Consider the following 57,450-nt stretch of genomic DNA (forward strand, 5'->3'; position numbering starts at 1 on the left):
CACCGGAGAACGACACCGGGCAGTGGCACTGGGAGGACCTGGTCGGCTGGGACCAGTTCCCGTCGGCCTCGGTGCGCGACGCGCTGGCCAACAAGGACTGGGGCAGCGCCAACTTCCCCCTCAAGGAGGGCAACTTCGAGAACAACCTCAACAAGGCGAAGCCGTCCGGCATCACGTTCGACGCCTGGGGCTGATCGCGCGGCCCGGTCGCCGCGGCACGCTCCGCGGGCGCCTTCGCAGCGGCGGTCGCGGAGTGCTGTGCGCGGTGGGTGCAAAAAAATCACGAGCACCATGCAACCCTTCCGGCACTCAGCGTGTCGTACATGTCATCAGGGCCACTCGGAGGGGGATCCGGGGGGATCGCGGGGGGTTCTGACAGGAGGGGAAAGCCGAGGGGGCCCGGTCGGGAGAGCGGGCCCCCTCCACGTCTTCGGGCCCGTCGGCCGGTGTTTTCGGGCCATGTCGTGCGGCTGATAAGCGTGTTGCCCTCCGTGGCGGCCGTGCCCCACGCTGCTCCCCGGGCGGGACGACCGTAGGGGGGCAGGTCTTGTGCTGCGCATCCACTTCACGTCCGAGGACTTCGCACGCATCCAACTGGCCAGGGATCCCGATCCGATGTGGGAGATCGTGTGCAGCCTGCACCGGTTGCAGACGAGACGAGGACGCTGGGCCTTCGCCGACTGGCACCGCACCACCAGGGACACCCTCGCGGGTACCCAACTCGGTGACGTCGTACGTCGGTTACTCGTCCCGCTGATACCCCTGGCCCACTACTTCCCCGACTTCCTGACCCCGCACGAGGCCTCCGACGGACTGGACGAGGCGCTGGCGGCGATCGTCGACACCCCGGCCGCGCGGGTGGCCCACGAGGTGAACCTGCTGGACCGGACGAACGGCGCCCCCTCCTGGGCGCAGACACTGGCGGACCGCACGGCACGCGAGGAACTCGCCAAGATCCTGCGCGCCTACCACGAGGCCGCCGTCGCACCCCATCACGACCGCATCCACGCGATGATCGCCGGTGAACGTGCCCTGCGCGCCCGCGAGGCCCTCGACGCCGGCATCGGCGCACTGCTCGGCGGCCTCTCGCCCGCGATGCGCTGGCGGCCACCGGTGCTCCACGTCGACTACGTCGAGGACCGGGACCTGTACCTCGGGGGACGCGGACTGCGCCTCGTCCCCTCCTACTTCTGCTGGCAGTTGCCGATCTCCCTGGCCGACCCCGATCTGCGGCCAGTACTGATCTACCCCCTGCACGGCTCCCGGCTGCCGACACCGGAACGCCCGCCCGCGGCCTCCCTCGCCGCGCTCCTGGGCAGAACCCGCGCGGCAGCACTGCGGGCCCTCGCCCTCGGCGCCACGACGTCGGAACTCGCGCGCTCCCTCGGCGTCTCCCCGGCCACCGCCACCCACCACGCCACCGTGCTGCGCGACGCGGGCCTGGTCATGAGCCGACGCAGCAACAACACCGTGCTGCACACACTCACCCCTCTCGGAGCGGCGCTGCTCCGTCCCTCCAGTCCCAGCCCTCCCAAGGGCATCACGGACCTCGCCGGAACAACGGCTTCCGCCGCCTCGCCCCGGACTTTAGACACCGGTCGAAGGTCGTAGTACGGACGCGTGCCACTCTGCGAGCGTTTCCGGCGCCAGCACGCACCACGACCGAGCACCACGACCGAAGGGGGAAACATGAAGAGAACCATCGTCGCCGGCACCCTCGCCCTCGTCTCCGCCGCGACCTGCATGGTGGCACTGGCTCCCACGGCGTCCGCGGCGCCGCAGGCCTGCGTGACCCAGAGCCTGACCACCGGGTCCTACGAGGGCGTGGGCACCATCCGTTACAAGTCCGCCAGCAGCAGCTGCAACGACCTCAACCTCACCTACTCCGACGACACGGTGGCGGGCAACGACTTCTACGCCGGCCGGCTCCGCCGTTCCAACGGCACCTGGTTCACGTGCGCGAGGGGATACAAGTACCCCGACATCCGCATCTACGACGGCTCCCACAGCATCAACGACTCCAAGTTCTGGCTGTGCACCGACGTGAACGACAACACCCCGTTCACGGTGGCGAGCTACCTCGACGGCGGGGACTCCGTCCAGATCACCCACTGAGCAGGGCTCCGGGGGCATGGCCGGCCGCCGGCCGCGCCCCCGGGCATCGGGAGCACCGTCAGGAGGAGCGCAGTGTCAGGGATGATCCGTCCGGCGATCAGGCGCCGGCTGCCGGCGCACACCGCGGTCGCCATGGCCGTCGCCCTGCTCACCACCGCCTGCTCATCCGGTCCGGACACGGCGGACAAGCCGTCAAGGGGCACGCGAGCCGAGTCCGTGATCTCCGCCCGCCTCACCCGCAGCCTGCCGGACGACCCCGTTCGCATGGTGCTTCCCGTCTCCGGCGCCGAGACGCGCTGGACCCAGGGCCTGGCGGTCTTCGGGCAACAGGTGGCGCGCACCGCCGAGGCTTCCTGTGGCCGCGAGGCCGGCTCCCGCCCGCGCGAGCAGGACCCCCTCGCCTTCATCCCGTTCTCCGACATCCCGGACCTGGACTTCCTCGCCCGGCACGGCTTCGGCCGGAGCGCGGAGGTTCCCCGGTCCGCGCTTCCGGCGGCGAGTCCCGCGGCGAACCGTCCCAGCGGCTCCGGCCGCTCCGACGCGCCGAGCCGCTGCCGAGGCGAGGGAGCCACAGCGGGCCGCGCGGTGTTCGAGTCCTACGCCCCTCTCCAGGAACAGTGGTTCCGCGAACTCACGTCCCTGCGCCGCGATCCCGCCACGCTCCGGGCGCTGGACACCCTGCCCGGCTGTCTGGCCGGGTTCGGCCACCGCGTCCGTGACGAGGACGGTTTCCTCGGCCTCGTCGACTCCCGCCTGCTCAACGCCTCCACGGCCGAGTTCCCGCGCGTGGCCCGCGACCTCGGCCGCGCCTACGCCACCTGCATGCGCCCCGTGGAAGCCGTCCGCGAGCCCGCGCGCCTCCGCCTGCGCACCCGCTTCATCGCCGAACACGCCGACGAAGTCCGCGAGTTGCGCGAGAGTCTCGTACCGTCACTGCGCAGGGCCGAGAAGGAGTACGGCGCACGCCTCGTCTTCCCGGCGCCCTGACGGCACGGCCCGGTGGGTCAGAAGAAGACCCCGCACCGCAGCAGAACGTTCGCGTACGGCCGGGCCTCCCCGGTGCGTACGACCAGCCTCGCGCCCGCCGACAGTTCCTTCAGCCTCTCGTGCGCGACCAGCTCCAGCCCGGGGAAGCGGGCGTCCAGCAGGGCGCTCGCCTCCGGGTTGGCGCCCTGCACCTCGTACGCCGCCGTCGCCCCCTCGACCACCAGTTCGTCGAGCAGCCCGTCCAGTACCTCGGCGAAGGACGGCACCCCGGCCCGGAAGGCGAGGTCCACCACGCGCGGACCGGCCGGTATGGGCATGCCCGCGTCGCAGACCAGCACCGCGTGCCCGTGACCGAGTTCGGCGAGGGCGCCCGACAGGTGACGGTTCAGTATTCCGGCCCGCTTCACAGGGAGGCGACCTCCTCGGCGGTCGGGAAGGACACCTGCGCGCCGGGCTTCGTGACGGCGGCGGCGCCCACGCGGGCGGCGTACGCGGCGGCCTCGGCCAGCGAATCGGACAGGCCGAGCTTCCAGGCGAGCGCCGCGGTGAACGCGTCCCCCGCCCCCGTGGTGTCCACGGCCTCCACCTTCACCGAGGGCACGCGCGCGCTGCCCTCCGCCGACGCCACCAGCGCACCCTCCGCGCCCAGCGTCACCACCACCGACCGCGGCCCGAGCGCCAGCAGGGCCCGCGCCCAGTCCTCGGGGGACCCCTCCAGGTCGCCGCCGACGATGACCCGCGCCTCGTGCTCGTTCACGATCAGCGGGTCGCAGGCGGCGAGCACCTCTTCTGGCAGCGGCCGGGGCGGTGAGGGGTTGAGCACGAAGCGGGTGCCCTCCGGCAGGTTCCGTACGACCTCCACGACCGTCTCCAGCGGGATCTCCAACTGGGCCGAGACCACGCGGGAGACGTGCAGCAGGCTCACCGCGGACCGGATGTCCTCCGGAGCCAGCCGCCCGTTCGCACCCGGTGACACCACGATGCTGTTGTCCCCCGAGGGGTCCACCGTGATCAGCGCGACGCCGGTGGGCGCCCCGCCGACCAGGACGCCCACGGTGTCGACCCCCGCGTCCCGCTGCGAGTCCAGCAGCAGGCGCCCGTGCGCGTCGTCACCGACCCGGGCCAGCAGGGCCGTACGGGCGCCGAGCCGGGCGGCGGCCACCGCCTGGTTGGCGCCCTTGCCGCCCGGGTGCAGGGCCAGGTCGCCGCCGAGCACCGTCTCGCCGGCCCCCGGCCGCCGCTCGACACCGATCACCAGGTCGGCGTTGGCCGAACCCACGACCAGGAGGTCGTAGTCGTACATGAACTGTTCCCCTCTGCGGATGAGTCGAGCTACGGACGGAGCTGCGGCCGGGCGGTGGCGCAGGGGTCTGTCTGCGCCCCCGCCGCCCCTGGCCGCGAACATTCAGCCCCTCCGGCGTTTGAGGAGCGGGGGTCCGGGGCGGAGCCCCGAAAGGATGGGGTCCAGGGGGGCGCAGCCCCCTTGGCGGGGTCGAAGGGGCAGCGCTCCTGGGGATGGGACGGGTAGGGGCGGCGGGGGCGAGAAAACCCCGGTCCCCGCCGCGCAGCGCCCGTCAGCCGCTGAACCCGCCCACGTTCTCCTTCGTGACCACCTTCACCGGCACCTTCACCGTCCTCTCCACCTTCTCGCCCTCCGCGGCCTTCAACGCGTTCCGGACCGCTATCCGCCCGAGTTCGGTCGGCTGCTGCGCGACCGACGCGTACAGCGTGCCGTCCTCGACCGCTTTCAGACCGTCCGGCGTGCCGTCGAAGCCGATGACGGCGACGGACGTCCCCGCCTTCGACCCGAGCGCCTTGATCGCGCCGAGCGCCATCTCGTCGTTCTCGGCGAACACACCGTCGACGTCCGGGTGGGCCTGCAGCAGGTTCGTCATCACGTCGAGCCCCTTGGTGCGGTCGAAGTCGGCGGGCTGCTTGGCGACGACCTTGATGCCGGGGTAGGCCTTCAGCCCCTCGGCGAAGCCCGCGCCGCGCTCACGGCTCGCGGACGTACCGGCCAGCCCCTGCAGGATCACGATCCTGCCCTTGCCGCCCAGCTTCTCGGCCAGCGCCTTGGCGCCCAGCCTGCCGCCCTCGACGTTGTCGGAGGCCACGAGCGCGGCCGTCTCCGCCTTGTTGACGCCCCGGTCGACACCGACGACGGGGATGCCCGCCTTGTTCGCGGCCCGCACCGACGGACCCGCCGCGTCCGAGTCCACCGGGTTGACGATGATCGAGCCGACGCCCTCGCTGGTGAAGTTCTGCAACTGGTTGGCCTGCTGCGAGGCGTCGTTCTGCGCGTCGGTGACGGTCAGGTCGGCACCCAGCTTCTTCGCCTCCTCCTGGGCGCCGGCCCGGATCTGCACGAAGAACGGGTTGTTGAGCGTCGACAGTGACAGCCCGATCTTCTGGTCCTTCGCCGGCGACGTACCGCTGTGCAGGAACGACATCGCCCCCACGACCGCCACCGCGACCACGGCCGCGATCACGTACGTCGCCGCCTGCCGGCCCCTGCCGCCGGGAACACCGGTCCCCGCGGCCACCGGGCTCGCCCCCGCCTTGCGCCGCAGCGTGTCCAGCAGCACGGCCAGCGCGATCACGACACCGATGACGACCTGCTGCCAGAACGCCGACACCGACAGCAGGTTGAGCCCGTTGCGCAGCACCGCCAGGATCAGCGCGCCGACCAGCGTCCCGGACGCCCTGCCCGTACCGCCGGCCAGCGAGGCACCGCCGATGACGACCGCGGCGATCGCGTCCAGCTCGTAGCCCTGCGCGGCCTGCGGCTGCGCGGAGGACAGGCGGGAGGCGAGCACGATGCCGGCTGCGGCGGCGAACAGCCCGGACAGCGCGTAGATCACGAGCTTCTGCTTCTTCACCCGCAGACCGGAGAGGCGGGCCGCCTCCTCGTTGCCGCCGATCGCGTACATGGAGCGCCCGATGTACGTACGGCCCAGGATCACGGCCGTGACCAGCCCCATGACGATCATCACCAGCACGGGCACCGGCAGCCAGCCGCCGAGCGTGTCCCCGAGGTGCGAGACCGAGTCCGGGAACGCGATCGGGCTGCCCTGCGAGATCACCAGGGACAGACCGCGGCCCACCGACAGCATGGCCAGCGTCGCGATGAACGGCGGGAGCTTCCCGTACGAGATCAGGACGCCGTTGACGAGGCCGCAGGCGATGCCCGTGGCGACCGCGAGTATGACGGCGATCCAGACGGGAACGCCCTGCGACGTCGCGCTCCAGGCGAGGACGGTGGCCGACAGCGCGGCCACCGAGCCCACCGAGAGGTCGATGCCCGCCGAGACGATCACGAAGGTGACGCCGAAGGCGAGGATGGCGGTCACGGCCGCCTGGACGCCGATGTTGAGCAGGTTGTCCGTCGTCAGGAAGTCGCCGGAGAGGGCCGACATCACGACGACGAGCAGGATCAGCGCGGTGAGCGCGCCGTTGTCGAGCAGGAGGCGGCGAAGCCCCGGGGCGCCACTCGCGCCCGATGTGCTCTTGAGCGTGTCAGTGGCCACGGGGGGCCTCCCCTTCGGTAGCGGAGTCGTTGGAGTGGGAGCCGTTGGAGTGGGAGTCGGGGGTGCTGGTGGGGGTGCCGACGGCGAGCGCCATCACCGCGTCCTGGGTGGCCTCGGCGGCGGGGAGTTCGCCCGCGACGCGGCCCTGGGCCATCACCAGGACCCGGTCGCTCATGCCGAGCACCTCGGGCAGGTCGCTGGAGATCATCAGGACGGCGGCTCCGGCGGCCGTCAGTTCGTTGATCAGCTGGTAGATCTCGATCTTGGCGCCGACGTCGATACCGCGCGTCGGCTCGTCGAGGATGAGCACCTTGGTGTCGGCGAGGAGCCACTTGCCGATGACGACCTTCTGCTGGTTGCCGCCGGAGAGGGTGCGCACGTGCTGGTGGAGCCCGGCCATGCGCACACCGAGCTGCTCGGCGATCCGGGCGGCGGCCTCCTGCTGCCTCCTGAGGTCGACGAACCCGCCGCGCGTCGCCCCGCGCAGGGTGACCAGGCCCAGGTTCTCCGCCACGGAGGCGTCCAGCACGAGCCCCTGGCCCTTGCGGTCCTCGGGGACGAGCCCGATCCCGGCCTCCATGGCGGCGTTCACGTCGTGGCGGCGCAGCTCGGCGCCGGCGACCCTCACGAGGCCCCTGTCGTACGGGTCGGCGCCGAACACCGCCCGCACGACCTCCGTACGGCCCGCCCCGACGAGACCCGCCACGCCGACGACCTCTCCGGCCCGCACCTCGAAGCTGACGTCGTGGAACACGCCGTCCCTGGTCAGTCCCTCGACGCGCAGCAACGCCTCACCCGTGTCAAACCGTTCGCGCGGGTACTGCTGTTCGATGGAGCGGCCCACCATGAGCCGGACGAGCTCGTCCTGCGGCGTGGACGCGGGCACCTGCCCGACGCTCTTTCCGTCCCGGAGGACCGTGACCCGGTCACCGAGGGCGGCGATCTCCTCCAGGTGGTGCGTGATGAAGACGATCCCGACGCCGTCCTCGCGCAGCCTGCCCACGATGCCGAAGAGCTTGTCGACCTCCTCGGAGGTGAGCACGGCGGTCGGCTCGTCCATGATCAGCACACGGGCGTCCAGGCTCAGCGCCTTCGCGATCTCGACCATCTGGAGGCGGGCGATGCCGAGTTCGCGCACACGGGCACGCGGGGACACGCTCACCCCGACCCGATCGAGCAGCCCGGCGGCGTCGGCCTCCATCCGCTTCCGGTCGATCAGCCCGAAGCGGCGCGGCTGCCGCCCCAGGAAGATGTTCTCGGCGACCGTCAGATCGGGAACGAGATTGAACTCCTGGTAGATGGTGGCGATCCCGAGGCGCTCGGAGTCCTGCGCGCCATGGATGCGCACCTCCTCGCCGCCCACCACGACGCGCCCGGCGTCGGGGCGGTAGGCGCCGGACAGCATCTTGATGAGGGTGCTCTTGCCCGCGCCGTTCTCGCCGAGCAGCACGTGCACCTCGCCGCGGCGCAGATCGAAGTCGACGCCGTCGAGCGCGACCACGCCGGGGAAGGTCTTCCGTATGCCTTCGATGCGCAGCAACTCGTCCGGGTTGCTCACGGCTTGCTCCTTCGTACGGGGGAGGGTTGTGCGGGGGAGGGGTGTGCGGTGGGGGATTGCGCGGTGGGGGGTTGCGCGGGGGAGGGGCGCCGGGGTGCGGGCTCGCCGCACGAGCGGCGTACGACGAGACGGGCGGGGAGGGTGACGGACGTGGGGGTGCGGCCCTCGATGCGGTCGACCAGGGCACGTACGGCGGCCCGGCCCAGCTCGCCCGTCGGCTGGGCGACCGCGGTGATCGGCGGATCGGTGTGCACGAACCAGGGGATGTCGTCGAACGCGGCGAGCCCGATGTCGTCGGGCACCCGCAGTCCGCGCGCCCGGACGGCGTCCAGCGCGCCGAGCGCCATCAGGTTGTCGGCGGCGAAGACGACCTCGGGCGGCTCGGGCAGGTCCAGGAACCGCTCGGTGGCCCGCCGCCCGCTCTCGGCCTGGAAGTCGCCCTGGCCGGTGTACGCGTCGGGCAGCTCCAGGTCGTACGCGGCAAGGGCTTCCCTGAAGGCCTCCACGCGCTCCTGTCCGGTCGTGGTCGCCGCGGGGCCCGCGATGATGGCGAGCCTGCGGTGGCCGAGTCCGTGCAGGTGGGCGACGAGGTCCCGTACGGCCTGACGCCCGTCCGCCCGGACGACCGGCACGTCCACGCCGGCGATCCACCGGTCCACGAACACCATCGGCGTCCCCGCCCGCACGGCGTCCAGCATCAGCGGGGAGCCTCCGTCGGTGGGGGAGACCAGGAGCCCGTCGATCCTGCGGTCCAGGAGGGACCGTATGTGGTGGTCCTGGAGGTCGGGCCGCTCGTCGGCGTTGCCGAAGATCACGCTGTAGCCGAGGGCGCGGGCCTCCTCCTCGACGGCGCGGGCCAGCTCCGTGAAGTAGGGGTTCATCACGTCACTGATGACCAGGCCGAGGGTGTGGGTCTGGTCGGTGCGCAGGGAGCGGGCGACGGCGTTCGGGCGGTAGCCCAGCGTCTCGACGGCGGCCATCACGCGCGTACGTGCCTCGGGGCTGACCGACGGGTGGTCGTTCAGGACCCGGGACACCGTGGCGACGGACACGCCGGCTTCGGCGGCGACGTCCTTGATGCTCGCCATCGTCGCTCCACCTCCTCGTGGAATCGATTACATGAGGGATTGGAATCGATTACACGAGCAGGTGGCAAGACCTCGACCGGCTCCCGAGACCAGATCGTGACCGGGGCGACGGGGCGACGGGGCGACGGGGCGACGGGGCGACGGGGCGACGGGGCGACGGGGTCGGCGGGACGACGGGGCGGGCGGGCGCCAGGGGCGGTCGGCCGCTGCTCCCGTCAGGACCGCTGGCTGTAGCTGACCAGTGACGCGCCCACCACGGTCCCGAAGGCCGGCAGGACGAGCTGCGCGAAGGCGTCCCAGCCCCAGATGATCCCGGCGCCCGCCGTCGCGGCGTTGACGGCGACGGCAAGGGCCCACATGGCGGTGCTCTGGGCCTGGGGAGACATTCCTCGTTTCCTTTCCCGGAGTGGGGTGTCGCGCGGCGGATTCCGGCTGATTGGGCCCGGGCCGGAGGCGGGGCAGGGGCCGGGGCAGGGGCCGTTAGATCGCATAACGCCACGTGGTGAGCATGTACGCGCCGTACCAGGACCCGAACAGCGCGGCGGCTGTCAGGGTGACGACGGCTGTTCCGGCGCGTGCGCGGGCGAGGGCGCGGGCGGCCGGTATGAGGAAGACCAGCGCGGGAATCAGCAGGCGCAGCTTCGAGTGGTAGAAGTTGCTCTGCCCCAGAGCGGTGATCACGACGACGGTGCCGTAGACCGCCAGAGGAGGCCAGATCTCGTCGCACCAGGCGGCCGTGGTGCCCGCGAGGAGGGCGAGGACCAGCAGGGCGGTGCTGACGGGAACCCAGTCCTCTCCCCGGGTGAGTGTCCTGACGAGGAAGTCGACGAAGGTGGCTCCGTTGTCCCAGCGGGTCCCCCAGCCCACCTCCTGGATCGTGAACCAGGAGCCGGGCCGGCCGGTGCGCCGGCCCACCCACAGCAGGTACGCGGGCGTGCCGCAGGAGCCCAGGACCAGGGCGGCGGGCGGACGCCAGGTGATACGGCCCGTGTCGCGCAGGCGCAGCACGACCGCGACGGCCAGCGCCGCGACCAGGGCCACGGCGACGGGCCGGGTCAGGCCCGCGAGCAGGGTGAGGGCACCCGCCGTCAGCCAGGCCCTGCGGTGGACCGCCAGGAGGGCGGCGGACGCCAGGGCCAGGAAGAGGGACTCGCTGTAGGCCATGAGGAAGACCAGCGCCATCGGCTGCGCGCAGGCGAGCAGGACGAGCGCGATGCGCGCGGTGCGCCGGCCGTACAGGTCGAGCAGGAGCCTGTGGACGCACACCAGCGCGACGGCCAGGGCGAGATGGGAGACGACGAGTGCGGCGGAATCGTGGCCGAGCCCGGTCACGGTGTGGACCGTGCGGACGAGGAAGGGATAGGCGGGGAAGAAAGCCAGGTCGCCGCCGCTGAGCCCGTCCGCCGTGAAGGAGAAGCCGTGGGAGTAGCCGTCGCGCGCGACGGCGAGGAACCACTGGCCGTCCCACGACAGCAGCCGGGCGCGGATTCCCGGGCCGCCCGGCGGGTTCATCACGGCCAGCGTCGCGAGGTGCAGCAGGAGCGTCGCGCCGTAGACGGCGAGGGGGAAGCCCGACTGGCGAGCGGCCCGGGCCCACCGTGCACGGGCCGTCGGCCCCGGGGGTGGCGCTCCGGGCGCTCCGGGCGCTTCGGGCGGTGCGGCTTCGGGTGGGGCGGCTTCGGACAGTGTGGCTGCCGTTGGTGGCAGCTGCGGGGCTGGTTGGGGGTGCTCGGCCGGTTCGGGGCGTCGCTTCGAGGCAGGAGGCGGAACGGCGGCGCGCTCAGCCGGGCCGTCCGTTTCGGCGAGGTGGGGCTGCGGGGGCATGGGGGGTGTCAATCTCCGGCTCAGGAACGTGGGGGGTGCAGGCGCGCGTGCGTCAGCCCGGGCCGGGGCTCGGCAACGGGCGTGGTTCCTGGTGGGAGAAGGGCCGGCCGACGTGCGGACCGCTCGGTGCGGAGGGCGCCCGCGTGACTTCCGACCGTTGCCCGGAATCCAGCGAGGACACCGTGGAAAGGGTCATCAGAGCGGCTGTCCACAGGCAGACGAGAAGGGTTCCGGCGAGGTAGGCGTTTCGCCGTCGACGACTGTCCGGGCGAGCGGGGCCATTCCGGCTCGGCGAAGGAAAGGGCATGACGAATTCTCCGGGCGGGGATCAGTGGGGGAGCCTCCAGGAGCCCGATTCCGCTTGGAGGCGATCAGAGGTGCGAAAGTACGACGGCGGATGGAGAATCACCGGGACGACCGCCCGTCCGGGCATGTCAGAGGCCTGCACGCGGGTACCGGACCGCTGCCGTGAGGGAGCCCGGTCCTCTCGGTGATTCCTTGGATCTTCTCACGCGAGAGGAGCCGGAAAACTTGCTTGAACTGTAAAGCTCCAGCCGCGAGTTGTGAATTGGTCGTGAAAAGCTGAATTACCGTCAAAGTTACTGGGCGGTCGCTTTTGGAATGCCGTTGTCCTGTTGCCGGACAGTTCCGTCACGCGTGGTGGTGACCACCCACAGGCTCCTCGCTCTGTCCACAGGCTTCCCGCGCTGTCGGACCCGGCCGGTACCGTCGGATCATGTCCAGGCAAGAGGCAGAAGCGGACCGCCGATTGGCAACGCTGGAAGGCGTGCTGGAGCGGATCACGTACGCCAACGAGGAGAACGGCTACACGGTGGCGCGCGTGGACACCGGCCGGGGCGGCGGCGACCTCCTCACCGTCGTCGGCGCGCTCCTCGGCGCCCAGGTCGGCGAGTCCCTGCGCATGGAGGGCCGCTGGGGCTCCCATCCGCAGTACGGAAAGCAGTTCACCGTCGAGAACTACACGACGGTCCTCCCGGCCACCGTCCAGGGCATCCGCCGCTACCTCGGCTCGGGCCTGGTCAAGGGCATCGGCCCGGTCTTCGCCGACCGCATCACCCAGCACTTCGGCCTGGACACGCTGAAGATCATCGAGGAGGAGCCGAAGCGGCTCATCGAGGTGCCCGGCCTCGGCCCCAAGCGCACCAGGAAGATCGCCGACGCCTGGGAGGAGCAGAAGGCGATCAAGGAGGTCATGCTCTTCCTCCAGACCGTCGAGGTCTCCACGTCCATCGCGGTGCGCATCTACAAGAAGTACGGCGACGCCTCGATCTCGGTGGTCAGGAACCAGCCGTACCGCCTGGCGGCCGACGTCTGGGGCATCGGCTTCCTCACCGCCGACAAGATCGCCCAGTCCGTCGGCATCCCCCACGACAGCCCGGAGCGCGTCAAGGCGGGCCTGCAGTACGCCCTGTCGCAGTCCACGGACCAGGGCCACTGCTACCTCCCGGAGGAGAAGCTGATCGCCGACGCGGTGAAGCTGCTCCAGGTGGACACGGGTCTGGTCATCGAGTGCCTGGCGGAGCTGGCGGCACCGCCCGAGGACGACGGCGACCCCGGTGTCGTACGGGAGAAGGTCCCCGCCCCGGACGGCGGCGACCCGGTCACCGCGGTCTACCTGGTCCCCTTCCACCGCGCCGAACTCTCCCTGTCCGCCCAGCTGCTCAGGCTGCTGCGCACGGACGAGGACCGTATGCCCGCCTTCCGTGACGTGGCCTGGGACAAGGCGCTCGCCTGGCTGAAGGGGCGTACGGGCGCCGATCTCGCCCCCGAGCAGGAGGCGGCCGTCCGGCTCGCGCTCACCGAGAAGGTCGCCGTGCTCACCGGCGGACCCGGCTGCGGCAAGTCCTTCACAGTCCGCTCGATCGTGGAGCTGGCCCGCGCGAAGAAGGCGAAGGTGGTGCTCGCCGCCCCGACCGGCCGTGCGGCCAAGCGCCTCGCCGAGCTCACGGGCGCCGACGCCTCCACCGTCCACCGCCTCCTGGAGCTCAAGCCCGGCGGCGACGCGGCCTACGACAGGGACCGCCCCCTGGACGCGGACCTGGTCGTCGTCGACGAGGCGTCCATGCTCGACCTCCTCCTCGCCAACAAGCTGGTCAAGGCGGTGCCGCCGGGCGCCCACCTGCTGTTCGTGGGGGACGTGGACCAGCTTCCGAGCGTGGGCGCGGGCGAGGTCCTGCGCGACCTGCTGGCCGACGGCAGCCCGATCCCGGCTGTGCGGCTGACCCGCGTCTTCCGGCAGGCCCAGCAGTCGGGCGTCGTGACGAACGCCCACCGGATCAACTCCGGGCAGCACCCGGTCACCGAGGGCATGAAGGACTTCTTCCTCTTCGTCGAGGACGACACGGAGGAGGCCGGCCGGCTCACGGTGGACGTGGCCGCGCGCCGGATTCCCGCCAAGTTCGGCCTTGACCCGCGTCGTGACGTCCAGGTCCTGGCCCCCATGCACCGGGGCCCGGCAGGCGCGGGCACCCTGAACGGCCTCCTCCAGCAGGCCGTCACCCCGGCCCGCCCGGACCTCCCCGAGAAGCGGTTCGGCGGCCGGGTCTTCCGGGTCGGCGACAAGGTCACCCAGATCCGCAACAACTACGACAAGGGCGCGAACGGCGTCTTCAACGGCACCGTGGGCGTGGTCACCGCGCTCGATCCGGTCGACCAGCGCCTGACGGTGCTGACGGACGAGGACGAGGAGGTGGCGTACGAGTTCGACGAGCTGGACGAACTGGCGCACGCGTACGCGGTGACGATCCACCGCTCCCAGGGCAGTGAGTACCCGGCGGTGGTCATCCCGGTCACCACGGGGGCCTGGATGATGCTCCAGCGCAACCTGCTCTACACGGCCGTGACGCGGGCCAAGAAGCTGGTCGTGCTGGTCGGTTCCCGCAAGGCGATCGGCCAGGCGGTGCGCACGGTGTCGGCGGGCCGCCGTTGCACGGCCCTGGACTTCCGGCTGGCGCCCCGGCCGTTGGAGGATTGAGGGGAGCCACACCCGGCCGGCGGCCAACCCGCCCGGCCCGACCACCCCTTGGAGCGAGACCCCCCTCGGGCCCGTCTTCGGGCCCCGCCCACGCAGTCATCGCAAAAAATGATCGATCAAACGAGTCGGAAAGGTCACACAGCACTTCCAGATGCCGGGCGGAGCGGGCAGGATGAGCAAGCTGGCGGCACTGAGTGCCGCCAATAGGCCCGATGGTCGACCCCGAGTGCACTCTCCTGAGCCAATTGGGGGATGGTAGAGACAGTCAGGGCAACCTCGAAGATGAGGCACTACCTCGGTGAGGGAAGACGTGAGCGACAACTCTGTAGTACTGCGGTACGGCGACGGCGAGTACACCTACCCGGTGATCGACAGCACCGTCGGTGACAAGGGCTTCGACATCGGCAAGCTCCGCGCCCAGACCGGTCTGGTGACACTGGACAGCGGATACGGCAACACCGCCGCCTACAAATCCGCCATCACCTACCTCGACGGTGAGCAGGGCATCCTCCGATACCGCGGCTACCCGATCGAGCAGCTGGCCGAGCGCTCCACCTTCCTGGAGGTGGCCTACCTGCTGATCAACGGCGAGCTGCCCACGGTCGACGAGCTGACCGGCTTCAAGAACGACATCACGCAGCACACCCTGCTGCACGAGGACGTCAAGAACTTCTACCGGGGCTTCCCGCGCGACGCGCACCCCATGGCGATGCTGTCGTCCGTGGTGAGCGCCCTGTCGACGTTCTACCAGGACAGCCACAACCCGTTCGACGAGACCCAGCGGAACCTCTCGACGATCCGCCTTCTCGCCAAGCTCCCGACGATCGCGGCGTACGCGTACAAGAAGTCGATCGGTCACCCGTTCGTCTACCCGCGCAACGACCTCGGGTACGTCGAGAACTTCCTGCGCATGACCTTCTCGGTCCCCGCCCAGGAGTACGAGCTGGACCCGGTCGTCGTCTCCGCGCTCGACAAGCTCCTGATCCTGCACGCGGACCACGAGCAGAACTGTTCGACCTCCACGGTCCGCCTGGTCGGCTCGTCGCAGGCGAACATGTTCGCGTCGATCTCGGCCGGCATCAGCGCCCTGTGGGGCCCGCTGCACGGCGGTGCCAACCAGTCCGTGCTGGAGATGCTGGAGGGTATCCAGCAGTCCGGAGGCGACGTCGACACCTTCATCCGCAAGGTGAAGAACAAGGAAGACGGCGTCAAGCTCATGGGCTTCGGCCACCGCGTCTACAAGAACTTCGACCCCCGGGCGAAGATCATCAAGGCGGCCGCGCACGACGTCCTCTCGGCGCTCGGCAAGTCCGACGAGCTCCTCGACATCGCGCTCAAGCTGGAGGAGCACGCGCTCGCGGACGACTACTTCGTCTCGCGCAAGCTCTACCCGAACGTGGACTTCTACACGGGCCTGATCTACCGCGCCATGGGCTTCCCGACCGAGATGTTCACGGTCCTGTTCGCCCTCGGCCGCCTGCCGGGCTGGATCGCCCAGTGGCACGAGATGATCAAGGAGCCGGGTTCCCGTATCGGCCGCCCGCGCCAGATCTACACGGGCGTCGTCGAGCGTGACTTCGTGCCGGTCGAGTCCCGCTGAGCGCTCTGCTCGGAGCAGCGGTTCGTCTCGGTCCGCTCGGTTCGTCGTCCGCGGGGCGTGGGGGCTGGTCGCGCCCCGCGGCGGAGCCGCATGGTGTCACAGCCCCCACGCCCCTGGCCGGGGCGCGCCCGGAGTCGGATCGAACCCCGGGAAACGGTCACGGACAAAGCGGAAGGCGCCCTGCCGCCGGTCCCCCCACGGGCCGACGGACAGGGCGCCTTCCCATGTCCCGGTGCGGATTCCCCCCACGGGATCCGGCCGGGCGTCTGGTGGGCCAGCGCCTGAATCGCTGGTGAGCAGAACGAGCAAAACTCGGTGTGCTGCTCCGGTGCGGTCTGCCGGGGTACGTACGGACGGGAGGGCCGCTCAAAGCTCCCCGGTGCACGTGCCCCGGCAACGCAGTTCCGGGAACGTCCCCCAAGACATCCCCAGATGCCAGTCACGCCCCCCAAGACGCTTCTGACATCGCAAACTTAGACTCACGAACCCCTTCGTTGGTTACGTTCACATCACTGTGATCTGCGTCTCTTGCATATGTCCTGAATGTACGCAAGAGCCCCCATGCGGTGATCGGGGTCCAAGCGTAAGGATGATGCGCGAGCCTTGTGAAGAGCTTATGTGAGGCTAGTGCTGGACTCTAGAGGGACTTTTGCCTCTTCGTCATGAGAATGACCTGAGCCTCAGGCTGTTGGTCACCACAAAAACGGACGAAAAGGCCATGGCCGCTCCGGCGATCATCGGGTTCAGCAGTCCGGCGGCGGCCAGCGGCAGTGCCGCCACGTTGTACCCGAAGGCCCAGGCGAGGTTGCCCTTGATGGTGGCGAGGGTCCGCCGGGACAGCCGGATCGCTTCCGCGGCCACCCGCAGGTCCCCCCGTACGAGCGTCAGGTCTCCCGCCTCGATTGCCGCGTCCGTCCCCGTGCCCAGGGCGAGCCCCAGGTCGGCCGCGGCCAGCGCGGCGGCGTCGTTGACCCCGTCCCCGACCATCGCGACCGTGCGGCCCTCGGACTGGAGCCGCCGGACGGCGTCGACCTTGTCCTCGGGCAGCACCTCGGCGATCACCTCGTCGATCCCGACGGCGGCGGCCACCGAGCGGGCCACCCGTTCGTTGTCCCCCGTCAGCAGCACCGGCGTGAGCCCGAGGCCCCGCAGCCGGCGTACGGCCTCGGCACTGGTCTCCTTGATCGCGTCGGCGACGGTCAGGACGCCGAGGTGCTCTCCGTCCCGTGTGACCACGACGGCCGTGCGGCCCTCGGCCTCGGCGGCCTCCTTGGCCCCCGCCAGGGCCTCGGGGAGCGGCCCGGAGGCCAGGCGGCCCACCTCGACGTCCCGGCCCTCCACGCGGCCGCGTACGCCCCGCCCGGGCACGTTCTCGAAGCCCTCGACGGCCGGGAGCGCGGCACCCAGGCGCTGCTCGGCGCCCGCGGCGACGGCCCGGGCGATCGGGTGCTCCGAGGCGTGCTCCAGGGCACCCGCGAGCCGCAGGACGTCCTCCTCGTCGGCGCCCTGGGCGACGTACACCTCCTGGAGGGTCATGCGGCCGGTGGTGACCGTGCCGGTCTTGTCCAGCACGACGGTGTCGACGCGGCGCGTGGACTCCAGGACCTCGGGGCCCTTGATGAGGATGCCGAGCTGGGCGCCCCGGCCCGTACCGACCAGCAGGGCGGTCGGGGTGGCCAGGCCCAGCGCGCACGGACAGGCGATGATCAGCACGGCGACGGCCGCGGTGAACGCGGCGGACGTGTCGCCGGTGGCGCCGAGCCAGCCGCCGAAGGTGCCGGCGGCGATGAGGAGCACCACCGGCACGAACACGGCGGAGACCCGGTCGGCCAGCCGCTGCACCTCCGCCTTGCCGTTCTGCGCGTCCTCGACCAGCCGCGCCGTGCGGGCCAGCTGCGTGTCCGCGCCGACACGGGTCGCCTCGACGACGATCCGGCCGCCGGCGTTCACGGTCGCGCCGGTCACCGGCGACCCCACGGTCACGTCCACCGGCACGGACTCGCCGGTCAGCATGGACGCGTCGACCGCCGAGGAGCCCTCGACGACGGTGCCGTCGGTGGCGACCTTCTCCCCGGGCCGTACGACGAACCGGTCGCCCACGCCCAGCCGGGTCACCGGGACGCGCACCTCGCGCCCTTCCCGCAGCACGGACACGTCCTTCGCGCCCAGCTCCATGAGCGCCCGCAGGGCCGCGCCCGCCCTGCGCTTCGAACGGGCCTCCAGGAAGCGGCCGAGCAGGATGAGCGCGACCACCCCGGCGGCCACTTCGAGGTAGATCGTCGACGAGCCCTCCGTGCGCGAGACGGTCAGCTCGAAGCCGTGCCGCATGCCGGGCATGCCCGCGTGGCCCCGGAACAGCGCCCACAGGGACCAGCCGAACGCGGCGAGCGTGCCGACCGAGACGAGCGTGTCCATGGTGGCCGCGCCGTGCCGGAGGTTCGTCCAGGCGGCGCGGTGGAAGGGCAGTCCGCCCCAGACCACGACGGGCGCTGCGAGGGTGAGTGAGAGCCACTGCCAGTTGTCGAACTGCAGTGCCGGGACCATGGAGAGCAGGACGACGGGCAGGGCGAGGACGGCGGAGACCGTGAACCGCTCCCGCAGGGCGGCGAGCTCGGGGTCGCCGGCCGGCTCCCCGGAGGGCGCCTGCGCGGCAGCCGATGTGTCCGCCTCCGGTGTCTCCTCCGGGGGCGGCGGGGGCTCCTCCGCTGTGTAGCCCGTCTTCACCACGGTGGCGATCAGGTCGGCGACGCCTGTGCCCTCCGGGTACGCGATCTTCGCCTTCTCCGTCGCGTAGTTGACCGTGGCGGTGACGCCGTCCATGCGGTTGAGCTTCTTCTCGACGCGAGCCGCGCACGAGGCGCAGGTCATCCCCCCGATCGTGAGCTCGACCTCCCGGAGGGGCTCACGCGACGGAGCTGTGGGAGCCTCTGCGGTGGTGCCGGTCATGTCCGCTCAGGCCTTGCCCACGAGCTCGTAGCCGGCCTCGTCGACGGCGGCGCGCACGGCGTCCTCGTCGAGCGGGGCGGTGGAGACCACGGTGACCTCGCCGGAGGCGGCCACGGCCTGCACGGAGGTGACGCCGCTGATCTCGGAGATCTCACTGGAGACGGCGCCCTCGCAGTGCCCGCAGGTCATCCCGCTCACCTTGTAGACGGTCGTGACGGTGCCGGCGGTGTCGGTCTGCGCGGTCATGGTGTTGCTCCTCATCGAGACGGGTGATGCTTACGTGACCGCATACTATACCCCTAGGGGGTATGGATTCGGCAAGGGGGCCGAGCAGCGGCTTCCCCGGCGGGGCCGGTTCACGGTTAACGTTCGCCGGGACGGCGATCTTCCGGTGGTTTCCCGGTGGTTCCCGGTGATCCAGTGGTCTTCCGGGCAGAGGGGTGTGGGTGTATGCGCGCGGTGGTCTTCGAGCGCTTCGGCGAGCCGGCCGAGGTGAGGCAGGTCCCGGATCCGGCGCCTTCCGAGCACGGGGTCGTCGTGCGCGTCGAGGCCACGGGGCTGTGCCGCAGCGACTGGCACGGCTGGCAGGGGCACGACCCGGACATCACGCTCCCGCACGTACCGGGCCACGAACTGGCCGGAGTCGTCGAGGCGGCCGGCGGCCGGGTGGACCGCTGGCGGCCCGGTGACCGTGTCACCGTCCCCTTCGTCTGCGCCTGCGGCAGCTGCCCCGCCTGCGCCGCGGGGGACCAGCAGGTGTGCGAGCGGCAGACACAACCGGGGTTCACCCACTGGGGGTCCTTCGCCGAGTACGTGGCCCTGGAGCACGCCGACGTCAACCTGGTGGCCGTTCCGAAGGAGCTGTCGTCCGGTACGGCCGCCGCGCTGGGCTGCCGCTTCGCCACCGCGTTCCGGGCGGTGGTGACCCAGGGCCGCGTCGCGGCGGAGGAGTGGGTGGCCGTGCACGGGTGCGGTGGCGTCGGGCTGTCGGCGGTGATGATCGCGGCGGCCTCGGGTGCCCGGGTGGTGGCCGTCGACGTGTCCGCCGGTGCCCTGGACCTCGCCCGGAAGTTCGGCGCCGCCGAGTGCGTGGACGCCTCCCGGGTCCCGGACACCGCGCAGGCCGTGCGCGACCTCACGGCAGGCGGCGCCCACCTCTCCCTGGACGCCCTCGGCTCACCCGCCACCTGCGTGGCCTCGGTGAACGGTCTGCGCCGCCGGGGCCGTCACGTCCAGGTCGGTCTGCTCCCCTCCCCGACCGGCACCACCCCGGTCCCCATGGCCCGCGTCATCGCCCTCGAACTGGAACTCCTCGGCAGCCACGGCATGGCCGCCCACGCCTACCCGCCGATGCTGGAACTGGTCCGCGCCGGCGTCCTGCGCCCCGACCTGCTGGTCACCTCCACGATCTCCCTGGACGTGGTCCCGTCCGCGCTGGCGGCGGCGGGTACGGCTCCGGGGGCGGGGGTGACGGTCATAGAACCGTGGAGCTGAGAGAGCCGGACTCCGGTCGCCCCCGGTGGACGGCCCACTCCGGGGCGAGGACCGCCATCCGCACGGCGTCGATCCACTCACCGCCCTGCCACAGCGCCTGCCGCTCGACGCCCTCGGCCACGAACCCGGCCTTCTCGTAGGCGCGCCTCGCCCGCGGGTTGTGAGCGAAGACCCACAGCGAGACACGGTGCAGGCCCAGCCGTTCGAAGGCGTACCCGACGGTCAGCCGCACGGCCTCCGTGCCAAGACCGCGGTCGCGCCCCCCGGGGCCGATCAGTGTGCGGAAGGCGCAGTTGCGGTTGTGCCGGTCCCACTCGAACAGCACGACCTCCCCGACGAGTTCGCCGCTCGCCCGGTCCACGACGCCGAGGTCGAGCCGGTCGGCCTGCACGTTGCGGGAGCCGTACCAGGAGCGCAGCCGCTCCTCGCCGAACTCCTCCGCCGGGCTGCCTGTCAGCCGGATCACCTCGGGGTCGGCCAGGACGCGCGTCATCACCGGGACATCGTCCTCGGTGAACGGCCGCAACAGGGCCTTCTCGCCGGTGAGGACGGGCTTGACGGAGAAGTCGACGGGATCGGTCGGTTCGGCGCTCATCCCGGGATTCTCGGCACCGTACGAGCGGGGAGCAACGCGATATCCGTGTCACTCGGTCCTGCGCCCCCGGTTGCCCGGCCGGGAGGCCACCCAGGCCCGCACCGTGTCCGCGTACCAGTACGGCTTCCCGGCCTCCACATGGTCGGGCGGCGGCAGCAGCCCGTGCTTGCGGTAGGAGCGGACGGTGTCGGGCTGCACCCGGATGTGCGCGGCGATCTCCTTGTACGACCAGAGCCGGCGGTCGGTCATGAGCGGCACCTCCTCACGAGTCCTGTGACCGGCCAACGACAGTGAGTGAGTGCCGGGAAGCGGCCGTGAAGAGTCCGTGACCCGCGGGCCGCACACATGCGACAAGCGTGACGTCACGGTGTTCTTTGTGACACGAGTGACACATTGAGAGCCGACTGGAGGGCCCGTCTTCATGGGCGGTGGCGCGGCCCCACCCAGGGGCGCGGGGCTGTATCGATGTGCGGCTCCGCCGCGTGGGCGCGACCAGCCCCACGACCGGCAGACATCGACGAAACCGCACCCCACGGCGCTACAAACCGCACCCTACGGCGCTACAAGCGGAGCGCTCACGCCCCGCAGGACCGCAAGAACGCCCGAGTCCGCTGAGCGATCGGCAGCGGCCGGTCCGGCTCGCACGGATACATGTCCTGCTCCACGATCGCGAACAGGTCCACGTCCAGCTTCTGCGCGGCGGCCAGCACGGGCTCCAGCGCGGGCACTCCGGCGGGCGGTTCGCACATCACGCCCTTGGCCACGGCCGGCCCGAACGGAATCCCGTTCGCCCGCACCTCGGCGAGGATCTCCGGGTCCACCTGCTTGAGGTGCAGGTACCCGATCCGCTCCCCGTACGTCTCGATCAGCTTGACGCTGTCGCCCCCGCAGTACGCGTAGTGCCCCGTGTCCAGGCACAGCGACACGACGGAGGATGCCGTGCCGTCGAGGAAGCGGGCGACGTTCTCCTCGCTGTCGATGTGGGTGTCCGCGTGGGGATGGACGACGATCCTCAGCCCGTACCGCTCCCGCACCTCCCGCCCCAGCCGCTCGGTCAGCTGCGTCAGGTGACGCCACTGCTCGACCGTCAGCGTGCTCGGCTCCAGGACCCGGCCCGTTTTGTCGTCCCGCCAGAAGGAGGGAATCACCACGAGGTGCGACGCGCCCATCGCCTGCGTCAGGGCCGCGATGCCGGAGACGTGCGCCCAGGTCGACTCCCACACGTCCGGACCGTGGTGCAGCCCGGTGAACACGGTGCCCGCCGAGACCTTCAGGCCGCGCCTCGCGGTCTCCTCGGCGAGCACGGCCGGGTCGGTCGGCAGGTAGCCGTACGGGCCCAGCTCGATCCACTCGTAACCGGACGCGGCGACCTCGTCGAGGAAGCGCTGCCACGGGACCTGCTGAGGGTCGTCCGGGAACCACACGCCCCAGGAATCGGGGGCCGATCCGACCCGGATGCGGGACAGTGAGGGCTGCGGTGACAACGACGTCATGGCCGTCAGGGTGCGGGGGTCCGGTGAAGCGTGTCAAGGCATGGTCCGAATGTCTGGACAAAATATTGACAGGGGTCCGGCGGCGGGACTAGACCTTGGGGCACGGGACCGGGCGCTGGGACGCGCTCCGGTCCCGTGCGGCCGAGGCGAAGGGAACTCGATGGCGTACGAGACGGCGTACGACCTGATCACCATGGGGCGGATCGGGGTGGACCTGTACCCGCACCAGACGGGGGTCGCCCTGCCCGAGGTGTCGTCGTTCGGCAAGTTCCTCGGCGGATCGGCGACCAACGTCGCGGTGGCCGCGGCCCGGCTCGGCCGGCGTACGGCGGTCATCACCCGAACCGGTGACGACCCCTTCGGCGAGTACCTGCACCAGGAACTGCGCGGCTTCGGCGTCGACGACCGCTGGGTCACCCCGGTTCAGGGACTGCGGACCCCGATCACCTTCTGCGAGGTGTTCCCGCCGGACGACTTCCCGCTCTACTTCTACCGCCGGCCCAAGGCGCCCGACCTGGAGATCGACGCGCACGAGCTGGACCTCGACGCCATCCGCGACACCCGGATCTTCTGGGTGACCGGCACGGGCCTGAGCGAGGAGCCGAGCCGTACGGCGACGTTCGCCGCCCTCGCGCACCGCGCCAAGTCGTCCGCGACGGTCTTCGACCTCGACTGGCGGCCCGTTCTGTGGAAAGACACAGCCTGGCGCGACCCCGAGGCCGCCCGCCCCTTCTACACCGAGGCCCTGCGGCACACCACGGTCGCCGTCGGCAACATCGACGAGGTGGAGGTCGCGACGGGCGAGCGCGACCCGCACGCGGCCGCCCGTGCCCTCCTCGACGCCGGCGTGGAGCTCGCCGTCGTCAAGCAGGGGCCCAAGGGTGTCCTGGCCGTGCACGCCGACGGCACGACGGCCGAGGTCCCGCCGCTCCCTGTCACCGTCCTCAACGGCCTCGGCGCCGGAGACGCGTTCGGCGGCTCGCTGTGCCACGGGCTGCTCGCCGGCTGGGAGCTGGAGAAGATCATGCGGCACGCCAACGCCGCCGGGGCCATCGTCGCCTCCCGTCTGGAGTGCTCCTCGGCCATGCCCACCGAGGCCGAGGTCGAGGCGGCCGTCACGGCGGGAGCGGTGCGGTGAGCCCGGTCGAGGCAGCCCGCCGTCCACGGCAGGGTGGTGGGCGCTCGGTCCATGGCGGTGGGGCTGTTGTGAGGGCCGCCGCATGAGAACCGAGCCGTACGTCCCCGAGCCGTACGTCCCCGAGCGGGCGGGCCGCGCGGGCATGCCCCGCGGCGGCACCAATACGGTGCGTGCGGGGGACGCTCGGCTCGAAATCCCGGGCTGGGAAAGCGCGTACGACGGGGTCCGCGGGCCCCGTGCGCGTGCCCCACGACGCCCGGGCCCAGATCGCCTCCGGCGCGGGAGGCCGCTTTGCTTTGGCAGGAGCGAAGTGCGAGCGATGACTCCCCGCCCGCTACGGCCCCGCGCCGGAGGTCCCTCGACGTAGCACGGTCCGGCAACCCTACGTGTCGGAACGGTCGCACCGCGGCCCCGAGGTCCGGCAACGGCACCCGGACAGCAGGCGCACCATGGAAACGTGGGCACGACGGAGCCGTACCGCAGGTGCCGGATCCGATCGCGTCCGGCCCACGCGGAGAACACAGAGGGATGCCGATGACCTCAACGACGAGGCTGACGGTCGCGCAGGCACTGGTGCGGTTCCTGGCCGCCCAGTACACGGAGCGGGACGGCGAGCGGCAGCGGCTGATCGGCGCCACCTGGGGCATCTTCGGCCACGGCAACGTCGCCGGACTCGGGCAGGCGCTCGTCGAGTACGCCGACGACATGCCGTACCACCAGGGGCGCAACGAACAGGCCATGGTCCACGCGGCAGTTGGCTACGCGCGTCAGTCGAACCGCCTGTCCACGCACGCCGTCACGACGTCGATCGGGCCGGGCGCGACCAACCTGGTCACCGGCGCCGCGCTCGCCACGATCAACCACCTCCCGGTCCTTCTCCTCCCCGGCGACGTCTTCGCCACCCGTCCGGCCGACCCGGTGCTGCAGCAGCTCGAAGTCCCCTACGCCGGCGACGTGTCCGTCAACGACTGCCTGCGCCCGGTGTCGCGTTACTTCGACCGGGTCACCCGCCCCGAGGCGCTGATCCCGGCCGCGCTCCAGGCGATGCGCGTGCTGACCGACCCGGTCGACACCGGCGCCGTGACACTGGCCCTCCCGCAGGACGTGCAGGCGGAGGGCTTCGACTGGCCGGAGGAGTTCTTCGCCGAACGCACCTGGACCGTGCGCCGCCCGGCCCCTGACACGAGCGAACTGGCCGCCGCGGTCCGGGCGATCCGCGGAGCCCGCCGCCCGCTGCTCATCGCGGGCGGCGGCGTCCACCACAGCCGCGCCGAGGAGGCCCTCGCCGAACTCGCCGAGGCCACCCGCATCCCCGTCGCCTCGACCCAGGCGGGCAAGGGCTCCCTGCGCCACGACCACCCGCAGGACGTGGGCGGCATCGGCCACACCGGCACCGCCACCGCCGACGAACTCGCCCGCACCGCCGACCTGGTGATCGGCGTCGGCACCCGCTACACCGACTTCACCACCGCCTCCGGCACCCTCTTCACCGGCGAGGGCGTGCGCTTCCTCAACCTCAACATCGCGCCCCACGACGCCCACAAGCTCGCCGGGCTCCCGGTCGTCGCCGACGCCCGCGCGGGCCTGGAGGAGCTCACCGTCGCCCTCGAACTGCACGACCACAAGGTCAGCGACGCGTACACCGCCGAGTACACCGAGGACAAGCAGCGCTGGGAGCACCGCGTCGACGCCTGCTACGAGTGCGACGAGCCCGACACCCGGCCCACCCAGCCCCAGGTCCTCGGGCTGCTCGACGAGATCGTCACCGAGCGGGACATCATCATCAACGCGGCCGGCTCCCTCCCCGGCGACCTGCACAGACTGTGGCGGACCCGGTCACGGGACCAGTACCACCTGGAGTACGGCTACTCCTGCATGGGCTACGAGATCCCGGCCGCGATCGGCGTGTGCCTGGCCGCACCCGGGCGCCCGGTGTGGGCGCTCGTCGGCGACGGGACGTACCTGTTGATGCCGACCGAGATGGTGACGGCCGTGCAGGAGAACGTGCCGATCAAGGTGCTGATCGTCCAGAACCACGGGTACGCCTCCATCGGCGGCCTCTCCGAGACGGTCGGCGGCGAGCGGTTCGGCACCGCCTACCGCTACCCGTCCCACGACGGCACGTTCACCGGCCCTCCGCTGCCCGTGGACCTCGCGGCCAACGCGGCGAGCCTGGGCATGCGGGTGCTGCGGGCCAAGACGGTCCGCGACCTGCGCACCGCCCTCGCCGAGGCGCGGGACGCCGACACTCCCACATGTGTCTACGTCGAGACCCAAACGGCAGACACAGTGTCGGGCGCACCACCGGCCCAGGCCTGGTGGGATGTCCCCGTGGCCGAGACCGCGACCCGACCGGCGGCGGTCAAGGCCCGCGAGCTGTACGAACGGCACGTGTCGACCCGGCGCCGCCATCTGTGAAGGAGCACTCGGCCATGACGAGGATCGTCAACCACTGGATCGGCGGCAAGACCGTCGAGGGCACGTCGGGCACGTACGGCCCGGTCACGGACCCGGCGACGGGCACGGTGACCACCAAGGTCGCGTTCGCGTCGGTGGACGAGGTGGACGCGGCGGTGGCGGCGGCCAAGGAGGCGTACGCGACCTGGCGCCACTCCTCACTGGCCCAGCGCACCTCCATCCTCTTCAAGTTCCGCGCCCTGCTCGACGCCCACCGCGACGAGATCGCCGAGCTCATCACCGCCGAGCACGGCAAGGTCCACTCGGACGCGCTCGGCGAGGTCGCGCGCGGCCTGGAGATCGTCGACCTGGCGTGCGGCATCAGCGTGCAGCTGAAGGGCGAGCTGTCCACCCAGGTGGCGAGCCGCGTGGACGTCTCGTCCATCCGTCAGCCGCTGGGCGTGGTGGCGGGCATCACGCCGTTCAACTTCCCGGCCATGGTGCCGATGTGGATGTTCCCGCTGGCCATCGCGTGCGGCAACACGTTCGTGCTGAAGCCGAGCGAGAAGGACCCCTCGGCGTCGGTCCGCCTCGCCGAACTGCTGGCCGAGGCGGGCCTCCCCGACGGCGTGTTCAACATCGTCCACGGCGACAAGGTGGCGGTGGACCGCCTCCTGGAGCACCCGGACGTCAAGGCGGTCTCCTTCGTCGGCTCGACCCCGATCGCCCGCTACATCCACACCACGGCCTCCGCGAACGGCAAGCGGGTGCAGGCACTTGGAGGCGCCAAGAACCACATGCTGGTCCTCCCGGACGCCGACCTGGACGCGGCGGCGGACGCGGCCGTCTCGGCCGCCTACGGCTCGGCGGGCGAGCGCTGCATGGCCATCTCGGCGGTCGTCGCGGTCGGTTCGATCGGCGACGAACTGGTGGAGAAGATCCGCGAGCGCGCCGAGAAGATCAAGATCGGCCCCGGCAACGACCCGGCCTCCGAGATGGGCCCGCTCATCACCGCCGCCCACCGCGACAAGGTGGCGTCGTACGTGACGGGCGCGGCGGCGGAGGGCGCCGAGGTGGTCCTCGACGGCACGGGCTACACGGTGGACGGTTTCGAGGACGGCCACTGGATCGGCATCTCCCTCCTCGACAAGGTGCCGACGGACGCCAGGGCCTACACCGACGAGATCTTCGGCCCCGTGCTGTGCGTCCTGCGCGTGGACACCTACGAGGAGGGCGTCGACCTCATCAACGCCTCGCCCTTCGGCAACGGCACCGCGGTCTTCACCCGCGACGGCGGGGCGGCCCGCCGCTTCCAGCTGGAGGTCGAGGCCGGCATGGTCGGCGTGAACGTCCCGATCCCGGTCCCCGTCGGCTACCACTCCTTCGGCGGCTGGAAGGACTCCCTCTTCGGCGACCACCACATCTACGGCAACGACGGCACGCACTTCTACACCCGCGGCAAGGTCGTCACCACCCGCTGGCCCGACCCGGCAGACGCCCCGGCCGGCGTCGACCTGGGCTTCCCGCGCAACCACTGAGGGGTGTGGGGGCGGGATTTACCTCACCCCCGCCGCCCCTACCCGTCCCATCCCCGGGGCGCCGCCCCGGACCCCGCTCCTCAAACGCCGGAGGGGCTGAATTGCCCGGCCGGGGCTGATTTTTCTGCGGCCGAGGCTGGGTTTCAGGGCCGCGGGGAACTGCGCGGTCTTTTAAGGGCCGCGGGGAACTGCGCGGTCTTTTAAGGGGCGCGGGGAACTGCGCGGTCTTTCAAGGGGCGCGGGGAACTGCGCGACCAGCCACACCCAACCCGCAGCCATCCCAACCACCCCAACCACCCCAACTACCCCAACCACCCCCCACCCGGGGGCATGGGGGCGGAGCCCCCGGAGGATGGGACGGGTAGGGGCGGCGGGGGCGAAAAACCCTGCCCACAACCCCCCACCCCCATACCGCACCCGCAGTACACGACAACGCCCCCATACCTCCCTGGGAGGTAGACCACTTCCGCCCGGGGTCTGCCCCGGGCACAGACGGGCACCCTTACCGTTGACGCATGGATCTTCGACTGCCCGCATTGCGAGGCCCGAGGCGCTGGGCGGCGACGGCGGCGGCCGCCGCCGTCGCCGTGCTCGCCGGCACCGGCGTGTGGACGGCCGCCGCCTCGGACGACGCCCCCCAGGTACACAGGGCCGACAGAGTCATGGCCATGGGCGGCGGCGTGAGGATCGACACGTCGTACTTCACCGCGGGCGAGGGCCGCCGCCCCGCCGTCCTGCTGTCCCACGGCTTCGGCGGCAGCAAGAACGACGTACGGCAGCAGGCGGAGGACCTCGCCCGCGACGGGTACGCCGTCATGACCTGGTCGGCGCGCAGCTTCGGCGAATCGACCGGAAAGATCGGGCTCAACGACCCGAAGGGCGAGGTCGCCGACGTCTCCCGGCTCATCGACTGGCTGGCGAAGCGGCCCGAGGTCGAGCTCGACAAGACCGGCGACCCGCGCGTGGGCATCGCCGGCCCCTCCTACGGCGGCGCGGTCTCCCTGCTGACCGCCGGGTACGACGACCGCGTCGACGCGATCGCCCCGGCCATCACGTACTGGAACCTGGCGGACGCCCTGTTCCCGAACGGTGTCTTCAAGAAGCTGTGGGCCGGCATCTTCGTCAACACCGGCGGCGGCTGCGAGAGGTTCGAGGCCCAGCTCTGCGCGATGTACGACCGGGTCGCCGAGTCGGGGAAGCCCGACGCCCAGGCGGTGAAGCTGCTCCAGGAGCGCAGCCCCAGCGCCGTCGGCGACCGCATCAAGGTCCCCACGCTGCTGCTGCAGGGCCAGACCGACTCCCTCTTCCCGCTCGGCCAGGCGGACGCCGCGGCCAAGGCGATCCGCGCCAACGGCGCCCCCGTGGACGTCGACTGGATCGCGGGCGGGCACGACGGCGGTGACATGGAAACCGACCGGGTGCAGGCCCGGGTCGAGGCGTGGTTCGACCGGTATCTGAAGGACGAGCCGGGAGCCGACACCGGCCCCGCCTTCCGCGTCTCGCGCGCGGCCGGCCAGGCCGACAACGACGGCACCGTGCAGCTGACCGGCGCGAGCGCGGACACCTACCCCGGCCTGGCGGGCGCGATGCGTCCCGTCGCCCTGGCAGGCCGCGAGCAGACCATCGACAACCCCGCCGGAGCCAGCCCGCCCGCCATCTCGGCCCTGCCCGGCCTCGGCGACTCCGGCGGCCTGTCCCAGCTGTCCTCGCTGGGCGTCGGCGTGGCCCTCGACTTCCCCGGTCAGTTCGCCGCCTTCGACTCCAAGCCCTTCGCGGACGACCTGCAGATCACCGGCTCGCCGTCCGTGACGGTCCACGTGAAGTCGACCAGCGACGACGCCGTGCTCTTCGCGAAGGTCTACGACGTCGGCCCCGGCGGCAGCCAGCCGCTGCTGCCCTCGCAGCTGGTCACGCCCGTCCGGGTGGAGGGCGCCAAGGCCGGCAAGGACGTGAGGATCACGCTGCCGGCGATCGACCACGAGGTGGACGACGGCCACCGGCTGCGCCTGGTCCTCGCCTCGACGGACCTCGCCTACGCCTCCCCGGCCACCCCGGCGACGTACACGGTCTCCGTGAAGGGCGACCTGAGCGTGCCGGCACCCCTGGGCGAGGACACCGCGTCGGCGCGGCTGCCCGCATGGGTCTGGTGGCTGCCGCTCGCCGGAGCGGCGACGGCGCTCGCGCTGCTGCTGACGGGCCGCCGCAGGACCGCGACCTCCGCGCCCGACCCGGAGCTGGCCGACGTCCCGCTGCAGATCACCGGCCTGAGCAAGCGGTACGCGAAGTCGGCGGACCGGTACGCGGTCAAGGACCTGTCCTTCCGGGTGGAGAAGGGCCAGGTGCTGGGCCTCCTCGGTCCCAACGGCGCGGGCAAGACGACGACCCTGCGCATGCTGATGGGCCTGATCAAGCCGGACGGCGGTGAGATCCGCGTCTTCGGCCACGCGATCAGGCCGGGCTCGCCGGTGCTGTCCCGCGTCGGTTCCTTCGTCGAGGGCGCGGGCTTCCTGCCGCACCTCTCCGGCCGGGAGAACCTGGAGCTGTACTGGAAGGCCACGGGCCGTCCGCCCGAGGACGCCCACCTGGACGAGGCCCTTCAGATCGCGGGCCTCGGCGACGCCCTCGCCCGCGCGGTCCGCACCTACTCCCAGGGCATGCGCCAGCGCCTCGCCATCGCCCAGGCGATGCTCGGCCTGCCCGACCTGCTGATCCTGGACGAGCCGACCAACGGTCTCGACCCGCCACAGATCCGTGAGATGCGCGAGGTCGTCATCCGCTACGCGGCAGCCGGCCGTACGGTCATCGTCTCCAGCCACCTGCTGGCCGAGGTCGAGCAGTCCTGCACGCATCTGGTGGTCATGGACAAGGGCCGGCTGGTCCAGTCGGGCCCCGTCGGCGACATCATCGGCGGCGGCGACACCCTGCTCGTCGGCCTGGCCTCCGACATCGCCGACGCGGTGGTGGAGAAGGTGGCGGACCTGCCGGACGTGGAGTCGGCGGTGCGGACGGAGGGCGGACTGCTCGTACGGCTGGCGCCGTCGGCGGCACCGGTGGCTTCCGGTCCGGGGGGCTCCGGCGCCCCGTCGGGGGCGCGGGGCGCGACATCGAGCGGCTCCGCCGCGGGCACGGTGACGGTCTCCGCGGGCGAACCGGGCGGCGTGCCCCAGCGCAGCGCCTCGCTCCTCGCCGAACTCGTACGACTGGAAGTCCCCGTCGCCTCTCTCGGCCCCCACCGCCGCCTGGAGGACGCCTTCCTCACCCTGATCGGAGGTTCCGGATGAGCACGCTCGCCCAGCCGCGCGAGGTGGCCACCGGCTACCGGGCGGGCCGGACCCTGCCGTTGCGCGTCGAGCTCGTACGGCAGCTGAAGCGGCGGCGCACGCTGGTCATGCTCGGCATCCTGGCCGCCCTGCCGGTCATCCTGCTCGTGGCCTTCCAGGTCGGCGGCCAACCCGGCCAGGGCAACAACAGGGTGAACCTGATGGACACGGCCACGGCGTCCGGGGCCAACTTCGCCGCGGTGAACCTGTTCGCCTCCGCCGGGTTCCTCCTGGTGATCCCGGTGGCGCTGTTCTGCGGGGACACGGTCGCCTCGGAGGCGAACTGGTCGTCGCTGCGCTATTTGCTCGCGGCGCCCGTGCCCCGCGCCCGCCTGCTGTGGTCCAAGCTCGTCGTCGGGCTCACCCTCAGCCTGGCCGCGCTCGTGCTGCTGCCGGTCATCGCGCTGGCCGTCGGCACCGTGGCCTACGGGTGGGGCCCGCTGCAGCTCCCCGTGGGCGGCACGATGCCGAGCGGTACGGCCGCGCAGCGCCTGCTGATCGTCGTGGCGTACATCTTCGTGTCCCAACTGGTCACCGCCGCGCTGGCGTTCTGGCTCTCCACCCGCACCGACGCGCCGCTGGGCGCGGTCGGCGGCGCGGTGGGCCTGACCATCATCGGCAGCGTCCTGGACGAGGTGACCGCCCTCGGCGACTGGCGTCACTTCGTGCCCGCGCACTGGCAGTACGCGTGGCTGGACGCCGTGCAGCCGCAGTTGCAGTGGAACGACATGATCCAGGGCGTGGCCGTCTCGATAACGTACGCCCTCGTGCTGTTCGCCCTGGCCTTCCGCGGTTTCGCCCGGAAGGACGTCGTCTCCTAGGTCAACGGAGGATCACCCACCGGTCTCGACGGGCCGCCGCCGTGGCTGCTTCGCAATCCATCCGCAACCGACCGTGCCGCACGTTCGGGCCCCCTCCCACGTCACAGTCACAGACGTCGACGTCAACGGACCAAGGGGGCACGGATGACGGAGCGGTACCGAACACGGCGCCTGAGCGCCACGCTGCTGGCGCTCACCGCGGCGGGCGGCCTGCTGCTCGCGGGGTGCACCGCGGGCGAGGGAGGCACCGGCTACTCGTCGGAGGACTCGGGCGCGAACAAGAGCCGCGGCCACGCGCCGGCCCCGGCCTACAGCCAGGGCCCGGGAGAACAGCGCGGCAGCGAGGACGGGAGCCAGGACACCGGCTCCCGCGACATCGCCCCGTCCCCGGACTACCTCTCCACGTTCGCGCTCGACGTCGACACCGCCTCGTACGGCTACGCGCGCCGCACCCTCACCGAGGGCGGCAGGCCGGACCCGTCGACGATCCGCCCCGAGGAGTTCGTCAACAGCTTCCGCCAGGACTACGAGCGCCCCGACGGCAACGGCTTCTCCGTGACCGTCGACGGCGCCCGCACGGCCGACGAGGACTGGTCCCTCGTCCGGGTCGGCCTCGCCACCCGGCCGAAGGAGGACGAGGACGAACGCCCGCCCGCCGCGCTCACGTTCGTCGTCGACGTCTCCGGCTCCATGGCCGAACCGGGCCGCCTCGACCTGGTCCGTGACGCCCTCGACGTGATGACGCAGCGGCTGCGCGACGACGACTCGGTCGCGATCGTGACGTTCAGCGACGACGCCGAGACCGTGCTGCCGATGACCCGCCTCGGCGGGAACCGCGACCGGGTCCACGACGCCGTCGACGAACTGGAGCCCACCGACTCCACCAACCTCGGCGCGGGCGTCGAGACCGGCTACGCCACGGCCGTGGAGGGCCTGCGCGAGGGCGCAACCAACCGGGTCGTCCTCCTCTCCGACGCGCTCGCCAACACCGGCGACACCGACGCCGACACGATCCTCGAACGCATCTCCGGCTCCCGCCGCGAGCACGGCATCACGCTCTTCGGCGTCGGCGTGGGCAGCGACTACGGCGACGCCCTGATGGAGCGCCTGGCCGACAAGGGCGACGGCCACACGACGTACGTCTCCACCACGTCCGAGGCCCGCACCCTCTTCTGCGAGGAACTCCCCCGCACCATCGACCTCACGGCCCGTGACGCCAAGGCGCAGGTGGCCTTCGACCCGGAGACGGTCTCCGAGTTCCGCCTCATCGGCTACGACAACCGCGAGGTCGCCGACGAGGACTTCCGCGACGACCGCGTGGACGGCGGCGAGGTCGGTCCCGGTCACACCGTCACCGCCCTCTACGCCGTCCGCACCCGGCCCGGCGCCTCGGGTCACCTGGCGACGGCGACCGTCCGCTGGCTCGACCCGGACACCCGTACCCCGCACGAGGAGTCGGGCGACCTGGAGGCCCGGTCCGTCCACGACGACCTGTGGACCGCACCCGACGGCCTCCAGGTGGCCGCCGTCGCCGCGTACTTCGCCGACGCCCTCCGCGGCGGCGACGACCGCTGGCCAGACCTCCCGGGCCGGCCGTCACTGCGGCACCTGTCCGAGCGCGCCGAGGACTTGGCGAGGAACCGGGAGGACAAGGACCTGTACGGCCTCGCGGAGGCGATCGAGGTGGCGGACCGGGGCGCACCGATGCGGAAGCCCGGGCTGGACTGAGCCCGGCCGCGGCGGGTTCAGCCCCGGCCCCGGTGATCATCATTTGGGAAGAATGAGGGAACCCATTGAATTTCCCCTACGCACCGGTAAGTTGACTCCCCGGTAAGCAACGCGGGTACGGAGCGAGTACTCAGGGCAGCCGCGACCGGGAGCCGTCATGGGCGTACGCAAGGACTTGAATCAGGCGAGGAAGCGCGGTGACCTGGCGAACCGCGTCAGGGTCCAGGTCGTCCGCGACGACACCGGCACCGTCCGTGAGGCGCGCACACCGGCCCTGGCCCGGCCGCCGGTGACCGGCAGCATCGCCGACCTGCCCTTCACCAACGCGGCCGAGGCGCCCGACGCCGTCGTCCTGCGCCGCGAGGAGCGGGGCACCTGGCGCTCGATCTCGGCCGCCGAGTTCGCCCGCGAGGTCACCGCGACCGCCAAGGGACTGATCGCGGCAGGCCTGGAGGCGGGCGACCGCGTCGCGGTGATGTCCCGCACCCGCTACGAGTGGACGGTCCTCGACTTCGCCATCTGGGCGGCCGGCGGCCAGACCGTCCCCATCTACGCCACGTCGTCGTCCGACCAGATCGAGTGGATCGTCCGGGACTCCGGGGCCCGCTTCGTGATCGCGGAGACCGCCGAGAACGCGGAGGCCGTGCGCACGGGCACCGCCGAGCACCCCGAGCCCCCGCGCTGCTGGCAGTTGGAGGAGGGCGCGATGAGCGAACTCGCCGCCCTCGGCCGGGACCTCCCCGACGAGGAGGTCACCAAGCGCCGCGACGCCCTCACCCCCGGCACGGTCGCGACCGTCTGCTACACCTCCGGCACCACCGGCCGCCCGAAGGGCTGCGTACTCACCCACGCCAACCTGCACGCGGAGGCCGCCAACACGGTCGAGTTGCTCCACCCCGTCTTCAAGGCGGTCAGCGGCCAGGTCGCCTCGACCCTGCTGTTCCTCCCGCTCGCGCACATCCTGGGCCGCACGATCCAGATCGCCTGCGTCATGGCCCGGATCGAGCTGGGCCACTGCCCGAGCATCAAGCCCGACGAACTCCGGCCCGCCCTCAAGGCGTTCCGGCCCACCTTCCTGGTCGGTGTGCCGTACCTCTTCGAGAAGATCCACAACACCGGCCGCGCCACCGCCGAGCGCATCGGCCGGGGCGCCTCCTTCGACCGCGCGCACCGCGTCGGGGTGCGCTTCGGCCAGGCGTACATGAACAGGTTCCTCGGCAGGGGCAAGGGCCCGGGCCCGGCGCTGTACGCCGCCTGGGCCCTGTACGACCTGCTGGTCTACCGCCGCGTCCGGCGCGAGCTCGGCGGCCGCATGCGCTACGCGATCAGCGGCGGCTCCCCGCTCGACCGCGACCTCAACCTGTTCTTCTACGCCGCCGGGATCATCATCTACGAGGGCTACGGCCTCACGGAGACCACCGCCGCCGCCACCATCGTCCCGCCCCTGCGCCCCCGCCCGGGCACGGTCGGCCAGCCGGTCCCCGGCACCGCGGTCCGCATCGCCGACGACGGTGAGGTGCTCATCAAGGGCGGCATCGTCTTCGGCACCTACTGGAACGACGAGGCGTCCACCGACGCCGTGCTCACCGACGACTGGTTCGCCACCGGCGACCTGGGCTCCCTCGACGAGGACGGCTACCTCACCATCACCGGCCGCAAGAAGGACGTCCTCATCACCTCCGGAGGCAAGAACGTCTCCCCGGCCGTCCTGGAGGACCGGCTCCGCAGCCGCCCGCCCGTGGGCCAGTGCGTCGTCGTCGGCGACAACCGCCCCTACGTCGCCGCCCTGATCACCCTGGACCCCGAGGACGTCGCCCACTGGCTCTACGTCCGTGGGATGCCCGCCGACACCCCGCTGTCCGAGCTGGCCGCCGATCCCCGGATGCGCGCCGACGTCCAGAAGGCCGTGGACTACGCGAACCAGGCGGTCTCCCGTGCCGAGTCCATCCGCGAGTTCCGGCTCGTGGAGGGCGAGTTCACCGAGGCCAACGGCCTGCTCACCCCGTCCCTGAAGATCCGGCGCCACGCCGTGACAACGGCGTACGCGGCCGAGATCGAGGCGCTGTACGGCGGCTGAGGGGGCGCGCGCCCGCGTTTGCACGCACGGATACCGGTGGCTGATCCGGCCAGTTGATTTTGGCGCGGCATTCGGGTGAATCCCCGAGTGGCCGCGCGTTCCGTGGTTTCTTCGTTCCTCTTTCCCTCGTTGCACAGCCCGCAGGCCATCGTTCGAGCCATTCACCCGGCGCTCGCTCGGCTCAGGCCGTCATGGGTGCGTGGCTGCACAGAAGGGAAAACAGGTGAAGCCAAGAGACAGCACCGCTTGATGCAGCGCTTCAGCCGCCCGGCTGTGTACCGGTCAGGCCTGGATCGCCTTTGTGGCGCCGAGGCCGACTATCCCCCCTCCTACGAGCAGGAAGAAAAAAAGATCGTGCGACAGACCCTGAGCAAGGGAATGGTGGCGGCGGCGGCCGCGACGGGCATTCTGTCCCTGTACAACCCCTCGGCGCTCGCGGATTCGGATGCGAAAAGCGCCGCAGAGAGCTTGCCCGATGTCATGTCGGGCAACGACGTCCGGGCTCTCGTGCGCGTTCCCGTCAACCTGTGCGGCAAGACGGTCGACGTCGCTGGTTTCGGCAACCGGGCCTTCGGTAACTCCTGCACCGGCAAGGCGAAGTCGAGCAGCTCCCGGCAGGCCGCCCGATACGACTTCGGGCATGACGACGCACAGCGCGAGGAAGAAAAGGGAGGGCGCGGTTCGCGGACTCACGAGTCCTCGGAGGCCCACGGTCACTCGGAATCGCGTGGCTCCGGACAGCATGGTCTCTCCGAGAAGCACGGGCTCTCCGGCAAGCACGGTTCCCCGGACGAGTACGGTGCCTCGGAGAAGCGCAAGCACCCGGGCGCCTCGGCGCACGATGAGTCCCGGGTTCCGCGCGGGATCGGTTCCGGCAACGTCATCCAGGTACCGGTGGACGTCCCGCTCAACGTCTGCGGCAACAACGTGGACATGATCTCGGCGCTCAACCGCGCGTTCGGCGACGAGTGCGCCGAAGCCGAGCCCCCGAGGCACCACCCGAACACGCCCGAGGACTGCGACGAGAAGGACAAGCCCCGGCACCAGCCGCCGAAGCACGGCCGGACGACGCCGCCCGTCAAGGCCAAGCCGGCCACGACCACACCGGTCAAGCCTTCCGTCGCCCCGCCGGCCATGGCGGAGACGGGAGCCGAGGGTGTGCTGGTCGCCTCGGCCGCCGGCACCGCGCTGATCGCGGGCGGAGCCCTTCTGTACCGGCGGAGCCGAGCGGCCTCCCGCCGATGACGCCACGGGTGCCGGACGCCTCGCGTCCGGCACCCGGTGTCACACCCGGTCCGTCACCGGCTCCGGATGACGGACCCGGTCCCGGCCGCCCGGGACCCACCGCCGGGCCGCGGAATCCGCCGGCCCGGCACGCCCGCGTCCAGCCGACGCCGTACGCCTCGCACCAGCGTCCCCGCCGTGAACCCCGCGCCGAGCACGAACCGCATCGCGGGTCCGAAGCCGGAGGCCGTCGTCAGGCCCGCGAGGAACAGCCCGGGCACCGACGACTCGAAGTCCCGCCCGACCGCGGGCGAACCGTCGGACACGGCCGCCAGGCCCCCGCGTACGTCCTCCGCCACCATGTCCAGCCGGTCGCAGGTGGCCTTGAACCCCGTGGCCGCGATGACGTGGTCGGTCTCCAGCGTCGCCCGCTCACCGCCGCGGCCCACCGTCTCCAGCCGTACGCGGCCGCCCGACTCGACCGCGGACGTGACCCGCCGGCCCAGCCTCACCTCGACGACCGGCTCGACCCGGTCGCGCACCCACCAGGCACCCGCCGGTCCGAGTGCGGTCGCCGCGATGTGCGTGCGCTTGGCCTCCGGGAGGCGGTGGAACCAGGCCGGCCGCTCGGAGTAGAACCAGTTGCGCCAGCCGACGCCCAGACCGCTCTGCGGTGAGCGCACCGACTGCCAGGGCGAGCGCTCCAGCGGGGTGGGAAGGCCGTTCCAGTACAGCCGCGGGGCGCGGACCAGTACCCGGGCCCGCGTGCCCTGTTCGGCGAGCAACGCGGCTGTCTCCAGCGCCGCCTGACCGCCGCCGACCACCGTGACGTCCCGGTCCCGGAAGCGGTCGAGGTCACTGTGGTCACTGCTGTGCGAGACATGCGCCGGCCCCAGGGACCTGAGCGCGGACGGTACCTCGACGAACGGCATGACGCCGACAGCGAGTGCCACCGTCTTCGCGCGCAGCGTCTCCCCGTCCTCCAGGACGGCTTCGAAGCCGCCCGGGCAGAACTGAAGGCCCTTCACCATCCGTTCGTCGACGGGCGGTACGGCGTGCTGGGCGAACCACAGACCGTACGACGCGAACGTCTCGACCGGAATCGGCTCGCCGTGCCGGGCCGTCGTGCCCAGCTCCGCGCAGTACACGTCCAGGCGCCACTTGCCCTCCGGGTCCGAGAGGTTGGACGCCCACGGCTCCGACTTCAGGAACATGCCGCGGGGCATGTGGTCCCGCCAGGACGCCATGGGCCGCCCGACCACGCGCAGGCTCAGTCCCGCGGCCGCCGCGTGGGCCGCGATGGACAGTCCGTAGGGGCCGGCGCCCACCACCAAAAGGTCGTACATCAGCAGTTGCTCGCTCTCTCGTCATCGTTCAGGTAAGCCGGGGCGCCCGTCTGGCGTACGATCCGCACCTCGGGAGCGGGTCTGCGTTCCGTCAGGCGGCGGACCGCGTGCCGGCACCACAGCGCCCACAGCGCCAGGCCGGGCACGAGGTCGTCCCGGGCGTGCCAGGCCAGTTCGCGCCGGCGGCGCGGAACCAGCGCGGTCAGCGGCGCGTAGTTCTCCACGACGAAGTCCCGGCCGGGCAGCGGATTGCCGTCCGGGACCGCGCGGTGCGTCAGATCCAGGTGCAGGGCGCGGACGACGTCCACTCCGGCCGTGTCCGCGAAGAGCCGGAACTGGGCGCCGGGGCGCGGATTGAAGTCGAGCAGGTGATACGCGCCCGCGCCGTCCCGGCGGAAGTCGAGGTCGAACACGCCCCGGTAGCCGAGCGTGCTCACCAGCCGCTCGGCCAGCTCCCGCACCTCGGTGTTCGGCGTCCAGCGGCCCACGGTGGTCAGGCCCGCGCCCTGCGGCCAGGCACGCTGCTTGCGGCCGGGTCCGCCGCCGCGCACCACACCGTCCCGGCCGGCGTACCCGTGGAAGAACCAGTCGCGGTCCTGTCCCGGCGGCAGGAACGCCTGGAGCAGCAGCCGGCTTCCCCCCTCCTCGCTCCGCCGGAACAGCGCCTGCGCCTCGTCCGCCGTGCGCACCACCTGCGTGCTGCGCAGTCCCGACCCGGTGGGCACCCGCCACGGCCGGCTCCACTTGGCCACCACCGGCAGCCCCAGCTGCCAGGCGAAGGCGGCCGCCTGGGCCGTGTTCTCCGGGATCAGCGTCACCGGATGCGGAATGCCCAGGCGCTCGCACACGGCGGCGAGCTCGGCCTTGTCGGCCACCCGCTCGGCGAGGTCGGCCGGCTGGTCGGGGAGCAGGTAGTGGCCCCCGAGTTCCGTGCGCAGCCGGCACACCGCGAGGGCACTCGCGTCGTCCATGGGGATCAGGACGGCGGGCCGGCCGACCCGGGCCGCCACCTGCCGCAGGACCGCGACGAACTCGGCGTCGGACGCCCCCGGCGGCGGCGGGGAGTGCGTGGCGGCCACGAAGCGCGACCGGGCGTGCGGGCCGGCGGAGTCGGCGACGACGTGCACCTCCACACCGGCTCGGCCGAGGGAGCGCACGGCTCCGAGCGTCCCGTGGTGGAAGGGGTTTCGGTCGATCCGCAGCAGAACGGCGGGGACGCGGGAATCGAGAGGGGACACGAGCGACTTCCTTTCTGGTCATCTGGTCATCTGGTCGTTCGTCGGTCGTCCGGTCATTCGGGGAGCGGTCACCCGGGCGGGCGAGGGGACCACCCGATGGCCGGGCCCCGGCTGGCGGGGTTCGCATTCATATGACTGGGTGTCAGCAGGAGAGCTGTGGATACGAAGCGGCTGAAGTGAACAGCAGCGGGCGACAGCGCAGGAGCTGCGGAGAGGAGCGTGCATGGGCCCACAGCGACGGCGACCCCGAAGCGGACGGCTGGCGTGCGTCGCCGGTGTGGCCGCGTCGGTCGTGTTCGTCTCGGGACCCGGGAGTGCCGCCGGGGACGGGGCCGTGCCGGGCGGCGGTCCTCCCGTGCCCGCCCCGACCGTGCCGGCGAAGGAGCCGGCCGCCGTGGCACCCACGGCGTCGGCGTCAGCCACACCGGTCGCCCCCGAGGCGCCGGCGATCCCGGTCGTACCGCCGGTTCCGGCCGCCCCGGAGGTGCCGGGCATCCCGGTCGTACCGCCGGTTCCGGCCGCTCCGGAGGTGCCGGACATCGCCGGCCCGCAGGCGCCGGCTTTCGGCGCCTACCTCGGCTACGGTCCCGACGCCGTGGACCGTATCGCCCGGTTCAGCGAGTGGCTGGGCGGGACCGAGCTGCGCGTGGCGCACACGTACCTGCCGGGCGACCGGTGGAGCAACATCGAGGGTCCGCAGGGCTTCCTCGACGCGTGGGCGCAGTGGCGCCGGGAGAAGACGGACCGCATGTTCGTCCTCAACGTGCCCATGATGGAGCGCAACGAGGAGGGCGTCCCCGACGCCGAGGTCCGCGCGCTGCTGCGGCGCGGGGCGGCCGGCGCGTTCGACCACCACTTCCGCAGGCTCGCCGAACGGCTCGTCGAGCTGAAGGTGCCGGACACCGTCATCGTGCTCGGCTGGGAAATGAACGGCATGACATACACCCATCGCTGCGGGCCGGACCCGCAGAACTGGAAGCGGTACTGGAAGCGGATCGTCACGGCGATGCGGGCGGTGCCGGGACAACAGTTCCGGTTCGACTGGACGCCGAACCGCGGCCGGGACGCCGTGCCGTGGACCCAGTGCTATCCCGGGGACGACACGGTCGACATCATCGGCATGGACGCGTACGACCAGCCGCACGGGATGTCGTTCGACGAGCAGGTGAGAGAGCCGTACGGACTCCAGGCACACGTGGACTTCGCCAGGGCCCGCGGCAAGCCGGTCTCGTATCCCGAGTGGGGCCTCTTCCGCAACGGCGACAACGCGTCGTTCATGCGGGGCATGCTCGACTGGATGGAGCGGCACAAGCCGCTGTACCACACCATCACCGACTACTGCCCGCACGGAGTGTGGCGGTGCGGAGCCAACCCGGAGGCATCCCGGATCTACCGCTCCCTGCTCTCCGGCCGCCCCGCCCCCACGCCGGTGAGCCCGCCCTCGCCCAGGTGCACGCCGCTGGCACTGGGCGACTGGGTCGAGGACTGGCTCGGCGAGAATCTGTGCCTGCCCCGCAACTGGTTGTAGGGCGGCCGGGGACGCGGGGGCGGCGGGCCGGTCACGGCCCGCCGCCCGGCGCTCCCTGTGCCGGCGGACCAGCGTCTTGCCGCGGCTGCGTGCGGCCACGTCGCAGACGACCGCCGACAGCAGTGGTGCCGTACGCCACCGGGCGAGAAGGAGCCGCTGGTTGACCACGGTCTCCGGGCGCCAGTGGAGCTTGTACGGCTCGTTCCCGCGCAGCAGGCTCAGCACCTGGTGGCCGCCGGCGCTCGCGTACTCGGCGAAGGCGCGCAGCAGCATCGTGGCGACGTCCACCTTCCGCTCCCGCAGCCGGGGATGGGCGCCGTACAGATATCCGCACGCCAGCTTCCCCGACAGCAGGGTCACGTCGACGGCCAGGACGTCACCGCCGACCCGGAACTCGGTCACCGCGGCCTCCCCGGACCTGACCATCGGGCCGAGGGAGCGGGCCAGGTGCTCGTGGAACCGGGGCCGGACGTGCTCGGAGGTCACGGTGCGGCCCTGCCACTGCAGCCGGTGCAGATCCAGCATCGTGCGCAGGGCTCCGCCCACCTCGTCGTGCGGTACGGCACGCGGCTCGACGCCGAGGCCGCCGAGCTTGCGGATCTTGGCCCGGACGCGCTGGGCCCGGGAGGCCGGCAGCCGCGTCAGCAGCTCGTCCATCGGCCGGGCGGGAAGCTCCAGGCACACGGAGTCGGCGATCCGCCGCCGGGGGCCGCGCCACAGGTCGTACACGCGCTCCACGGCCGCGCCGGGCCGCACCTCACGGAAGTCGATCAGCGCGGTGCGGGCCAGTGAGAACAGCGCCGAGGTCAGCGCCGCGGCCGCGCGATCGGCCCGCTCGTCGTCGATGAGGACGTCCGCGTAGTCGGAGATCGCACCGCCCAGGGGGACCAGGGTGGGCAGCGGCGACATGACGAGCATCAGGGGAGCGGCGGCGAGCAGCTCCCCGCCCTCGCGCACCAGCACGACACGCAGCCGCCCGGGCCTGCCGTACGACAGCCACCACGAGTGCAGCCAGGCGTGGCTCTGGAACGGGGTGGCGGCGGAGCACCGCCGGTGGAGGCGGGTCCAGGCGGGGCCGAGCCCGGCGAACTCGTGCTCGTCGGTGCAGAGCTCGGCGTACAGGGTGCCGGCGGGACGATCGGTGGCGTCGTCCACGGCCGGGAGCGTGGCGGTCACAGCTTCCGCTGCGCGTCTGCGGCGGTCGCCGGGCCCGGCACGGACCCGGCCGGGGCGGCATCGGCGCCCTGCCGGGGGCGGACCAGCAGGAGCAGGCCCCCGAGCAGCCCACCCGCGCTGGCCCCCACCAGACCCGTCACCGCCGGCGAGGCCGAGGACGCCTCCGTGGGCGGGGTGGCACGCGCGAACTGGTGGAGCTTGACGTGCGTGCTGTCCTCGGCGTGGTTCGCGTGCTTCGTCAGGGAACGCGAGACGGCGTTGGCCATGTCGGCGGCCAGGTCGGCGCGCGCGGACGTGGCCGAGACGGCGACCATGGGCGCGTCCGGCGAGGTCGCCGTCCGCACGCTGTCCCGCAGCGTCGTGACCGGCACCCCGGCCCACACCTGCGCGTCCCCGAGCACCGCGAGCTGGGTGGCCACACGCCCGTAGGCCTGCGCGAAGCCCAGCGCGGCCTGCGTGTCCGTCCCCTTGGCGGGCACGGCGACGACATAGTTCGTGGCCGTGTACGTCGAGGGTTTGACGGCGCCGTACGTGCTCCCGGCCACCCCGCCGAGCACGACTCCGGCCACAAGCAGCGACCAGGCGGGCAGGGCCTTCACACGGGCGAGGGCGGCGGTCGCCCGGGAGATCCCGGGCGTACGGTCGGTCTTGTCGGTGATGTCGGCGAGGTCGGTCATGCGGAACTCACTCCCAAAGACGGGCTTCCGGAAGACGGGCTGAGCGGCTCCGGGGAAGTGCGGGTGCGTGGGGGCGTGCCTGAACTTCCCCGGGGTCGCTGCGAGACGGCCGCCGCGTACACGTCCATGAGCTGGGCGGCGCTGCGGGTGATGCAGTAGTGGTGGGCGGCGGCGGGGACGGCCCGCGACCCCGGGTCCTCGGCGCGGGCGTCGAGCAGGGCGCGTACGAAGGAGTCCTCGCCGCCGGGCACACGCCTGGCGCCGGGTGCGGAACCCGGCGGCAGGTCCTCGACCGCGGGACACGCGACGTAGAGCACGGGCAGCCCCGCCGCCAGGGCCTCCACGACGGCAAGACCGAAGGCCTCCTCGCCGCTGGGCGAGGCGAGGACGTCCATGGCGGACAGCAGCGACGGCAGATCGGCGCCCGGCGAGCCGCCGGCCGGCCGCTCGCCGGTCAGCAGCACCCGGTCGGCGGCCCCCGCCTGGTGGGCGACCCGCCGCAGCACGCTCTCCTCCGGGCCGCCACCGACCAGCAACAGCCAGACGTCGTCGGGGAGCCGGCCGAGCGCCCGGACGAGGACGTCGAAGCGCTTGCCCGCCGCCAGCCGCCCCACGCCCCCGACGACGTACGCGCCCTCCGGCAGCCCGAGCCGTCTGCGGGTGCGCTCGCGCAGCGCGGGATCGAAGCGGAAGCGCTCCAGATCGATGCCGTTGGGTACGACCTCGATGCGCGGGCCGGGAACTCCCCAGCTCCTCAGCCGTTCGGCGACCGTGGGCGAGACGGCGACCGTGGCGCTGCCCAGGCGCTCGCTGGCCAGGTACAGCGCGCGGACTCCGGCGGAGAGCCGGCGGCCCTCCATCTGGGACGCGCCCAGGGAGTGTTCCGTGGCGACGACGGCCCGCACGCCGGCCAGCCGGGCGGCGACCCTGCCGTACACGCACGCCCGGTACAGGTGGGTGTGCACGAGGTCGTAGCGGCCCGCGCGGATCAGCCGCACCAGGCGGGGCAGGGCCGTGAGGTCGCGGTTGCCGCTCATGCCGATGTGGGTGACGCGCACGCCGTCGGCGGTGAGGCCGTCAGCGACCGGGCCCGGGGTCGTGAGCGTCACCACGTCGCATTCGACCGGCAGGTGGCGCAGCAGCAGCCGGAGTTGCTGCTCCGCGCCACCGACGCCGAGGCCGGTGATGATGTGCAGGGCCTTCACGTCGTCAGGCCCCCTCGACGGGACGGCGGCGCAGCCGGTGCAGCCGGTGCTTGAGGAACAGCCGCACGGAGGTGTCGCTCTCCCCGATGTGGACGCGGGGCAGGGCGTGGACGCCGTTCAGCGGACCGGGGTCCACGGCACACGCGTAGGCGTACCCGGCGTCCCGCACGGCTCTCATGACCCGCCGGTCGAGGTACCCGTACGGGTAGCAGAAGCCCTGGATCTCGGCGCCGGTCAGCTCGGTCAGCAGCATCCTGCTGTCGGCGACCTCGGCGCGCAGCGTGGCGGTGTCCGCCTTGGTGAGGTCGATGTGCGTGAGCCCGTGCGAGCCGATCTCCACGCCCTCCGTGGCGGCGGCCGCCTGGATGCCCTCCCTGCCCAGCAGACGCTTGCGCGGGCCGAGCGGATCCCAGGCGTTCTCGCCGTCCAGCCGCCCGGGCAGGACGAAGACGGTGGCCCCGCAGCCGTGTTCGCGCAGCAGCGGGACGGCGACGTCGACGAAGTCCGTGTACCCGTCGTCGAAGGTGAGGCCCACCAGATCCCGCCCCTCGCCACGGGCCCGGGCGGCGAGCAGGTCGGCCATGCTCACGCCGCGCAGCCCCCGGCGGCGCAGCCAGCGCAACTGGCGGTCCAGCCGGCCGGGGGAGACGGTGAGGCGGTAGGGGTCGTCGGAGGTGTCGCCCACGGAGTGGTACATCGCCACCCACAGGCAGGTGCCGAAGACGGGTCTGGTACCGGCGGTCGGGTCGGTCGGCTCAGCGGTTACGGGCATGTGGCAGCCTTCGTGTGACGGAACGGAGTGCGGGTGTGACGCCGCCGGCCCCAGTCCAGGCCAGCGTGACGAAGACGAGGGACACGACCGCCAGACCCAGGGCGAGTCCGACCACGGGTGAGTCCACGCGGCTCGCGCAGAACAGCCCCGCCGCGCAGGCGAGCACGGCCGCCCGCACGGGCCTGCCCATGCCGACCACCACCTGCCGGACGCGGATCGGGACCCCGCGACCGCCGACGCCGTGCAGCAGGAGCAGGGCCGTGACGGTGATCCCGGCGGCGTTGGCGGCGGCGATCCCGCTCACGCCCCAGGCGCCGGCGGTGGCGGCCCCGATCAGGGAGGTGACGAAGATCCCGGCGGCCATCGCGGCGAGCGGATACCAGCTGGGCCGCCGGGAGGAGAAGTACGAGCGGATGAGCGCGCCCACCATCGAGTGGCCCAGCAACCCGAAGGCGTACACACGCATCACGGAGGCCGTGGCGGCGGTGTCCTGGGCGGTGAACGCACCGCGCTGGAAGAGCAGTTCGGTGATCTGCGGCGCACACGCGACGATCGCCGCCGCGCCCAGCAGCACGATCGACGCCACCAGGACCAGGTCCTTCTCCACCCGCTTGCGCGCCCGCTCGGTGTCGCCCTCGGCCAGTGCCTGCGCCACCACCGGGAAGGTGACGGTGCACAGCATCAGCGAGAACGTCATCGGGATCTGGGCCACCTTCTGCGCGTAGTTGAGGTGCGAGATGGCACCGGCCGGCAGCGTGGAGCCGATGAAACGCTCGATGAGCACCTGGGACTGACGGCACAGCGCGAAGAGGAGGACCGTGCTGACGAGGGCGAGGCCGAGCGGGCGCTCCGGCTCCACGGTCTGCGCGGAGGCCGCCGACTTGCGCCTCAACTCCCTGAGCAGCGACGGAAGCTGGGCCAGGATCATCAGCACGCCGCCCACCGCGACCCCGGCCGCCGCCGCACGCACTCCCCAGGCCCCGCCGAGGACGAACATCGCCGCGATGATCGCCGCGTTGTACGCCACGTAGATCGCCGCGGGCGCCGTGAACCGGCGGTGGGCGCGCAGCGCCGCGCTGCAGTACCCGGCGAGCCCGAAGGTGAACACACAGGTCGCGGTCAGCCGGGTGCAGTACACGGCGAGCCCGGGGTCGGACAGACCGGGCGCGAGCACCCCCACGACGTACGGCGCCGCGGCCATCAGCAGGACGGCCACCGCCGCGAACGCCAGCGACAGCCGGGGCAGCGTGGTGGCGACCAGCGAGCGCACCGGGTCACCGGGGGCGCCCTGAGCGCGGCGGGCCACGGCCACACTGAGCATGGGCACCAGGACGATGGCCATCCCGTCCTCGATGAGAAGGGTGGCCGCGAACTCCGGGATGGTCCAGGCCACCAGGAAGGCGTCCGTCTCGGACCCGGCCCCGAACAGGTACGACAGCGCCTGGTCGCGCCCGAGGCCCAGCAGTGACCCGATGGCGGTGAGTACGGCGGTGACGAGGGTCGCCCGGGCGAGGAACCGTCGTGTGGGCGGAGCGGACTCGGCGGACTCGGCGGTGGTCCGGGCGGCGGGCACGACCGCCCCCGACTCGGGTTCGGACTCGGGGCCGGGCCCGGAGCCCGGCTCGGGCGCCGCCGCGGCACTGTCGGTCACGGGCGGAGGTGTCGCGGTCATGACGCTGCCGCCTCCTGCGGCTCGGTGGCACCGGCCGGTTCCGGGTCGGTGGGACGGGGGGAGACGGCCGTGTCGGCGAGGGCCCACCACGCCGCGAGCCCGAGGGCCACGCCGGCCAGTACGGTCGAGGGCCCGCCGATGTCGGCGTACACGAAGTCGACCAGCTGCCACACGATCAGCCCGCACGCGACGAGCCCGCAGTCCGAGCCACCGGACCCGGCCCGCGGACCGCCGTCCGCGCGCCGTGCCCGCGCCAGCCTCCGCAGCCCGCACACCAGCAGCGCCAGCCAGCTCCCCGTCAGGGCCAGGAATCCGATGAGCCCCTGCTCGCTCAGCACGAGGAGGTACATGTTGTGCGGCGACAGCAGCGGCTGCTTGCGGAACGCGAGGCCGGCGCCCGCGATGTCGGCCCCGGAGGACAACGCCAGCGAGGCGCGCCCGTCCCGGTGCTCGGGGAAGCGCTTCAACCCCACACCGGTCAACGGCTGTTCGCGCCACATGTCGACGGCCGCCGCCCACATCGTGTACCGGTCGGTGACCGACTGGTCCGGGGCTTCGGCGACCTGCGTGATGCTGCTGATCCGCTCCTGGAGCAGTGCCGAGCCGATGCCGAGCCCGCCCACGAGGATCACGCCGACGGCGGCCATCGCCGTGAACACCCCCATCGCCCGCCGCAGCCCCGCCAGCACCACCTGGAGCGCGCACGCGGCGGCCGTGGCGATCCACGCCCCCCGGCTGAACGACACCGCGAGCGGCGCCACCAGCACCACCGCGCACAGCGCGGCGGCCGCCCGCTGCCGGGCGGTGCGCGTCCCCGACCCGAGCGCCAGCCCGACCGCGCACAGCAACCCGAACGAGACGACCGTGGCCATTCCCATGACGTCGGTGGGGCCGAACGTGCCCACCGCCCGAACGTCCTCACCGGCGTAACTGGCCCCGGTCCCGGTGACGTACTGGTGCACGCCGACGGCCCCCTCCCACAGGGCCAGCCCCACGAACGACCAGGCCAGCACCCGGAAGTCCGCCCGCCCCCGCACGCTCAGCAGGACCGCCGCCGGCACCAGCACGAAGATCTGCAGGTACCGGGCGAACCCGGTGAGCCAGGACCCGGGCGGAGCCGCGCCGGCCACCGCCAGCGCGAGCCCCAGGACGGGCAGCCCCAGCACCACGGCGGCCGTCGGGGCCAGTGGCCGCCGGCGGTCCCGTACGAGGCGGATCCCGCACCACAGCACCAGCAGCCCGGACACGACGTCGGCCGCGTGCGCCCCGCCCCCGCCGTCGGGGGCGACGGGCAGCGCCAGCACGGCGAGCACCGCCACCACCGGCAGGACGGGCGACGCGGCGCGAGGGGGACACCACCGTGCCCGGACGGGGCCGAGCGCTCGGGGGAGGGCCACGGTTCAGCTCCCCGTGGGACGGACGAGCGCGACCGCCGTGCGCAGCATGATGCAGACGTCCTGCCACAGGGACCAGTCGTCGATGTAGGCGTTGTCGAACCGTGCGCGGTCCTCGATGGAGGTGTCGCCGCGCAGACCGTGGACCTGGGCGAGGCCCGTGATGCCGGTCCGCATGCGGTGGCGCTCCGCGTAACCCGGGTGGGTGTCGCTGAACTTGCCGACGAAGAAGGGGCGTTCGGGGCGCGGCCCGACCAGGCTCATGTCTCCTCTGAGGACGTTCCACAACTGGAGCAGCTCGTCCAGGGAGCTCTTGCGCAGGAAGCGGCAGAACCAGCGCATCTGGTGCTCGTTCGCCACGCTCCACCGCGTCGCGGCCTCGTGCGCGTCGGCCGGGCGGTGCGTGCGGAACTTCAGCAGCGTGAACGGCCGCCCGCCCTTGCCGATCCGCTCCTGCCGGAACACCACCCCGGGCCCCTCGGTCAGCCGCAGCGTCACGGCGGTCGCGAGCAGCAGCGGGCTGACCAGAAGCAGCAGGGCCCCGGAGACGACGACGTCCAGCGCCCGTTTGCGCAGACCCTCCCGACGCTCGGTCAGCTCGAGGCGGCGACACGTGAACCCGGCGAGGCGTTCACCTCCGCGGTCGTACGACGGCGACTCCGCGTCCACCTGCCACAGCGCGCACCCGGCCGCGGCCAGGGCCGCCAGCAACGGCCCGTGTTCGGAGCGGGGGCCGACGACGAGGACGGCCTGGACGCTGTTCTGGACGATGGCCCGCCGCACCTCCTCGTCGGTGGTGAGTACCGGCAGCCCCTCGTCCCCGGCCGGCTGGCCGGAGACCACGCCCACGGGCCGCAGCCCGCACCCGGGGTGACGCAGGAACGCGGCGGCCGCGCGTTGCGCGGTCGCCGCGGGGCCGACCACCAGAGCCGCGCGAGGCCTGCGCAGCAGCGCCCGGCGCCGTTGCCAGTGCACGACTCCGCGGCCCGCGCAACTCGCCGCCGACTGCAGGGCGCAGCCGAGGGCGAGGGTGCCGGCGGACAGCACGTGGTCCGGGGAGTACGCCGCCACCGCCGCCGCGAGCACGGCCCAGCCGACGACGATCCGCGCGCAGACGGCGGGCAGTTCGTCCAGCACCGCCGGCACGGCGGGCGGCCGGTACAGCAGCGCCCGCGCGTTCAGGCACACGACGGCCAGCAGTATCCCGGCCACCAGCAGCGGGCGCCACGGTGTCCGGGCGTCGGTGAGCGCCAGGGCGACCAGGAGCGCGGCGCCGGCGTCCACCGTGAGCAGCGCCGGCCGCGTGAACCGCCGGTGCGGGACGGGGCGTCGAACGGCCGGGAACCCGGGGCCGCCGGCGGCCCCGCGCGGAGGGATGACCGAGACAGTCGAGGATCCGTACTCCCGTGGCTCCGCGCCGGGGGAGGGGACGGTACTTTCCGCAGTCACGAGTGGATTGACTCCCTGTACTCTGTGGTTTCTCCGCACGGGGCGGGCTCGGCGAGCGCGGACCGTGGCGCGCGGCCGGAGCGGGCCGCGTCTTCGCCCACCGCACGGGCTCCGTCGCCCAGCAGTTCGAGGTAGACGTCGGTCACGGCACCGGCCGTGTGCCGTACGTCGTGGTGGGTCAGGATGTGACGGCGCCCCTGCTGGCCGAGGGACTCGCGCAGCCGTGGATCGAGCAGCAGCCGGGTCATCGTGCGGGCCAGCGCGTCGGGGTTCTCCGCGGGCACGGGCTCCTGCCCCGGCGGCAGACTCTCGCGGGCCCCGTCCACGTCCGTGATCACGACGGGCCGGCCGCACGCCATGGCCTCCAGCGGCGCCAGCGCCATGCCCTCCCAACGGGACGGCAGGACGACGAGGTCGGCGGCCTGGTACCACGGCGTGGCATCGGCGGTGGCCCCGGCGAACAGCACACCGCCGGGCGCGGCCGCCCGCAGCGCCGACGCGTCCGGCCCGTCGCCGACCAGCACGAGCCGGGCTCCGGGCACCTGCCGGGCCACCGCCCGCCAGGCCGCCAGCAGGATGTCCTGCCCCTTCTGCCGGCACAGCCGCCCCACGCACACGACCAGCGGAGTGTCCGCTCCCAGGCCGGCGAGCAGCGGAATCTGACCCCGTACGGCGCTGAGGGCCGCGGGACGGAAGCGCCCCGGGTCGACTCCGTTCGCGATCACCCGCCACCGGGCCCGTACTCCGGCCCGTTCGCCGGTGACCCGCTCGGCCTCGCTCACGCACACCACGCGGTCCGCCCAGCGGGCGCCCCACCGTTCCCACTTGAGGGCGAGTGAGGCGGTGGCGCCGCCCACGGCCTCGAACGACCAGGCGTGCGGCTGGAAGACGGTCGGGATCCGCCCGCGTACGGCGAGGCGCGCGGCCAGTCCGGCCTTGGCGCTGTGCGCGTGCACGAGGTCGGGCCGTACGTCCGCGAGGAGGCGGCGCAGGTGCCGTACCTCCCGCACGAGCGTGCGCCCCGGCGAACGCGTCGCGTGCCAGTGCCGTACGTCCGCGCCGAGGGCCTTCAGGGCGGGGGCGAGACCACCACCGGGGCAGGCGACGGTGACGTGCAGTCCGTCGGCGAGCTGTGCCCGCATCAGGTCCGTCACGACCCGGGCCACACCGCCTTCCACGGGCTGGGTGATGTGCAGGATGCGGGAGGGAGGAGAGGCCGACGGTGACAGCTTCATTGGTGTTCCTTGCTCACGAACCCGGAGTGGGGCGGACTGCCTCACGGTCTGGCGTCCACGGCGACGAAGAGGGCTCCGACCCAGGTGGGGTCCCGCCGTGAGGCGATCCGGAAGGCCAGCTGGTCACCGCCGCGCCGGATCCCTTCGCGCAGATCGAGCACGTCGGAGTCGTAGCCGAAGGTGTTCGGATGGTCGGGGGCGCGGTCCGGGCCGGCTCCGCCGAACTCCCTGATCGTCGAGTTCAGCGCGTCGTCCTGGGGGTTGGCGGCGTCGCCCAGCGCGATCGGGTCCTGGCCCCCGGCGGACACGGTGAACGTGTCGCCCGGTGAGCCGCGGTCACCGTTGTAGGCGACGAGACCGACTCGCCCGCCCGCCCCCTCGGGGAAGGGGATCCCCTGCATCCGCACTTCCTGGGCCCGGTCGCCCGTCAGGGCGCCGAAACCGTCCCACATCGCCAGGTGCCGCAGCGGCTCCGACTCGTGCTCGTACGCCACCACCAGAGTCCAGCCGCCCCAGGCGCCGACGGGTGAGCGGCCCCTGGCCACGTTGATCTGCGCCACGGTGTAGAGCCCCGGACCGGCGGACCGCACGAGCGGCGTGACGTCCGCGGTGGCCTGGAAGGCGTCCGCGCCGTGCGCCACCTGGTGCCCGACCACCGAGTCCGCGAGCACCTCCTTGTACGCGCCGCCGGCTTCCGCGACGAGCACCCGCCCGTTGTCCTCCGGCGGTTTCTGCTCCCCCACCCGCAGGTTGCCGCCCCAGTACAGGCGCGCGTACGTCACCCGCGCGCCCTTCGGCAGACGCACCTCGCCGTGGCTGGAGTTGTAGGTGTTCGGGTCGCTGTCCACGTCGACGTAGGTCATGTCGAAGTCGCCGTTGGCCGCCGCGCGGCCCTCGCGGGCGCCGCCGCACGACGACGCGGACGTTTCGCAGGTGACGGACGAGTTGGCCGCGCGCACGATCCCACCCCGCTGCACCGCTCGGTACCGCTCGGCGAACGCGAGGCTCTGCGCCTCCGGGGCGGGCGGGGCGGCCGGTGCGGCAGCGGGGGAACTGCCGGGCGCACACATCGCAGCAATGGCGAGGACGCCCGCGACCGCACGGGGAAGCAGCGGGCCCAGGGAATGGCGCATGACCGTCGGTGCCCTTTCGGAGGCGGGTGGCGGTGGCAGCGGCGGTCACGACGTGTCCGCGCTGGTGGAGTGCGTGAGGCGGTTCGCAACTCTAACTAGCAAACGGACAAAAACGGTGATATTCGATGAAACCGATAAGTGTGTCGGAGCTGTGAAATCCGAACAGCCCCGCAGCTCCCGCGGCAGGGGGAGCCGGGCGCCGTTCCCCCGAACGGTGGCTGGGGCGCAGAGGGTCTGACGCCCCGTCTGATCAGGCAGGACACGGCGACAGAGGGAATCGTGTGATGACGGTGGGCATATGATCGGTTGCGGGAAGTGATGGGCGCTTTCACGGTGGGCTCAAGACCCAGCGTCCTCCGAAAGGAATGCCCATGCCCGCTCTGTCCGCACGGCACATCGCCTCCAGCGCGCTGTGCGCCACCCTCCTGGTCGGGATCACCGCCCCCACCGCCATGGCGGTCGACTCAGCCCACAAGCACAGCCGGACGGCGTCACCTGAAACGCGGCTGGATGGCGCGGACGCGCTTCTCGCGAAGCTGAGGAAGTACAACGGGGGAGAACTCGCCCCGGTCGCCGACCTGCTGGACGCCGTGCTCAAGGCGGACAGTGACCGCCTTACCGCCGACGAGATCAGGAGACTGAGCGCCGACGCACAGAGTGCCCTGGCCAAGGTGTCCGCCGGCACTTCGGCGGGCGTACTGCCGGCTCCCGCCGGGAGCGCCGCCGGCCTCCCGAGCGGCGACCTGGACGACCTGGACGACCTGCTGGACGACGTACTCGACCTGGACGATCTGCTGGACGACGTACTCGACCTGGACGGTGTGCTGGAGGACCTTCTGGACGCCGTCGAGGAACTCCTCGAGGCCATCGCCGACGGTCTCGAGGACGTTCCCGACGATCTCGACGACCTGCTGTCCGAGCTGGCCGACCTCATCGACGACCTGCTCGACACCGACGACCTGGGAGGGATTTTCTCGTCCGACGTAAGGGTGTCCAGCACGCAGAGCCAGACCGCGGTGGCTCCCGTGTCGGGCGTCGCGCTGCCCGTCAAGCCGCTGACGCAACTGCTGCTGTCGGCCCCGTGAGAGTTCGTACAGTACGGCAATTGGCCGTCCGGTCGTGGTGCCGCCTTTCGGGGCGGCACCACGACTTTGTTCTCGGAGATCTCATATGAGGAGTTCGCAATTTGCGGAACTCCGGTTTCCGCCCCGGCCAGGGATCGTTAGGCACGGCGACAGCATTTCCCTCCGGCGACCTGCGTTGCCGAAGAAAGGAACATGATGAAGTCTCTGAAGGCTGCAGCCGTCGTTGCCGGGTCCTTGATCGCCGCTGGTTCCGCCACACCCGCGTTCGCCCACGACGCCGCCGCCCAGGCGCCGGTCGGCTACACCGCTCCCGACCAGGCGCCCGCCGGTCACAGTGCTCCGGCTCAGGCCCCTGCCCAGGCTCAGGCGCCTGCCCAGGCTCAGGCGCCTGCCCAGGCCCAGCCCCAGGTTCAGGCTCAGGCACCTGCCCAGGCCCAGGCTCCGGCTCAGGCGCCGGCCCACAGTGCTCCGGCTCCGGCTCCCGCTCAGGCTCCGGCTCCGGCGCCTGCCCAGGCTCCGGCTCCCGCTCAGGCTCCGGCTCCGGCGCCTGCCCAGGCTCCGGCTCCCGCTCAGGCTCCGGCTCCTCAGCCTGCGCAGGCCCCCGCTCCGGCTCCCGCTCAGGGGCCTGCCAAGAGCAGCGCCCCCGACGTGGCGGCCACCGATCTCAACGGCGGCCTGAACACGCGGATTCCGGGCGGCGTGACCGCGGGGGGCAAGGGTTCGCTGCTCCCGACGGTGAAGGAGGCCGCGGCCGCACTGAACGAGGTCAAGCCGGTGCACGGCAACCTGGTGATGTAAGGGCTGAGGCGTGCGGCACGGAGGGACGGCCCTCGGTGAAGACCGAGGGCCGTCCCTCCGTTTCCAGGGGCGGTTGGCCGGCGCCGGCCTCGTCTCGACGTCACCGCAACGGCTGCCGGCGATCACTGTCCTGGCCGCGAGGCGGTGACCGCACGGGACGTTCGGCGGTTACCGCTACCGACAGCCGAACCGGACGAGGAGTGAACCATGGCCGTCAGCGTCGGCGGAGTCCCGGGGGACGCCGAGGAGGGAGCACCGGGCCCGGCACGGCCCGAACCGGCGGGCAGAACACGGCGGGACCTGGCACGCGGTCTGCACGCCTGCGCGCTCTCAGCCGTGCTCGCGTCGGCGTTCACGGCCTGCCGGCCTGGACACCCCGGGCCCGGGGGCGCCCCGGGCGACACGGCCTTCGACGCGACGTACCGCGGCCGCCACCTCCGCGGTGTGTGGATCCCCGGGCGCGGCGCGGACGAGGACGGACGGTGGCATGTCACCGTGGACGGCCGCCCGCTGCCTCTGATGCGCCGTGCCGACGGCACATGGGTCAGCATGGTCGACCACTACTGCTCGTACGGGACACCACTTGAGGCGGCCCGCGCCGCGGTCGACGAACTCGTCCCGGGTCAGCGCCGGCTGCGCCACCCGGCTCCCGGACCGGTGGACGGTGGGCACCTGCACACGGGGTACCGGCGTGGCGTACGTGCGTAAGAACGCCGGCGCGCTCACGAGGGCCGAGAAACGCCGGTTCGTCGAGGCGCTGCTGGAGGTCAAACGGCGGGGCGAGTACGACGAGTTCGTGCGGCTGCACATGGCGCACTTCTCCTCCGACGGCGAGCGCGGACTGCGCGCCGCGCACATGGCACCCTCCTTCCTGCCCTGGCACCGCCGGTTCCTGCTCGAACTGGAGGGCGCCCTCCGCCGGGTGGACTCGTCGGTGACCCTGCCGTACTGGGACTGGACGCGCGACCGCACGACCACCTCCGTTCCGTGGACGGCGGACCTCCTCGGCGGCAACGGGCGTCGCTCCGACCGCCAGGTGATGACCGGTCCGTTCGCCTACCGGGAGGGCAACTGGACGATCAAGGAAGGCGTGACCGACGAGAAGTTCCTCACCCGGGACCTCGGCCGCCGCGCGCGGGTCGACCTGCCCTCGAAGAGGGAACTGGAATGGGCGCTGAAGGACCCCACCTACGACGCGGCGCCCTGGGACTCGACGGCCACGCGAGGTTTCCGCAACAAACTGGAGGGCTGGGCCACCGGCCGGAACAGCGCTTCCTGGCACAACCACAACCGGGTGCACCGCTGGGTCGGCGGGGCCATGCTGGGCGCCGCCTCCGTCAACGACCCCGTCTTCTGGCTGCACCACGCCTTCATCGACCTGCAGTGGTACCGCTGGCAGCGCCGGCACCACGGAGCCCGCTACCTTCCCGCGACCCCGCCGGGCCGCGGCGACAAGCAGTACCGCCGGATCGTGGCACGGCACCAGAAGCTGCCGCCGTGGGACGTGACACCGGCTGAGCTGGAGGACGTCAGCCGGATCTACCGGTACGCGTGACCGCGACGAGCGGACCGCGGCGGCCTCGGCACACCTGGGGCGTGGGCCGGTCCGGACAGTCGTCCCACGGTGTGTATTTGTAGGAAAATCAGCTTGTTTGGGCGTTTCTCGTGGCAGAAGTCCGGAAGGTCACTTAGCTTGAGGCTGTCGGTGACCAGACCATCACGGACTGTGTCGATACGAGAAATGGAGAGGTAATGCGCAAGTACCAGAGGGTCGCGGTTGTCGCGGCCATGCTCGGCAGCGTCGGTTTCCTGGGCGCTGGCGTCGGCCACGCTCACGGCGGCGGGTTCGACCTCGACAGCATTCAGGGTCAGGAGTGCTCGGCGGACGAGGTCAACATCACGGGCAGCGTGACGGGCACCGTCTTCGCCCCGACCAACACCACCGGCACCCAGCTCATCGACGCGAGCGACACCAACCGGGTGAACTGCGCGCAGGTGTTCGCGTTCGGCAAGTGACCGACGCTCGGGTGATCTAGGCAGGCCCCGGGGTTCGCACCAGGTGTCCGAGCTCCGGGGCCTGTCGTGCGGCCGCTTCGTCGCCTCTTTCGGTCCGCATCTCCGTGCCTGTCACGAATCAGAAGGGTTCCTCACTTTTTTGAGGATTTTTCCCGCTCAGGGCGTTTCATGCGGCCAGAGGTGCGGACGTCGCCTACAGTTGGCGACTGTCGGTGACCGGACTGTAACGGTCTGTGTCGACACGAGGAACGGAGAGGTAATGCGCAAGTACCAGAAGGCTGCGGTCGTCGTGGCCATGCTTGGCAGCGTCGGTTTCCTGGGCGCCGGCGTCGGCCACGCCGACGGGGACGCGAAGGTCAAGATCGACAACAAGCAGGGTCAGCGGTGCTCGGCGGACGAGACCAACATCACGGGCAGCGAGACCCTTGACGGTTACGCTCCGATCAACGGCGCCGGCATCCAGGTCATCGACCAGAGCGAGCGCACGTCGGTGGAGTGCGCGCAGGTCTTCACGCTCGGCAGGTGATCACCGGCCAGGTGATCTAGGCAGGCCCCGGGGTTCGCATCAAGAGCCCCGGGGTCTGCCCCTTTTGGTGTTGTCGCCGGTCCGTGCAACGGGCGACGGGCTGTCGGGGCGATCGGCGCGCAAGCGGCAGTGGGGGAATGCATTTTCCTAATGTGTGCGTGTTTGGGCGTTTCTCGTAGAAAGAGCCTGAAAAGTCGCCTATCTTGAGACTGTCGGTGACCGGACCATCACGGTCTGTGTCGGACATGAGAAACGGAGAGGTAATGCGCAAGTACCAGAAGGCTGCGGTCGTCGTGGCCATGCTTGGCAGCGTCGGATTCCTGGGCGCTGGCGTCGGCCACGCCGATGGGGACGCGAAGGTCAAGCTTGACAACAAGCAGAGCCAGGAGTGCTCGGCGGACGAGGTCAACATCACGGGCAGTGAGACCGGGGCGGTCTTCGCTCCGGTCAACGGCGCCGGCCTCCAGCTCGTCGACCAGAGCGAGCGCACGTCGGTGACCTGCACCCAGCTCTTCGCGATCGGCAAGTAATCGCTGATCAGGTGATTTAGGTAGGCCCCGGGGTTCGAGCCATGTGTTCGGGCCCCGGGGTTTTGCCGCCCCCCCCTGAAGGTGCGATCGATGCATATATATAAATGTCAGATCGTGGCTCTTTTCAAGGAATTCATTTACCGGGGCGTTTCATCCATAAAAAGCCGCAAGCGTCGCCTAGGGTTGGCGACTGTCGGTGACCAGCCTGTTTATGGGTTGCGTCAACGCGAGAACGGAGAAGTAATGCGCAAGTACCAGAAGGCCGCAGTCGCCGTGGCCGTGCTCGGCAGCGTCAGCTTGCTGGGTGTCGGCGTCGGCCACGCTGCGGGCGAGGACCCGAAGCCCAAGGCCGACAGCCCCCAGCAGAACCAGAAGTGCTCGGCGGACGAGGTGAACTGGGGGATCATCAACATCGGCGACGTGAATGTCAACGTGAACGCCCTTGGCATCCAGGTCAACGACCAGAGCGAGCGCAAGACGGTCAAGTGCACTCAGGTCGCCGCTCCCTCCGGCAAGTAATCACTCATCACCTGTAGGCGGCTTCGCGGCTCGACCAGGTATCCGAGTCCCGGAGCTTGTCCTCTGGCTCCGTGGCCGGTCCAAGCGTCCGGAACGACTCCGCCCGCCCAGTCACGGGGCTGACCGTAAAGGAAAAGGCAGATGCTCAATTCGAAGAAGATCGCAGCGGCAGTGGGCGTCCTGGGGAGCTTTGCTCTGATCGGTGTCGGGGCCGTCCCGTCCTTCGCCAGTGGAAGCCTCAGCCGGTGTGCCGGCGAGGGCTACGGCGACCGGAGCTGCAACCAGGTGACGACGCGCCAGATCACCACCGACAAGAACGGGAGCGTCACCGTCGTCAACGACTCGACGCAGAACTGCCCGGCTTCGGGCGGTCAGATCAACTGCGTCAGCTCCTTCAACGTCCCTGGCGCGACGTCCTGACGTCCGAACCGGATGACCGAGGCGCCCACTTGTCGTCGGCCCTTGTCGCGTAAGCCACCCGGGCGCATGGGGATGGCCGGGACCCGAGACCGGGTCCCGGCCATCCCCATGTCTCTGTCTGCCTGTTCCAGGGGTCTGAGAGCGGCGGCAGACGCACACATCAACCTGCCGGGGGTCGAATCCTCGCCCCGAGCCGATCCCTCACATCCACTCATGTGTGTCATCAGGCCTGTGACGTGGCAGCCGCAACGCGCACAGTGCCACCG

At 71.9% G+C, this 57,450-nt stretch carries 48 protein-coding genes and 2 pseudogenes (2 of these 50 only partly in view); 26 read left to right on the top strand and 24 right to left on the bottom strand.

The genetic code is table 11. From position 1 onward, the window contains the following. The 4 genes from ACZ49J_RS00760 to ACZ49J_RS00775 all read left to right on the top strand — a co-directional run. Positions 1–194 carry the final stretch of an NPP1 family protein gene (locus tag ACZ49J_RS00760; RefSeq protein ID WP_467454717.1) on the top strand. It extends 583 nt beyond the left edge of the window, so the window shows 194 of its 777 coding nt (coding positions 584–777); the start codon falls outside the window, past its left edge; its stop codon occupies positions 192–194. A gap of 355 nt (positions 195–549) precedes the next feature. After that, positions 550–1,611 (top strand): helix-turn-helix domain-containing protein, encoded by a 1,062-nt coding sequence (locus ACZ49J_RS00765; RefSeq protein ID WP_467454715.1) that lies wholly within the window; start codon positions 550–552, stop codon positions 1,609–1,611. Positions 1,612–1,689: 78 nt separating this feature from the next. Continuing rightward, a complete protein-coding gene (locus tag ACZ49J_RS00770; protein ID WP_467454714.1) occupies positions 1,690–2,115 on the top strand; it encodes a hypothetical protein in 426 nt (141 codons plus the stop codon). Positions 2,116–2,196: 81 nt separating this feature from the next. Beyond that, positions 2,197–3,102, top strand: coding sequence for a hypothetical protein (locus ACZ49J_RS00775; protein WP_467454713.1), 906 nt, complete (start codon positions 2,197–2,199; stop codon positions 3,100–3,102). Positions 3,103–3,119: 17 nt separating this feature from the next. Here the strand turns inward: ACZ49J_RS00775 and rbsD are convergent, their stop codons facing one another. The 7 genes from rbsD to ACZ49J_RS00810 form a co-directional block, all read right to left on the bottom strand. After that, positions 3,120–3,509, bottom strand: coding sequence for a D-ribose pyranase (gene rbsD, locus ACZ49J_RS00780; protein WP_467454711.1), 390 nt, complete (start codon positions 3,507–3,509; stop codon positions 3,120–3,122). Further along, the gene (locus tag ACZ49J_RS00785; protein WP_467454710.1) at positions 3,506–4,405 is read right to left on the bottom strand and encodes a ribokinase; all 900 of its coding nucleotides are present in this window, start codon (positions 4,403–4,405) and stop codon (positions 3,506–3,508) included. The genes rbsD and ACZ49J_RS00785 overlap by 4 nt, the downstream gene beginning before the upstream one ends. Before the next feature lie 271 nt (positions 4,406–4,676). Continuing rightward, positions 4,677–6,629: an ABC transporter permease/substrate-binding protein gene (locus ACZ49J_RS00790; protein ID WP_467454709.1), complete on the bottom strand. Its 1,953-nt coding sequence runs from the start codon at positions 6,627–6,629 to the stop codon at positions 4,677–4,679. Next, positions 6,619–8,187: a sugar ABC transporter ATP-binding protein gene (locus ACZ49J_RS00795; RefSeq protein WP_467454708.1), complete on the bottom strand. Its 1,569-nt coding sequence runs from the start codon at positions 8,185–8,187 to the stop codon at positions 6,619–6,621. The genes ACZ49J_RS00790 and ACZ49J_RS00795 overlap by 11 nt, the downstream gene beginning before the upstream one ends. After that, positions 8,184–9,275 carry a LacI family DNA-binding transcriptional regulator gene (locus tag ACZ49J_RS00800; RefSeq protein ID WP_467454707.1) on the bottom strand — a complete coding sequence of 364 codons (1,092 nt, stop codon included), beginning with the start codon at positions 9,273–9,275 and terminating at the stop codon, positions 8,184–8,186. Before ACZ49J_RS00800 ends, ACZ49J_RS00795 begins: the two co-directional genes overlap by 4 nt. A 215-nt stretch (positions 9,276–9,490) precedes the next feature. Then, on the bottom strand, positions 9,491–9,661 hold the full coding sequence (locus ACZ49J_RS00805) for a hypothetical protein (RefSeq protein ID WP_467454705.1): 171 nt from the start codon (positions 9,659–9,661) through the stop codon (positions 9,491–9,493). Positions 9,662–9,755: 94 nt separating this feature from the next. Next, complete coding sequence (locus tag ACZ49J_RS00810) at positions 9,756–10,787, bottom strand: hypothetical protein (protein ID WP_467454703.1); 1,032 nt, start codon at positions 10,785–10,787, stop codon at positions 9,756–9,758. Positions 10,788–11,835: 1,048 nt separating this feature from the next. Here ACZ49J_RS00810 and recD2 point away from each other — a divergent pair. Next, a complete protein-coding gene (recD2, locus tag ACZ49J_RS00815; protein WP_467454702.1) occupies positions 11,836–14,094 on the top strand; it encodes an SF1B family DNA helicase RecD2 in 2,259 nt (752 codons plus the stop codon). A gap of 310 nt (positions 14,095–14,404) precedes the next feature. Continuing rightward, positions 14,405–15,694: a citrate synthase gene (locus tag ACZ49J_RS00820; protein ID WP_467454700.1), complete on the top strand. Its 1,290-nt coding sequence runs from the start codon at positions 14,405–14,407 to the stop codon at positions 15,692–15,694. Between the two features lie 660 nt (positions 15,695–16,354). Here the strand turns inward: ACZ49J_RS00820 and ACZ49J_RS00825 are convergent. Next, positions 16,355–18,640: a heavy metal translocating P-type ATPase gene (locus tag ACZ49J_RS00825; protein WP_467454699.1), complete on the bottom strand. Its 2,286-nt coding sequence runs from the start codon at positions 18,638–18,640 to the stop codon at positions 16,355–16,357. Between the two features lie 6 nt (positions 18,641–18,646). Then, positions 18,647–18,886, bottom strand: a complete 240-nt coding sequence (locus ACZ49J_RS00830; RefSeq protein WP_467454697.1) for a heavy-metal-associated domain-containing protein — start codon at positions 18,884–18,886, stop codon at positions 18,647–18,649. 204 nt (positions 18,887–19,090) lie between these two features. Here ACZ49J_RS00830 and ACZ49J_RS00835 point away from each other — a divergent pair, with 204 nt between their 5' ends. Continuing rightward, positions 19,091–20,134, top strand: coding sequence for a zinc-dependent alcohol dehydrogenase family protein (locus ACZ49J_RS00835; RefSeq protein ID WP_467454696.1), 1,044 nt, complete (start codon positions 19,091–19,093; stop codon positions 20,132–20,134). On the opposite strand, the gene ACZ49J_RS00840 is transcribed toward ACZ49J_RS00835, so the two are convergent. The 3 genes from ACZ49J_RS00840 to ACZ49J_RS00850 all read right to left on the bottom strand — a co-directional run bounded on the left by ACZ49J_RS00840 (position 20,115) and on the right by ACZ49J_RS00850 (position 22,222). Continuing rightward, positions 20,115–20,729 (bottom strand): GNAT family N-acetyltransferase, encoded by a 615-nt coding sequence (locus ACZ49J_RS00840; protein WP_467454694.1) that lies wholly within the window; start codon positions 20,727–20,729, stop codon positions 20,115–20,117. The genes ACZ49J_RS00835 and ACZ49J_RS00840 overlap by 20 nt on opposite strands. A 48-nt stretch (positions 20,730–20,777) precedes the next feature. Next, complete coding sequence (locus ACZ49J_RS00845) at positions 20,778–20,978, bottom strand: helix-turn-helix transcriptional regulator (protein ID WP_467454692.1); 201 nt, start codon at positions 20,976–20,978, stop codon at positions 20,778–20,780. A gap of 326 nt (positions 20,979–21,304) precedes the next feature. Then, a complete protein-coding gene (locus tag ACZ49J_RS00850) occupies positions 21,305–22,222 on the bottom strand; it encodes a sugar phosphate isomerase/epimerase family protein (RefSeq protein WP_467454691.1) in 918 nt (305 codons plus the stop codon). Between the two features lie 160 nt (positions 22,223–22,382). Between ACZ49J_RS00850 and iolC the strand changes: the two genes are divergently transcribed. The 9 genes and pseudogenes from iolC (at position 22,383) to ACZ49J_RS00895 (ending at position 36,486) form a co-directional block, all read left to right on the top strand. Beyond that, positions 22,383–23,360 (top strand): 5-dehydro-2-deoxygluconokinase, encoded by a 978-nt coding sequence (iolC, locus tag ACZ49J_RS00855; RefSeq protein WP_467454689.1) that lies wholly within the window; start codon positions 22,383–22,385, stop codon positions 23,358–23,360. 142 nt (positions 23,361–23,502) lie between these two features. Then, a pseudogene (locus tag ACZ49J_RS00860) lies at positions 23,503–23,680 on the top strand (5-deoxy-glucuronate isomerase); the annotation flags it as partial. Positions 23,681–23,894: 214 nt separating this feature from the next. Continuing rightward, entirely contained in the window at positions 23,895–25,778 is a 1,884-nt protein-coding gene (gene iolD / locus ACZ49J_RS00865) for a 3D-(3,5/4)-trihydroxycyclohexane-1,2-dione acylhydrolase (decyclizing) (protein WP_467454688.1), read from the top strand. Between the two features lie 14 nt (positions 25,779–25,792). Then, positions 25,793–27,295: a CoA-acylating methylmalonate-semialdehyde dehydrogenase gene (gene mmsA / locus ACZ49J_RS00870; protein WP_467454687.1), complete on the top strand. Its 1,503-nt coding sequence runs from the start codon at positions 25,793–25,795 to the stop codon at positions 27,293–27,295. A 515-nt stretch (positions 27,296–27,810) separates the two neighbouring features. Continuing rightward, entirely contained in the window at positions 27,811–30,576 is a 2,766-nt protein-coding gene (locus tag ACZ49J_RS00875; protein ID WP_467454686.1) for an alpha/beta fold hydrolase, read from the top strand. Continuing rightward, entirely contained in the window at positions 30,573–31,436 is an 864-nt protein-coding gene (locus ACZ49J_RS00880) for an ABC transporter permease (protein ID WP_467454685.1), read from the top strand. The genes ACZ49J_RS00875 and ACZ49J_RS00880 overlap by 4 nt, the downstream gene beginning before the upstream one ends. A 144-nt stretch (positions 31,437–31,580) precedes the next feature. Next, on the top strand, positions 31,581–33,164 hold the full coding sequence (locus ACZ49J_RS00885) for a vWA domain-containing protein (RefSeq protein ID WP_467454684.1): 1,584 nt from the start codon (positions 31,581–31,583) through the stop codon (positions 33,162–33,164). Between the two features lie 157 nt (positions 33,165–33,321). After that, the gene (locus ACZ49J_RS00890; protein ID WP_467454683.1) at positions 33,322–35,241 is read left to right on the top strand and encodes an AMP-dependent synthetase/ligase; all 1,920 of its coding nucleotides are present in this window, start codon (positions 33,322–33,324) and stop codon (positions 35,239–35,241) included. Between the two features lie 87 nt (positions 35,242–35,328). Beyond that, complete coding sequence (locus tag ACZ49J_RS00895; protein ID WP_467454682.1) at positions 35,329–36,486, top strand: chaplin; 1,158 nt, start codon at positions 35,329–35,331, stop codon at positions 36,484–36,486. A gap of 53 nt (positions 36,487–36,539) precedes the next feature. Here ACZ49J_RS00895 and ACZ49J_RS00900 read toward each other — a convergent pair whose 3' ends face one another. Both ACZ49J_RS00900 and ACZ49J_RS00905 read right to left on the bottom strand, forming a co-directional pair. Further along, on the bottom strand, positions 36,540–37,811 hold the full coding sequence (locus ACZ49J_RS00900; RefSeq protein ID WP_467454680.1) for an FAD-dependent oxidoreductase: 1,272 nt from the start codon (positions 37,809–37,811) through the stop codon (positions 36,540–36,542). Continuing rightward, positions 37,811–39,049 carry a carboxylate--amine ligase gene (locus ACZ49J_RS00905; protein ID WP_467454679.1) on the bottom strand — a complete coding sequence of 413 codons (1,239 nt, stop codon included), beginning with the start codon at positions 39,047–39,049 and terminating at the stop codon, positions 37,811–37,813. The genes ACZ49J_RS00900 and ACZ49J_RS00905 overlap by 1 nt, the downstream gene beginning before the upstream one ends. Before the next feature lie 223 nt (positions 39,050–39,272). Here ACZ49J_RS00905 and ACZ49J_RS00910 point away from each other — a divergent pair, with 223 nt between their 5' ends. Beyond that, positions 39,273–40,577 carry a glycoside hydrolase family 26 protein gene (locus tag ACZ49J_RS00910; RefSeq protein WP_467454678.1) on the top strand — a complete coding sequence of 435 codons (1,305 nt, stop codon included), beginning with the start codon at positions 39,273–39,275 and terminating at the stop codon, positions 40,575–40,577. 36 nt (positions 40,578–40,613) lie between these two features. Here ACZ49J_RS00910 and ACZ49J_RS00915 read toward each other — a convergent pair. From ACZ49J_RS00915 to ACZ49J_RS00955, 9 genes and pseudogenes are all read right to left on the bottom strand, one after another. After that, positions 40,614–41,732 (bottom strand): annotated as a pseudogene (locus tag ACZ49J_RS00915) (GNAT family N-acetyltransferase); the annotation flags it as partial. Positions 41,733–41,749: 17 nt separating this feature from the next. Continuing rightward, positions 41,750–42,430 (bottom strand): YveK family protein, encoded by a 681-nt coding sequence (locus ACZ49J_RS00920; RefSeq protein WP_467454677.1) that lies wholly within the window; start codon positions 42,428–42,430, stop codon positions 41,750–41,752. After that, positions 42,427–43,635 (bottom strand): glycosyltransferase, encoded by a 1,209-nt coding sequence (locus tag ACZ49J_RS00925; protein WP_467454676.1) that lies wholly within the window; start codon positions 43,633–43,635, stop codon positions 42,427–42,429. The genes ACZ49J_RS00920 and ACZ49J_RS00925 overlap by 4 nt, the downstream gene beginning before the upstream one ends. A 4-nt stretch (positions 43,636–43,639) precedes the next feature. Next, entirely contained in the window at positions 43,640–44,332 is a 693-nt protein-coding gene (locus tag ACZ49J_RS00930; protein ID WP_467454840.1) for a polysaccharide deacetylase family protein, read from the bottom strand. Positions 44,333–44,390: 58 nt separating this feature from the next. Beyond that, complete coding sequence (gene murJ, locus ACZ49J_RS00935; RefSeq protein WP_467454674.1) at positions 44,391–46,079, bottom strand: murein biosynthesis integral membrane protein MurJ; 1,689 nt, start codon at positions 46,077–46,079, stop codon at positions 44,391–44,393. Continuing rightward, positions 46,076–47,476 carry an O-antigen ligase family protein gene (locus ACZ49J_RS00940; RefSeq protein WP_467454672.1) on the bottom strand — a complete coding sequence of 467 codons (1,401 nt, stop codon included), beginning with the start codon at positions 47,474–47,476 and terminating at the stop codon, positions 46,076–46,078. Before ACZ49J_RS00940 ends, murJ begins: the two co-directional genes overlap by 4 nt. Before the next feature lie 3 nt (positions 47,477–47,479). Further along, on the bottom strand, positions 47,480–48,922 hold the full coding sequence (locus ACZ49J_RS00945; RefSeq protein ID WP_467454670.1) for an exopolysaccharide biosynthesis polyprenyl glycosylphosphotransferase: 1,443 nt from the start codon (positions 48,920–48,922) through the stop codon (positions 47,480–47,482). Further along, positions 48,919–50,157 carry a glycosyltransferase gene (locus tag ACZ49J_RS00950; protein WP_467454668.1) on the bottom strand — a complete coding sequence of 413 codons (1,239 nt, stop codon included), beginning with the start codon at positions 50,155–50,157 and terminating at the stop codon, positions 48,919–48,921. The genes ACZ49J_RS00945 and ACZ49J_RS00950 overlap by 4 nt, the downstream gene beginning before the upstream one ends. A gap of 41 nt (positions 50,158–50,198) precedes the next feature. Then, complete coding sequence (locus tag ACZ49J_RS00955; protein ID WP_467454667.1) at positions 50,199–51,290, bottom strand: DUF3344 domain-containing protein; 1,092 nt, start codon at positions 51,288–51,290, stop codon at positions 50,199–50,201. Positions 51,291–51,661: 371 nt separating this feature from the next. Between ACZ49J_RS00955 and ACZ49J_RS00960 the strand changes: the two genes are divergently transcribed. The 9 genes from ACZ49J_RS00960 to ACZ49J_RS01000 all read left to right on the top strand — a co-directional run bounded on the left by ACZ49J_RS00960 (position 51,662) and on the right by ACZ49J_RS01000 (position 57,184). Next, the gene (locus tag ACZ49J_RS00960) at positions 51,662–52,375 is read left to right on the top strand and encodes a hypothetical protein (protein ID WP_467454666.1); all 714 of its coding nucleotides are present in this window, start codon (positions 51,662–51,664) and stop codon (positions 52,373–52,375) included. A gap of 648 nt (positions 52,376–53,023) precedes the next feature. Continuing rightward, positions 53,024–53,173, top strand: coding sequence for a hypothetical protein (locus tag ACZ49J_RS00965; protein ID WP_467457307.1), 150 nt, complete (start codon positions 53,024–53,026; stop codon positions 53,171–53,173). A gap of 207 nt (positions 53,174–53,380) precedes the next feature. Further along, on the top strand, positions 53,381–53,881 hold the full coding sequence (locus ACZ49J_RS00970) for a tyrosinase family oxidase copper chaperone (protein ID WP_467457306.1): 501 nt from the start codon (positions 53,381–53,383) through the stop codon (positions 53,879–53,881). Further along, positions 53,865–54,728, top strand: a complete 864-nt coding sequence (locus ACZ49J_RS00975; protein ID WP_467457305.1) for a tyrosinase family protein — start codon at positions 53,865–53,867, stop codon at positions 54,726–54,728. The genes ACZ49J_RS00970 and ACZ49J_RS00975 overlap by 17 nt, the downstream gene beginning before the upstream one ends. Positions 54,729–54,925: 197 nt before the next feature. Then, positions 54,926–55,189, top strand: coding sequence for a hypothetical protein (locus tag ACZ49J_RS00980; RefSeq protein WP_467457304.1), 264 nt, complete (start codon positions 54,926–54,928; stop codon positions 55,187–55,189). Positions 55,190–55,448: 259 nt separating this feature from the next. Beyond that, a complete protein-coding gene (locus ACZ49J_RS00985; protein ID WP_467457303.1) occupies positions 55,449–55,715 on the top strand; it encodes a hypothetical protein in 267 nt (88 codons plus the stop codon). 263 nt (positions 55,716–55,978) lie between these two features. Next, the gene (locus ACZ49J_RS00990; RefSeq protein ID WP_467457301.1) at positions 55,979–56,245 is read left to right on the top strand and encodes a hypothetical protein; all 267 of its coding nucleotides are present in this window, start codon (positions 55,979–55,981) and stop codon (positions 56,243–56,245) included. Positions 56,246–56,488: 243 nt separating this feature from the next. Further along, positions 56,489–56,764 carry a hypothetical protein gene (locus ACZ49J_RS00995; RefSeq protein ID WP_467457299.1) on the top strand — a complete coding sequence of 92 codons (276 nt, stop codon included), beginning with the start codon at positions 56,489–56,491 and terminating at the stop codon, positions 56,762–56,764. 141 nt (positions 56,765–56,905) lie between these two features. After that, positions 56,906–57,184, top strand: a complete 279-nt coding sequence (locus ACZ49J_RS01000; RefSeq protein WP_467457298.1) for a hypothetical protein — start codon at positions 56,906–56,908, stop codon at positions 57,182–57,184. A 201-nt stretch (positions 57,185–57,385) separates the two neighbouring features. Here the strand turns inward: ACZ49J_RS01000 and ACZ49J_RS01005 are convergent, their stop codons facing one another. Beyond that, positions 57,386–57,450: the 3' portion of an MFS transporter gene (locus ACZ49J_RS01005; RefSeq protein ID WP_467457297.1), read on the bottom strand. It continues 1,366 nt past the right edge of the window; only the last 65 of its 1,431 coding nucleotides appear in the window; its start codon lies beyond the right edge, outside the window; the stop codon is at positions 57,386–57,388.

Source organism: Streptomyces sp. NPDC030840, from assembly GCF_055572015.1.

Bases quoted from the DNA above. Each gene is read 5' to 3' on its own strand.
- ACZ49J_RS00920 (WP_467454677.1), bottom strand. From the start codon at position 42,430: ATGACCGACCTCGCCGACATCACCGACAAGACCGACCGTACGCCCGGG.
- ACZ49J_RS00885 (WP_467454684.1), top strand. From the start codon at position 31,581: ATGACGGAGCGGTACCGAACACGGCGCCTGAGCGCCACGCTGCTGGCG.
- ACZ49J_RS00930 (WP_467454840.1), bottom strand. From the start codon at position 44,332: ATGTACCACTCCGTGGGCGACACCTCCGACGACCCCTACCGCCTCACC.
- ACZ49J_RS00985 (WP_467457303.1), top strand. From the start codon at position 55,449: ATGCGCAAGTACCAGAAGGCTGCGGTCGTCGTGGCCATGCTTGGCAGC.
- ACZ49J_RS00875 (WP_467454686.1), top strand. From the start codon at position 27,811: ATGGATCTTCGACTGCCCGCATTGCGAGGCCCGAGGCGCTGGGCGGCG.
- ACZ49J_RS00770 (WP_467454714.1), top strand. From the start codon at position 1,690: ATGAAGAGAACCATCGTCGCCGGCACCCTCGCCCTCGTCTCCGCCGCG.
- iolC (WP_467454689.1), top strand. From the start codon at position 22,383: ATGGCGTACGAGACGGCGTACGACCTGATCACCATGGGGCGGATCGGG.
- ACZ49J_RS00825 (WP_467454699.1), bottom strand. From the start codon at position 18,640: ATGACCGGCACCACCGCAGAGGCTCCCACAGCTCCGTCGCGTGAGCCC.
- ACZ49J_RS00805 (WP_467454705.1), bottom strand. From the start codon at position 9,661: ATGTCTCCCCAGGCCCAGAGCACCGCCATGTGGGCCCTTGCCGTCGCC.
- ACZ49J_RS00800 (WP_467454707.1), bottom strand. From the start codon at position 9,275: ATGGCGAGCATCAAGGACGTCGCCGCCGAAGCCGGCGTGTCCGTCGCC.
- ACZ49J_RS00835 (WP_467454696.1), top strand. From the start codon at position 19,091: ATGCGCGCGGTGGTCTTCGAGCGCTTCGGCGAGCCGGCCGAGGTGAGG.
- ACZ49J_RS00970 (WP_467457306.1), top strand. From the start codon at position 53,381: ATGGCCGTCAGCGTCGGCGGAGTCCCGGGGGACGCCGAGGAGGGAGCA.
- ACZ49J_RS00880 (WP_467454685.1), top strand. From the start codon at position 30,573: ATGAGCACGCTCGCCCAGCCGCGCGAGGTGGCCACCGGCTACCGGGCG.
- ACZ49J_RS00850 (WP_467454691.1), bottom strand. From the start codon at position 22,222: ATGACGTCGTTGTCACCGCAGCCCTCACTGTCCCGCATCCGGGTCGGA.
- recD2 (WP_467454702.1), top strand. From the start codon at position 11,836: ATGTCCAGGCAAGAGGCAGAAGCGGACCGCCGATTGGCAACGCTGGAA.
- ACZ49J_RS01000 (WP_467457298.1), top strand. From the start codon at position 56,906: ATGCTCAATTCGAAGAAGATCGCAGCGGCAGTGGGCGTCCTGGGGAGC.
- ACZ49J_RS00955 (WP_467454667.1), bottom strand. From the start codon at position 51,290: ATGCGCCATTCCCTGGGCCCGCTGCTTCCCCGTGCGGTCGCGGGCGTC.
- ACZ49J_RS00810 (WP_467454703.1), bottom strand. From the start codon at position 10,787: ATGAACCCGCCGGGCGGCCCGGGAATCCGCGCCCGGCTGCTGTCGTGG.
- murJ (WP_467454674.1), bottom strand. From the start codon at position 46,079: ATGACCGCGACACCTCCGCCCGTGACCGACAGTGCCGCGGCGGCGCCC.
- ACZ49J_RS00890 (WP_467454683.1), top strand. From the start codon at position 33,322: ATGGGCGTACGCAAGGACTTGAATCAGGCGAGGAAGCGCGGTGACCTG.
- ACZ49J_RS00950 (WP_467454668.1), bottom strand. From the start codon at position 50,157: ATGAAGCTGTCACCGTCGGCCTCTCCTCCCTCCCGCATCCTGCACATC.
- ACZ49J_RS00900 (WP_467454680.1), bottom strand. From the start codon at position 37,811: ATGTACGACCTTTTGGTGGTGGGCGCCGGCCCCTACGGACTGTCCATC.
- ACZ49J_RS00785 (WP_467454710.1), bottom strand. From the start codon at position 4,405: ATGTACGACTACGACCTCCTGGTCGTGGGTTCGGCCAACGCCGACCTG.
- ACZ49J_RS00990 (WP_467457301.1), top strand. From the start codon at position 55,979: ATGCGCAAGTACCAGAAGGCTGCGGTCGTCGTGGCCATGCTTGGCAGC.
- ACZ49J_RS00840 (WP_467454694.1), bottom strand. From the start codon at position 20,729: ATGAGCGCCGAACCGACCGATCCCGTCGACTTCTCCGTCAAGCCCGTC.
- ACZ49J_RS00910 (WP_467454678.1), top strand. From the start codon at position 39,273: ATGGGCCCACAGCGACGGCGACCCCGAAGCGGACGGCTGGCGTGCGTC.
- ACZ49J_RS00775 (WP_467454713.1), top strand. From the start codon at position 2,197: ATGATCCGTCCGGCGATCAGGCGCCGGCTGCCGGCGCACACCGCGGTC.
- ACZ49J_RS00960 (WP_467454666.1), top strand. From the start codon at position 51,662: ATGCCCGCTCTGTCCGCACGGCACATCGCCTCCAGCGCGCTGTGCGCC.
- mmsA (WP_467454687.1), top strand. From the start codon at position 25,793: ATGACGAGGATCGTCAACCACTGGATCGGCGGCAAGACCGTCGAGGGC.
- ACZ49J_RS00845 (WP_467454692.1), bottom strand. From the start codon at position 20,978: ATGACCGACCGCCGGCTCTGGTCGTACAAGGAGATCGCCGCGCACATC.
- iolD (WP_467454688.1), top strand. From the start codon at position 23,895: ATGACCTCAACGACGAGGCTGACGGTCGCGCAGGCACTGGTGCGGTTC.
- ACZ49J_RS00830 (WP_467454697.1), bottom strand. From the start codon at position 18,886: ATGACCGCGCAGACCGACACCGCCGGCACCGTCACGACCGTCTACAAG.
- ACZ49J_RS00980 (WP_467457304.1), top strand. From the start codon at position 54,926: ATGCGCAAGTACCAGAGGGTCGCGGTTGTCGCGGCCATGCTCGGCAGC.
- ACZ49J_RS00995 (WP_467457299.1), top strand. From the start codon at position 56,489: ATGCGCAAGTACCAGAAGGCCGCAGTCGCCGTGGCCGTGCTCGGCAGC.